At 55.8% G+C, this 57671-nt stretch carries 44 protein-coding genes and 3 rRNA genes (1 of these 47 cut by a window edge); 34 read left to right on the forward strand and 13 right to left on the reverse strand.

Features of this window, described 5'->3' with window-relative positions; translation table 11 throughout:
* Positions 1–449 precede the first annotated feature (449 nt).
* On the forward strand, positions 450–2228 hold the full coding sequence (locus ACKXF7_RS10610; protein ID WP_249236918.1) for a Na/Pi cotransporter family protein: 1779 nt from the start codon (positions 450–452) through the stop codon (positions 2226–2228).
* A gap of 70 nt (positions 2229–2298) precedes the next feature.
* On the opposite strand, the gene ACKXF7_RS10615 is transcribed toward ACKXF7_RS10610, so the two are convergent.
* Together ACKXF7_RS10615 and ACKXF7_RS10620 are read right to left on the reverse strand one after the other, a co-directional pair.
* The gene (locus tag ACKXF7_RS10615) at positions 2299–2469 is read right to left on the reverse strand and encodes a hypothetical protein (RefSeq protein ID WP_154255643.1); all 171 of its coding nucleotides are present in this window, start codon (positions 2467–2469) and stop codon (positions 2299–2301) included.
* A gap of 133 nt (positions 2470–2602) precedes the next feature.
* Positions 2603–2977: a hypothetical protein gene (locus tag ACKXF7_RS10620; RefSeq protein ID WP_423741245.1), complete on the reverse strand. Its 375-nt coding sequence runs from the start codon at positions 2975–2977 to the stop codon at positions 2603–2605.
* A 268-nt stretch (positions 2978–3245) separates the two neighbouring features.
* On the opposite strand from ACKXF7_RS10620, the gene ACKXF7_RS10625 reads away from it, so the two are divergent.
* From ACKXF7_RS10625 to ACKXF7_RS10685, 13 genes are all read left to right on the forward strand, one after another.
* Positions 3246–5774, forward strand: coding sequence for a transglycosylase domain-containing protein (locus tag ACKXF7_RS10625; RefSeq protein WP_339395129.1), 2529 nt, complete (start codon positions 3246–3248; stop codon positions 5772–5774).
* Positions 5775–5961: 187 nt separating this feature from the next.
* Positions 5962–6402: an ACT domain-containing protein gene (locus ACKXF7_RS10630; protein WP_005945891.1), complete on the forward strand. Its 441-nt coding sequence runs from the start codon at positions 5962–5964 to the stop codon at positions 6400–6402.
* A gap of 47 nt (positions 6403–6449) precedes the next feature.
* Positions 6450–7685, forward strand: coding sequence for a homoserine dehydrogenase (locus ACKXF7_RS10635; RefSeq protein WP_249236912.1), 1236 nt, complete (start codon positions 6450–6452; stop codon positions 7683–7685).
* Positions 7686–7712: 27 nt separating this feature from the next.
* Entirely contained in the window at positions 7713–8618 is a 906-nt protein-coding gene (gene thrB, locus ACKXF7_RS10640) for a homoserine kinase (protein WP_249236910.1), read from the forward strand.
* A 92-nt stretch (positions 8619–8710) separates the two neighbouring features.
* Positions 8711–9910 (forward strand): aspartate kinase, encoded by a 1200-nt coding sequence (locus tag ACKXF7_RS10645; protein ID WP_249236909.1) that lies wholly within the window; start codon positions 8711–8713, stop codon positions 9908–9910.
* A gap of 341 nt (positions 9911–10251) precedes the next feature.
* The gene (locus tag ACKXF7_RS10650) at positions 10252–11064 is read left to right on the forward strand and encodes a M15 family metallopeptidase (protein WP_423741246.1); all 813 of its coding nucleotides are present in this window, start codon (positions 10252–10254) and stop codon (positions 11062–11064) included.
* Positions 11065–11103: 39 nt separating this feature from the next.
* Positions 11104–12402, forward strand: a complete 1299-nt coding sequence (locus ACKXF7_RS10655; protein ID WP_423741247.1) for a M16 family metallopeptidase — start codon at positions 11104–11106, stop codon at positions 12400–12402.
* Positions 12389–13699 carry an EF-P 5-aminopentanol modification-associated protein YfmH gene (gene yfmH, locus ACKXF7_RS10660; RefSeq protein WP_423741248.1) on the forward strand — a complete coding sequence of 437 codons (1311 nt, stop codon included), beginning with the start codon at positions 12389–12391 and terminating at the stop codon, positions 13697–13699. The genes ACKXF7_RS10655 and yfmH overlap by 14 nt, the downstream gene beginning before the upstream one ends.
* Positions 13696–14736, forward strand: a complete 1041-nt coding sequence (lgt, locus tag ACKXF7_RS10665) for a prolipoprotein diacylglyceryl transferase (RefSeq protein WP_423741249.1) — start codon at positions 13696–13698, stop codon at positions 14734–14736. Before yfmH ends, lgt begins: the two co-directional genes overlap by 4 nt.
* A 148-nt stretch (positions 14737–14884) precedes the next feature.
* Positions 14885–15196: a 50S ribosomal protein L21 gene (gene rplU / locus ACKXF7_RS10670; RefSeq protein ID WP_120120768.1), complete on the forward strand. Its 312-nt coding sequence runs from the start codon at positions 14885–14887 to the stop codon at positions 15194–15196.
* A 14-nt stretch (positions 15197–15210) separates the two neighbouring features.
* Positions 15211–15462 (forward strand): 50S ribosomal protein L27, encoded by a 252-nt coding sequence (gene rpmA, locus ACKXF7_RS10675; RefSeq protein ID WP_097800350.1) that lies wholly within the window; start codon positions 15211–15213, stop codon positions 15460–15462.
* 148 nt (positions 15463–15610) lie between these two features.
* Positions 15611–16894, forward strand: a complete 1284-nt coding sequence (gene obgE / locus ACKXF7_RS10680; protein ID WP_339395123.1) for a GTPase ObgE — start codon at positions 15611–15613, stop codon at positions 16892–16894.
* Between the two features lie 9 nt (positions 16895–16903).
* The gene (locus ACKXF7_RS10685; RefSeq protein ID WP_348583238.1) at positions 16904–17308 is read left to right on the forward strand and encodes a Mini-ribonuclease 3; all 405 of its coding nucleotides are present in this window, start codon (positions 16904–16906) and stop codon (positions 17306–17308) included.
* 124 nt (positions 17309–17432) lie between these two features.
* On the opposite strand, the gene ACKXF7_RS10690 is transcribed toward ACKXF7_RS10685, so the two are convergent.
* Positions 17433–17639, reverse strand: coding sequence for a hypothetical protein (locus ACKXF7_RS10690; protein WP_249236901.1), 207 nt, complete (start codon positions 17637–17639; stop codon positions 17433–17435).
* Between the two features lie 105 nt (positions 17640–17744).
* Between ACKXF7_RS10690 and ACKXF7_RS10695 the strand changes: the two genes are divergently transcribed.
* Together ACKXF7_RS10695 and ACKXF7_RS10700 are read left to right on the forward strand one after the other, a co-directional pair.
* Positions 17745–19283: an RsmB/NOP family class I SAM-dependent RNA methyltransferase gene (locus ACKXF7_RS10695; RefSeq protein ID WP_423741250.1), complete on the forward strand. Its 1539-nt coding sequence runs from the start codon at positions 17745–17747 to the stop codon at positions 19281–19283.
* Positions 19284–19464: 181 nt separating this feature from the next.
* Positions 19465–20202 carry a YebC/PmpR family DNA-binding transcriptional regulator gene (locus tag ACKXF7_RS10700; RefSeq protein WP_044954219.1) on the forward strand — a complete coding sequence of 246 codons (738 nt, stop codon included), beginning with the start codon at positions 19465–19467 and terminating at the stop codon, positions 20200–20202.
* Positions 20203–20395: 193 nt separating this feature from the next.
* Here ACKXF7_RS10700 and galT read toward each other — a convergent pair whose 3' ends face one another.
* From galT to htpG, 4 genes are all read right to left on the reverse strand, one after another.
* On the reverse strand, positions 20396–21895 hold the full coding sequence (gene galT, locus ACKXF7_RS10705) for a UDP-glucose--hexose-1-phosphate uridylyltransferase (RefSeq protein WP_423741251.1): 1500 nt from the start codon (positions 21893–21895) through the stop codon (positions 20396–20398).
* Positions 21892–23178, reverse strand: a complete 1287-nt coding sequence (locus tag ACKXF7_RS10710; RefSeq protein ID WP_423741252.1) for a galactokinase — start codon at positions 23176–23178, stop codon at positions 21892–21894. The genes galT and ACKXF7_RS10710 overlap by 4 nt, the downstream gene beginning before the upstream one ends.
* A 409-nt stretch (positions 23179–23587) precedes the next feature.
* Positions 23588–24685 carry a 5-bromo-4-chloroindolyl phosphate hydrolysis family protein gene (locus tag ACKXF7_RS10715; RefSeq protein WP_423741253.1) on the reverse strand — a complete coding sequence of 366 codons (1098 nt, stop codon included), beginning with the start codon at positions 24683–24685 and terminating at the stop codon, positions 23588–23590.
* Positions 24686–24837: 152 nt separating this feature from the next.
* Positions 24838–26766: a molecular chaperone HtpG gene (gene htpG, locus ACKXF7_RS10720; protein WP_423741254.1), complete on the reverse strand. Its 1929-nt coding sequence runs from the start codon at positions 26764–26766 to the stop codon at positions 24838–24840.
* A 469-nt stretch (positions 26767–27235) separates the two neighbouring features.
* Between htpG and ACKXF7_RS10725 the strand changes: the two genes are divergently transcribed.
* The 3 genes from ACKXF7_RS10725 (at position 27236) to ACKXF7_RS10735 (ending at position 28974) form a co-directional block, all read left to right on the forward strand.
* Positions 27236–27859: an alpha/beta hydrolase gene (locus tag ACKXF7_RS10725; protein WP_423741255.1), complete on the forward strand. Its 624-nt coding sequence runs from the start codon at positions 27236–27238 to the stop codon at positions 27857–27859.
* A gap of 108 nt (positions 27860–27967) precedes the next feature.
* Positions 27968–28408 carry a hypothetical protein gene (locus ACKXF7_RS10730; protein ID WP_423741256.1) on the forward strand — a complete coding sequence of 147 codons (441 nt, stop codon included), beginning with the start codon at positions 27968–27970 and terminating at the stop codon, positions 28406–28408.
* A 35-nt stretch (positions 28409–28443) separates the two neighbouring features.
* Positions 28444–28974: an HD domain-containing protein gene (locus tag ACKXF7_RS10735; RefSeq protein ID WP_249236892.1), complete on the forward strand. Its 531-nt coding sequence runs from the start codon at positions 28444–28446 to the stop codon at positions 28972–28974.
* 73 nt (positions 28975–29047) lie between these two features.
* Here ACKXF7_RS10735 and ACKXF7_RS10740 read toward each other — a convergent pair whose 3' ends face one another.
* The gene (locus ACKXF7_RS10740) at positions 29048–29566 is read right to left on the reverse strand and encodes a GNAT family N-acetyltransferase (protein WP_348583250.1); all 519 of its coding nucleotides are present in this window, start codon (positions 29564–29566) and stop codon (positions 29048–29050) included.
* A 208-nt stretch (positions 29567–29774) separates the two neighbouring features.
* Here ACKXF7_RS10740 and ACKXF7_RS10745 point away from each other — a divergent pair, with 208 nt between their 5' ends.
* From ACKXF7_RS10745 to ACKXF7_RS10815, 15 genes are all read left to right on the forward strand, one after another.
* Entirely contained in the window at positions 29775–30842 is a 1068-nt protein-coding gene (locus ACKXF7_RS10745; RefSeq protein WP_348583251.1) for an alpha/beta hydrolase, read from the forward strand.
* Positions 30843–30864: 22 nt separating this feature from the next.
* Positions 30865–31932: an alpha/beta hydrolase gene (locus ACKXF7_RS10750; protein ID WP_423741257.1), complete on the forward strand. Its 1068-nt coding sequence runs from the start codon at positions 30865–30867 to the stop codon at positions 31930–31932.
* Between the two features lie 15 nt (positions 31933–31947).
* Positions 31948–33024 carry an alpha/beta hydrolase gene (locus tag ACKXF7_RS10755; RefSeq protein WP_423741258.1) on the forward strand — a complete coding sequence of 359 codons (1077 nt, stop codon included), beginning with the start codon at positions 31948–31950 and terminating at the stop codon, positions 33022–33024.
* A 61-nt stretch (positions 33025–33085) separates the two neighbouring features.
* Positions 33086–34423 (forward strand): DNA recombination protein RmuC, encoded by a 1338-nt coding sequence (gene rmuC, locus ACKXF7_RS10760; protein ID WP_423741259.1) that lies wholly within the window; start codon positions 33086–33088, stop codon positions 34421–34423.
* Between the two features lie 129 nt (positions 34424–34552).
* A complete protein-coding gene (locus ACKXF7_RS10765; RefSeq protein WP_423741260.1) occupies positions 34553–35734 on the forward strand; it encodes an FprA family A-type flavoprotein in 1182 nt (393 codons plus the stop codon).
* A gap of 130 nt (positions 35735–35864) precedes the next feature.
* Positions 35865–37553: a glucosyltransferase domain-containing protein gene (locus ACKXF7_RS10770; protein ID WP_348583259.1), complete on the forward strand. Its 1689-nt coding sequence runs from the start codon at positions 35865–35867 to the stop codon at positions 37551–37553.
* A gap of 436 nt (positions 37554–37989) precedes the next feature.
* Positions 37990–39012, forward strand: coding sequence for a phenylalanine--tRNA ligase subunit alpha (gene pheS / locus ACKXF7_RS10775; protein WP_348583261.1), 1023 nt, complete (start codon positions 37990–37992; stop codon positions 39010–39012).
* Between the two features lie 18 nt (positions 39013–39030).
* A complete protein-coding gene (gene pheT / locus ACKXF7_RS10780; protein ID WP_423741261.1) occupies positions 39031–41442 on the forward strand; it encodes a phenylalanine--tRNA ligase subunit beta in 2412 nt (803 codons plus the stop codon).
* 641 nt (positions 41443–42083) lie between these two features.
* A 16S ribosomal RNA gene (locus ACKXF7_RS10785) occupies positions 42084–43594 on the forward strand.
* A 266-nt stretch (positions 43595–43860) separates the two neighbouring features.
* Positions 43861–46695, forward strand: a 23S ribosomal RNA gene (locus ACKXF7_RS10790).
* Positions 46696–46822: 127 nt separating this feature from the next.
* Positions 46823–46939, forward strand: a 5S ribosomal RNA gene (rrf, locus tag ACKXF7_RS10795).
* The 16S, 23S and 5S rRNA genes sit together here, the layout of an rRNA operon.
* Positions 46940–47171: 232 nt before the next feature.
* Complete coding sequence (locus tag ACKXF7_RS10800; protein WP_423741262.1) at positions 47172–47747, forward strand: YkgJ family cysteine cluster protein; 576 nt, start codon at positions 47172–47174, stop codon at positions 47745–47747.
* Between the two features lie 190 nt (positions 47748–47937).
* Entirely contained in the window at positions 47938–48969 is a 1032-nt protein-coding gene (locus ACKXF7_RS10805) for an ABC transporter substrate-binding protein (protein WP_339395807.1), read from the forward strand.
* Between the two features lie 116 nt (positions 48970–49085).
* On the forward strand, positions 49086–50027 hold the full coding sequence (locus ACKXF7_RS10810) for an ABC transporter permease (RefSeq protein ID WP_423741263.1): 942 nt from the start codon (positions 49086–49088) through the stop codon (positions 50025–50027).
* Positions 50020–50814: an ABC transporter ATP-binding protein gene (locus ACKXF7_RS10815; RefSeq protein WP_249236877.1), complete on the forward strand. Its 795-nt coding sequence runs from the start codon at positions 50020–50022 to the stop codon at positions 50812–50814. The genes ACKXF7_RS10810 and ACKXF7_RS10815 overlap by 8 nt, the downstream gene beginning before the upstream one ends.
* A gap of 728 nt (positions 50815–51542) precedes the next feature.
* On the opposite strand, the gene ACKXF7_RS10820 is transcribed toward ACKXF7_RS10815, so the two are convergent.
* The 5 genes in view from ACKXF7_RS10820 to ACKXF7_RS10840 are tightly spaced (at most 54 nt apart) and all read right to left on the reverse strand, a layout consistent with a single transcriptional unit that may run on beyond the window.
* Entirely contained in the window at positions 51543–54515 is a 2973-nt protein-coding gene (locus tag ACKXF7_RS10820; protein ID WP_423741264.1) for a type I restriction endonuclease subunit R, read from the reverse strand.
* A 15-nt stretch (positions 54516–54530) separates the two neighbouring features.
* Positions 54531–55418: an FRG domain-containing protein gene (locus ACKXF7_RS10825; protein WP_423741265.1), complete on the reverse strand. Its 888-nt coding sequence runs from the start codon at positions 55416–55418 to the stop codon at positions 54531–54533.
* Positions 55419–55472: 54 nt separating this feature from the next.
* Positions 55473–56738, reverse strand: coding sequence for a restriction endonuclease subunit S (locus tag ACKXF7_RS10830; protein ID WP_423741266.1), 1266 nt, complete (start codon positions 56736–56738; stop codon positions 55473–55475).
* On the reverse strand, positions 56731–57645 hold the full coding sequence (locus ACKXF7_RS10835) for an AbiJ-NTD4 domain-containing protein (RefSeq protein WP_423741267.1): 915 nt from the start codon (positions 57643–57645) through the stop codon (positions 56731–56733). Before ACKXF7_RS10835 ends, ACKXF7_RS10830 begins: the two co-directional genes overlap by 8 nt.
* Positions 57645–57671: the end of a type I restriction-modification system subunit M gene (locus ACKXF7_RS10840; RefSeq protein WP_423741268.1), read on the reverse strand. It continues 1734 nt past the right edge of the window; 27 of the gene's 1761 nt are visible here — the last part of the coding sequence; its start codon lies off the right edge, out of view; the stop codon is at positions 57645–57647. Before ACKXF7_RS10840 ends, ACKXF7_RS10835 begins: the two co-directional genes overlap by 1 nt.

A 57671-nucleotide genomic window follows, 5' to 3' on the forward strand; every position in this document is an offset into this window, starting at 1 on the left:
CGTTCTTGTTCTCGGCAGATACCGTGCGGGAGGCCATGGAGGAACTGGCAGAGTAAGAAGCTGCGTTCCCTTGTGATACGGAAAACCGCCTTGCCGGGCCGGAAAGCTCGGGCCATTCGGCATGCTCATCCTGCAAAAAACAACTTCTGTGTATGGAACGACTACAGCCGTTTACGGCTTTAATGTAAAATCAATGTAAAATAATTGAAAAAAGAAAGAGCGAAACTATTAAGAGACGGAAAAATGTGTAGAAAAAGTGATTTTCTTGTAAAATAAACCTTGTTGTGACGGGATAAAAAATGATATAATAAATCTAAGCGCGGTCATTGTGCGCCGTTCTGCGCAGCAGAGCGGCAGACTGCGGCATCTGCCGGATAAAGCAGGTCCGGTGTGCGGGCAGGGCAGATGGACAAGGATCAAAAGGAAGATCATTTTTTAGGAGTATCGTTATGGATATCACACACATTACCTCTCTGTTGGGTGGAATTGCGCTGTTTCTGTACGGCATGTCCATTATGGGCGCTGGTCTGGAAAAGCTGGCTGGCGGCAAAATGCAGGGCGTGCTGCAAAAACTGACCTCCTCTACGCTCAAAGCAGTTATTTTCGGCACCCTGATCACGGGTGTCATTCAGTCCTCGGCCGGCACGGTCGTGATCTGTGTCGGTCTGGTCAACTCCGGCATCATGACCCTTACGCAGTCCGTAGGCGTCATCATGGGTGCAAACATTGGTACGACTGTTACCGGTCAGCTGATCCGCATGGCGGACATCTCCGGCGACAGCCTCTGGCTGACCCTGATCCAGCCCAAGACCTTTGCACCGGTGGTGGCGTTTATTGGCTGCATTTTTTATGTGTTCCTGCGCAGTGCCAAAAAGAAGAACATCGGCCAGATCATGCTGGGCTTCGGCATCCTGTTTACCGGCATGAGCCTGATGGACACCGGTGTGGCTCCCCTGCGTGAGAGCGCCGTGTTCCAGAACCTGTTCGTTACCATGACGAATCCCATTCTGGGCATTCTGGTGGGCGTGGTGGTCACGGTGGTCATCCAGTCCTCCTCTGCATCGGTGGGTATCCTGCAGGCGTTGTCCAGCACCGGCCTTGTCACCTTCAGCTCGGCCATCCCTATCATTCTGGGTGCCCACATCGGTACCGCGTTTACGCCGCTGCTGACCATCGGCGGCTCTTCCAAGGACGGTAAGCGCGCTGCACTGATCCACCTGTACTTCAACATCATCGGCAGTGTGATCCTGCTGGCCCTGGTGTATGCGGTGCAGTTCACGGTTGGCATCCCCATGTGGAACGACGTGATGAACAAGAGCACCATCGCAAACATCCACACCCTTTCCAGCGTGTGCGCCATGCTGCTGTTCCTGCCCTGCAGCGGTGTGCTGTCCAAGCTGGCCATGCTCACTGTGCCGGACAGTGCCGAGGAAGCACAGGAGCTGAGCATGCCGGTGCTGGACGAGCGCCTGTTCAAGAGCCCTGCGGTTGCCCTGCAGCAGGCCAAGAGCGCTGTGGTCAAGATGTCCCGCCGTGCTGCCCGCAATGTGAATCTGGCCGCACCGCTGCTGCTGAAAATGGACGAGGATACGGTCAGCGCCATCCGTGTGCGTGAGAACCTGATCGACCGGATGGAGGTGGCGATCTCCAACTACCTGATCAAAATGACCGATCAGGAGCTGGGCGACGACGAGAGCCACACTGTGACGGAGCTGCTGAACTTTGTTACCGAGTTCGAGCGCATTGGTGACTATGCGGTGAACATCATGGAAAAGGCAGAGGAGCTGGAAGAGAAGGAAGCTTCGTTCAGTGAGAGCGCCACCAAGGAGCTGCTGCTGCTGGAAAATGCACTGGAACGCATCCTGACCCTGACCAACGATGCCTTTGACAACAACGATATGCGCATGGCGGCTCAGGTGGAACCGCTGGAAGAGGTGATCGATGTGATGGCAGAGCGCCTGCGCGACCAGCACATCCTGCGCCTGAAGGACGGCGTGTGCTCCATTGACACCGGCGTTGTGTTCCTGGATGTGCTGAACAATGCAGAGCGCATCTCGGATCACTGCTCGAATATTGCCGCGCGTCTTATTGGTATGGATGCCAGTGAGGACTACGACTCCCATACCCTCAAGAGCATCATGCACCACAATCCCACCAAGGATTACATGCTGGAATACGAGGAGTGCCGCAAGACCTACCTCGTTCCGCTGGAAGAAATGGAAGCCTGAACCTGAATGAGAAAAGGACCTCCGGAGAAGCATCCGGAGGTCCTTTTTGCATCACAGTGAAATTGAGTGCTCAGGCACTTTTGGGCAGAGACACGATGACCCAGCGGTGCGGCCCATGGAAGCCGTCCACCTTGGCAGCTTTGCTGCAGGTACCGGGGCTGGGCGGGCCGAGGTGAATGCCGCGGTCCAGCTGCTTGCCGCAAAGACGGCACTGGTAATGGAGGGTGATCTGTTCTGACATAAGGACGCACTTCCTTTTATAACTGCTGAAACGGGTTAAAAAACTTTACCTTGCATCCCTATTATATGTTTTTCATATCGGAATGTCAACAAAAACAATTGCGAAATTAGAATAAAAAATGGGCAAAATGCGCTTATTCTCCCAGATCTTCCAGCAGCAGGTCCAATTCCCGTTCGCTGTACACCGTCACGCCGCGCTTGATGCGCAGAGCATCGTTCTCCGGCAGGAGATTCGTGTAGATGCCGGTGATGGTAATGAGCACTTCCGGCTGACCGTCGGTGCCGCAGCGGTACACGGCCACCCGTCCGCCTTTGTCGCACAGACGGTAGCTCTGCGCGGCAAGCTCCGGCAGCGCCTGCGCGGCAAGATCTGCTGCAGAGGAGGGCGGGGCTTCGCTGCCGGGATCGGGCACCGGCAGGTGCAGCTTTGGCAGGGCCATCCAGAACAGGCTGAACACAATGGTAAATACGCACAGCCCGTAAAACAGGCAGACACACAATTTGCGCATGGGGTAACACGCTCCCTTCTGGCACAAGTATGCCCAAAAACAGGGGAGAACAGTCAATTTTCACACGGGAATGCTGTACTTTGCATGGCAGAATGTGCTATACTACAATTGATTAAACCTGTTATGGCCGAAGATTGGTTCTTGCCCGCATTCTGTGTGCGTGCTATAATATGGTATTGTGTGCAGCTGTGTGCGCATGGATGAAAGGTACCAGCGCACGGCGCTGAAATGCAGCCTGAAATGTTAGGAGGCGATTCCTATTTCCAATATGAAGAAGATCAACCGCTCCGACAACGGACGCCCTGCTGCGCCCAGAGGCCGGAGGGTGAATACGAGCAACAGCCGCCGGGAACCTCAGCATGCCCCCCGGTCCGGACGGGAACCGGAGGAGCTGCAGGAATCCTGTGAAAAGAAAAAGCATCCGCTCCTGCGGTTCATTGGCCGGACCATTGCCACCCTGCTCTGTCTGGGCGTGATGGCAGGCAGCCTGCTGGCTGTGGGTGCCGTCTATTACGTGGTGCAGGCCACGGCCAATGACGGCGATTTGCTGGATCTGGATAACATTGAGCTGAGCCAGTCCAGCGTGGTGATGGCCACCGACCCGGACACTGGTGCACAGGTGGAGTACGCGACCCTGCGCTCCTCCAACAGCCACCGCGTGTGGGCAGATCTGGAACAGATCCCTGCCAACCTGCAGTATGCGTTCATCTGCACGGAGGATAAGGATTTCTACAACGAGCCCGGCGTCAACTTCAAGCGCACCATTGGCGCAATGATCAATGAGTATCTGCTGCCTATCTACAGCTCCAAGCAGGGTGCGTCCACGCTGGAACAGCAGCTCATCAAAAACCTGACCGATGACAACAGCGCCAGCGGCATCGATGGCGCACTGCGCAAGCTGCGTGAGATCTATCGTGCCCTCTGCCTGAGCCGCAGCTATTCCAAGGAGACCATTCTGGAAGCGTACCTGAACACCATCAGCTTTACCGGTACTATTCAGGGCGTGCAGACTGCGGCCAACGAGTACTTTAATAAAGATGTCAGCCAGCTGACCCTGTGGGAATGCGCATCCATTGCGTCCATTACCAAGAACCCCACCAACTACAACCCCTATACGAATCCCGAAAACCTCATCAACCGCCGCAACTTCCTCATGTACAACATGTGGCAGCAGGGCGTGATCAGTGAGGAAGAGTACCGCAATGCAGCTGCCCAGCCGCTGGTGCTGGCCGAGGAAGAGGACAGCAAGAAGAACTCTTCTGTTACCTCTTATTTTACGGATGCACTGTTCACGGAGCTGGTGCAGGATATCATGGCCAAGGAGAACATCTCCGAATCCGAAGCCCAGAAGCTGCTGTACACCGGCGGCTTTACCGTGGAGGCTACGGTGAACACCAAGGTGCAGTCTGCCATGGAGAACCTGATGCTGAATGCCAACGACGCATATTTCCCGGCGGGCTGGCATGAGGAAGAGGTGACCTCCATTTCCGATGACGACGTTCAGGTGATGAATGACGACGGTACCCCCAAGACCCGCACTGGCGATGACGGCACGGTCTACTATTATCGCAACGTCCGCACACAGGCGGCGATGGTCACGTTGGACTACGACGGCAACGTGATCGCCATTGTGGGTGGTCTGGGCGAAAAGACCAGAAGCCTCTCGCTGAACCGCGCTTACAGCGTCACCCGCCAGACGGGTTCTACCATCAAGCCCATTGGCGCGTATGCACTGGGCATTGAATATGGTCTGGTGAACTGGTCTACCATGCTCAACAACTCGCCCCTGTACCAGAAGCAGGACATGGTGATCCGTGACGAGGACTACTGCCGCAAGAACGGCCTGATGGGCCTGTCGGACAAGCAGCTGCGTGCTTACCCCAACGCATGGCGCAGCTGGCCCCGGAACTACGGCGGCAATTATGGCGACCACAGCGATATCCCGCTGTGGAACGGCCTTGCCCGCTCGCTGAACACCATCGCGATCCGCGTGGGCGATCTGGTGGGCGCAAGCAATATCTTCAACTTTGTTTACAACACCCTGCAGCTGAACACGCTGGACCCGGTGAACGATGTGGGCCTTGCCCAGATGGTCATGGGCAGCCAGACCCATGGTGTTACGCCCACGGCTCTGGCGGCTGCATTCCAGATCTTCTACGATGGCCAGTACACCACCCCGCACCTGTACACCCGGGTGCTGGATCGTGATGGCAACATTTATCTGGAAAACAATGCCACCAGCTATCAGGCACTGACGCCGGACACCGCTTACGTGATGAACCGCCTGCTGAAGAATGTGCTGTACTCCAGCGTGGGTACCGCAGGCGGACGCTACCCCAACTCCAACGGTATGGAGTCCTTTGGTAAGACCGGTACGGCCAGCGACGAAAAGGATCTGTGGTTCGTGGGCGGCACGCCGTATTATGTCACCGCTGTGTGGTGGGGCTACGATGCACCCTACGATATGACCAAGACCCTTGGCAAGCAGCAGGCAAAGACCCGTACCTGTGTTATGGCATGGAAGGCACTGATGGAACAGGTGCAGGCAGACCTGCCTTATAAGGCATTCCCCAGTTCCGCTGGCGTTGTGGAGCGCCGCTACTGCACCCAGAGCGGTCTGCTGGCCGGCGGTTCCTGCCCCAGCACGGCCGTGGGCTACTACCGTGCAGATGATCTGCCCGCCGCCTGCAACTATTCCCATGCGGCAGCACCCGCTGCGCCTGCAGCAGATGCGGCAGATGCAGCACCGGAGCAGACTGTCATCCCGGCAGATACAAGTAATCTGGATACCGAGTGATCTGTATTCGGCGGGAAAACAAAACGCAAAAGGCGTACTTTCAACACAGCCCCGGGGTGAATCCGGCAAGGAAACACCGCACTTCACACAACAAAACTGGGTAATCTGACAAAAACGCATCCGACCCCTTGCATTGCAGGGGGCCGGATGTTATTATATTCACTGCAAGAACACTTGTGTTTGTGAGGTGAACAAGTTGGAACGCCGCTTTTATCTGGTGGACGCGCAGGTGCTGCCTGAGGTTTTTCTCAAGGTGGTACGCGCCAAAGAGCTTCTGGCCAGCGGGGAGGCACGCAGCATTTCCGCTGCTACCCGTGCAGTTGATCTTTCGCGCAGCGCTTTTTATAAGTATAAGGACTGCATCTTTGACTCCGAGAATGGCCGCGAAGTGATCACCGTCATGGCCACTCTGCGGGATGAGACCGGTGCGCTGCAGAGCCTGCTGGCAGGCATCAGCGCTGCAGGTGCCAGCATTGTGACCATCAACCAGTCCACGCCGGAAAACGGTGCAGCACTGGTGGCAGTCACCATCCGCACCGACACCATGCAGATGACTCCGGAAGAGCTGACCGAAAAGCTTTCGCGTCAGCGCATGGTGGTGGGTGTGCACTGCGGATACAATCTGTAAAGTAGATATCAAATCAGGAAAACTCAGGAAAACGAGGGAGAGCAACAATGGCTAAAATTGCAATTCTGGGCTTTGGCACGGTGGGCAGCGGCGTGTACGAGGTTTTGTGCCGCAACGCTGCAAGTGTCTCCCGCCGTGCAGGTGAGCCGGTAGAGGTCAAGTATATTCTGGACCCGAAGGATTTTTCCGGTCATCCGGCCGCAAACCTGTTCGTCAAGAACTTTGATGTCATTCTGGAGGATCCGGAGATCAGGGTGGTGGTGGAGACCATCGGCGGCACCCGCTTTGCCTACCCGTATGTAAAGGCCTGTCTTGAGAGCGGCCGCAGCGTGTGCACCTCCAACAAGGAAATGGTGGCCACCTACGGAGCCGAGCTGCTGGGCCTTGCCAAAGAGCACGGCTGTGCCTTCCTGTTCGAGGCTTCTGTGGGCGGCGGCACCCCCATCATTACGCCGATGCACCAGTGCCTGGCCGCGAACGTCATCACCGAGGTGGAGGGCATCGTGAACGGCACCACCAACTTCATGCTCACCAAGATGGTGCGCGAGGGTCTGGGCTTTGACGATGCACTGAAAATTGCGCAGGAACTGGGCTACGCGGAGACCAAGGACCCCAGCGACGATGTGGATGGCCGCGATGCCTGCCGCAAGATCGCCATTCTGTCCTCGCTGGTCTGCGGCCACCAGATCTACCCCCAGAACATTCCCACCCGCGGCATCCGCGATATCACCGCCGCTGATGTGGCAGCAGCTGAAAAGCTGGGCTGTGTCATCAAGCTGATCGCATGGATGAAGCGCGGCAAGGACGGCAGTGTGGCGGCGGGTGTGGAGCCCTGTCTGGTGCCCAAGGCAAACCAGCTGGCCAGCGTGGACGATGTGTTCAACGCCGTGCTGGTCAAGGGCGATATGCTGGGCGATGTGGTGTTCTACGGCAAGGGTGCCGGCAAGCTGCCCACCGCCAGCGCCGTTGTGGCCGATGTGGTGGATGCCCTGAAGCATGGCGCCAAGGTGCACGACAGCCTGTTCTGGCAGCCCGCTGAGCCGGTGGACGGCATGCTCACCGATCCTGCTCCTGCCGCATATTATGTGCGTGTGGCAGGCATTGCTCCCGCAGTGGTGGAAGCTATCTACGGCTACGGCAAGGTGGTGGATGAGCGCTACGAGGGCTGCGCCTACTTTGTGGAGCGTGCCGACGACAAAGCCCTGTCCGAAGCGGCCCGCAAGGTGGAGGCCGTGGGCGGCAGCGTGAAGCTGGTGCTCAAGCGTCTGCCGGAAGAAAACTGATAACGGAAAAAGAAAGGTGCAGCGGCTATGAAGATCAAGGTTTCTGTCCCGGCCACCAGCGCGAACATCGGCTCCGGCTTTGATGCGCTGGGTCTGGCGGTGACGCTGTATAATACGGTCACCTTTGAAGACAGCGAGGTGCTGGATATCTCGTCTGCGGACGGTACCCGCATCCCGCGCGGTGAATCCAATCTGGTGTACCGCTCGGCAAAGGGCCTGTTTGAAAAAGTTGGCAAGCAGATCCCGCCCCTCAAGATCACCCAGACCAACCCCATTCCCATGGCCCGGGGTCTGGGCTCTTCTTCGGCCTGCATCATCGCGGGCCTGCTGGGTGCCAACCGGATGCTGGGCGATGTGCTCAACACCCAGGAGCTGCTCACGCTGGCCACCTCCATCGAGGGCCACCCCGATAACGTGGCCCCGGCCCTGCTGGGCGGTCTGACCAGCAGCGTGTTTGAGGAGGGCAAGGTGTACTCGGTCAAGCGCAATGTGGACGAAACACTGTGCTTTGCCGCCATTGTGCCGGACTACAAGCTGCTGACGGAAGCCGCCCGTGCGGCACTGCCCAAAGAGGTCTCCCACAAGGATGCGGTATATAATCTTTCGCGTGCAGCGCTGGTGCCTGCCGCCTTCTGTGAGGGCAGGCATGACCTGCTGGCCATTGCCACGGAGGATAAGCTGCACCAGCCCTACCGCATGCCGCTGATGCCGGGCTCCAAGGAAGTGTTCGACATGGCGCGCCTGTGCGGTGCAAAGGCGGTCTATGTTTCCGGTGCGGGCAGCACCGTGATGGCGGTGGCCGAAAAGGCTGAGGCCGAAAAGTTCTATTCCAAGCTGGAAAAGGGTCTGGAGCTTCTGGAAGGTCTGGACGGATGTGAAGCATTTACATTGCTGCGTTTGGATGCCGATAACACCGGCGCAACGGTGGAATGATAAATGGGATAGGGAAGTGCAAGGTTCTGCCTGCTGCTTCCACCCGGTGTACCCCTTTTGATCAAGGGACAAAAAGAGGAGAGTGACAAGATATGGCGTTGATCGTACAGAAGTTCGGCGGTTCTTCGGTGAAGGACCGTGACCGTATCTTCAACGTGGCACGCATTGTGGCAAATACCCACAACGCGGGCAATGACGTAGTTGTGGTGGTGTCCGCTCAGGGCGATACCACCGATGACCTGATCGCCAAGGCTGGGGAGATCACCCACAACCCTTCGGCTCGTGAAATGGATATGCTGCTGGCTACCGGCGAGCAGATCAGCATTTCGCTGCTGGCCATGGCGCTGAATGAGCTGGGCTGCCATGCCATCAGCCTGACCGGCTGGCAGGCAGGCTTCCGCACCGACCGCGCCTACACCAAGGCACGCATCAGCCGTCTGGAGACCGAGCGTATCTCCTCGGAGCTGGAGCGCAACCGTGTTGTTGTTGTGGCTGGCTTCCAGGGCCTGAACAAGCTGGACGACATCACCACTCTGGGCCGCGGCGGCTCCGACACCAGTGCAGTTGCCATTGCAGCAGCCCTGCACGCAGACCGCTGCCAGATCTATACCGATGTGGAAGGCGTTTACACTGCCGACCCGCGCAAGGTGCGCAACACCCGCAAGCTGGAGGAGATCACCTTTGACGAGATGCTGGAGCTGGCATCTCTGGGCGCACAGGTGCTGAACAACCGCAGCGTGGAACTGGCGAAGAAGTATAATGTGGAGCTGGAGGTGCTCTCCAGCCTGAATCCCGTGCCCGGTACGGTGGTCAAGGAGGTTACGAAAGACATGGAAGGTATGCTGATCAAGGGCGTCGCAAAGGACGCTGATGTTGCTGTTATCACGATTCTGAACGTTCCCGACGAGCCGGGCATGAGCTTCAAGATCTTCGGCCTGCTGGCACAGAAGAACATCAACGTGGACATCATCCTGCAGTCCACCGGCCGCGACGGTAAAAAGGACATCAGCTTTACCTGCTCTGAGGGTGAAGCGGATCTGGCCATGCGCGTGCTGAAGGAGAGCGCACACTTCAATGATGTGAGCGTGGACACCACCTGCGCAAAGGTCTCCATCGTGGGTGCCGGTATGCAGAGCCACAGCGGCGTTGCTTCCAAGATGTTTGAGGCACTGTCCAACAACAACATCAATATCAAGATGATCTCCACCAGTGAGATCAAGATCTCCTGCATCATCGACCGCGGGGATGCCGACAAGGCCGTTTCCGCCATCCACGATATGCTGTTTGACTGATTTGTAAAAAATGAATTTTATGCGCTGTACAGTTTCTTTGGGAGCTGTACAGCGCTCTTTTTGTTAACGGCCTCGCCCTCTCAGTCGCTTACGCGACAGCTCTCCCAAAGGGCGAGCCTCTGGCGAAGAGAAAAACTTTCTGGTTCTGCCAAGGCCTCTCACTTTGGGAGAGGTGGACGCGAACAGCGTGAGCGGACGGAGAGGGCAAGGCCGCTGACGAGGACGGTCATACTTATTTTACACTTCCGGCGTTTACACAAAATGCAAAGGGGTGTATAATATACACTGTATCTGTGCGGCGCAGCGCGCTGCAAATTCTGCCAAAGGAGCTGCAACGCACCATGGAACCAACCAGCAAGAAAACTGTAAAGCCCCGTATGACCCGTGAGCAATACATGCGCCGCAAGCGCCTGCGTCTGGCCCGCAACTGGGCGCTCCTGGTCCTGATCTGTGCTGGCATTGTGGCCCTGATGACCCGGGGCATCCTCTGGCTGCTGCCCAAAGCAAACGCTCTGCTTGCCGGGCCCCGGAGCTTTGAAGCTGCCAGCTACAGCGGCACCGGCTACACCTTTGATGCCGACGATGCGCGGCTTGTACTGGTAAACGCCAATCTGCCCTTTGCCGTGGAACCGTCGCCGACCCTTGCCCCGGCCAATGAGGATGGCACCATCCAGCTGGAAGCGGAAGCTGCCGATGCCTACCGGCAGATGTCTGCCGCAGCGGCAGAGGATGGCGTTGCGCTGGTGCTGTCCGCAGGCTATCAGGACGCAGATGCCCGGACCGCAGCCTATGAGGCACAGAAGCAGCAGTATCTGGAAAAGGGCAAGACCGAGGAGGAAGCCGCCAGCCTGTCCGCAGACATCCAGCTGCCTGCGGAATGCAATGAGCATGGCACCGGTTATGCGGCGGATATCCTCAGCAGCGACTACCCGGACCGTGACACCGGCTTTGATACGACCCGCGCCTACGAGTGGCTGACCGCTTATGCTGCGGAATACGGCTTCATCCTGCGCTACCCGGAAGACCGGCAGGCCGCGACCGGTGTGGTGTTCGAGCCGTGGCACTGGCGGTATGTGGGTACAGAAAATGCCCTTGCCATCCGGGCCAGCGGCTTGAGTCTGGAAGAATTTCTTGCCTTGCAGAAGGCATCATAAAATAAAAAGCTCCCTGCAAAAGCAGGGTGGAGGAACAAATTGGAACGTACTCTCATTGCGCCGGGCGTGCACCTTTCCTGCGACCCGGCGGAAAAATTCAACCGCTGCCGCATCAGCATCCATTTTGCCTTTCCGGCAAAGCGGGAGACCGCCACGGCACATGCACTTTTGCCCCTTGTGATGGAGCGTGGCTATGCCGACTGCCCGGACATGACCCGACTGACCAAAAAGCTGGCCAAGCTCTACGGTGCAGATCTCACGGTGGATGCCCGGCCCATGGGCTGCAGCCACAATCTGTGCGTCAGCGTCACCGGCATCAAGGATAAATTTGCGCTGGAAGGCGAAGAACTGACGCGGGAATATGCATCCATTGCACTGGGCGCGGCCTTCCATCCCTATTTTGTGGGCGGGACCTTTGACCCGGAGGCTGTGGGCATTGAAAAACAGATGCTGAAAAAGGCGCTGGAGGATGAGATCAACGATAAGCGTCTGTACTGCCTGCATCAGGCCAACCGGGAATTCTTTGGCGACAGCCCGGCAGGCGTGCGGCAGGAGGGCTATCTGGAAGAGGTGGACGACCTGACGCCGGAACAGCTCACCACGGCTTATTACGAGATGCTGCGGACCGCGAACATTGAGCTGCTTGTGCTGGGCTGTGACGCCGCGCAGACGGCAGCCGTGCGGGATGCCCTGCTGGCCGAACTTGCCGCCATCGACCGGGCTCCGCTGCCGCTGGCCGAGAACATTGCCATGCCGCGCCGCGAGCCTGTGCACAGGGTAGAGACCTACGATATGGTGCAGGCAAAGCTGTGTATGCTGTTCACGCTGGGCGAGCCCATGCGCACCGAACAGCTGGCAGCAGTCCGCCTTGCCATGGCGCTGTATGGCGGCAGCGTGACCAGCCGCCTGTTCCTGAATGTGCGCGAGCGTGACCATTTGTGTTACTACTGCTCGTCCTCGTTCCAGAGCTTTACCGGCAGCATGGCTGTGAACAGCGGCGTGGAGCACGCCGACGCTGCCCGCGCAGAGCAGGCTATCCTGAAGGAGCTGGCCGACCTGTGCAGCGGACCCATCACCGATGAGGAGCTGGAGGACTGCCGCCGGGGACTGCTGAGCGGAATGCAGGGCGTGGAGGATACGCTGGGCGGCATTGAGACATGGTATTACATCGAGGTGCTGCGCAGCGGCGGCGACCCTGCCAAAGTCCAGACGCCTGCCGAGGCCCGCGCCGCCCTGCAGGCCGTGACCCGGGACGATGTGCGCGCGATCCTGCGTAAGCTGACCCTCTCGGTCAGCTATCTGCTCACAAAGGAGGTAGACGCCCATGCCGCAGAATGATCAGACCCTGCTGGAAAAGACTGTGGCCGATCAGTGGAAGATCCTGCCCTCCGGCCTGACCGTCATCGTGCGGCCTATGCCGGGCTATTCCAGCACCCATGTCATTTTTGCCACCCGCTTTGGCTCCATCGACCGGGATTTCCGGCTGGACGGAAAAGAAGTGCACCTGCCCGCAGGCGTGGCACACTTCCTCGAGCACAAGATGTTCGAGGATCAGGACGGAGATGCCTTTGCAAAGTACGCAAAGACCGGCGCGAACGCCAATGCCTTCACCAGCTTTGACCGCACCTGCTATCTGTTCACCGCGACCCAGCAGCTGGACGAGAGTCTGGATGTGCTGCTGGGCATGGTGACCCACCCCTATTTTACCGAGCAGACCATCGCCAAGGAACAGGGCATCATCGGGCAGGAGATCAAAATGTACGATGACAGCCCGGACTGGCGGCTCATCACCGGCCTGTTCGAGTGCCTGTACCACAGCCACCCCATCCGCAGCGATATCGCGGGCACGGTGGAGAGCATTGCGGAAATTACGCCCGAAATGCTCTACGACAGCTGCAAGGCGTTCTATGCACCGGGCAACATGGTTCTGGCAGCGGCTGGCAATACCACCATGGAGCAAATTTTAGCCGCCTGCGAGCGCCATGGCCTGATGGAGCCCCGCACGGCAGAGGGTGTGCGGCGCCTTTGGACGCCGGAGCCCATGACGCTGGCCGCAGCGGAAAAAACGCTGAAGATGCCGGTGTCCAAGCCCTGCTTCGGCGTGGGCTTCAAGGAAGAGCCGCTGCCGTCCGGTGACCTGCGCACCGAAGCGCTGTATGATCTGATCCTGAGCTGCATCACCGGCGGCATGTCACCGCTGTACCGCCGCCTGTACGACGAGGGCCTTGTGAACCCGGGCTTTGGCGGGGAAGTGCTGCGGGTGGACGGCTGCTGCTGCATCCTGTTCACCGGCGAGAGCGACGCCCCCGATGCCGTGAAGCAGATGCTTCTGGACGAGATCGCCCGCATCCGCGCAGAAGGCGTGGACCGGGAGATCTTTACCCTGTGCAAGAACGAAAAATACGGCCAGCTGATCGAAAACCTCGAAAATGTGGAGGATTCGGCCAGTCAGATGGCAGATTTTGCCCTCTCCGGCCAGACGGTGGCTCAGCAGATCGCCATGCTGGCGGGCCTGACCGCGGAGGATGCGGATGCAGCGCTGCAGCACATCCTCAGCACAGAGCGCATGGCGGTCATGTATATCCAGCCGGACGGCACTGCGCCGCTGGCAGAGGACGAGGAGGAAGCAGAATGACAAATCTGGTACAGTTCCCGGGCCTTGGCCTGAGCTTTGAGCTCAACCGTGTGGCCTTTTCCATCGGTGGATTCAGCATTTACTGGTATGGTGTTTGCATTGCGTTCGGCATCTGTCTGGCGCTGGTGTTCGCGTTCCGTCACAGCATCGAGTTCGGCGTGGACCCGGACAGCATGGTGGATGTGATCCTGATCGGCATCGTGCTGGGCATTGTCAGCGCCCGCGCCTACTACGTGGCCATGGCACCTTTTAAATACGAGAGCATCTGGGAGATGATCGCGATCCGCGACGGTGGTCTGGCCATCTACGGCGGTATCATCGGCGGCTTTCTGTTTGGAGGCCTTGCCTGCAAATGGCGGGGCGTGCCGGTGCTGCCCATGTTCGACCTGACCGCCATGGGCTTTCTGCTGGGGCAGGGCTGCGGACGCTGGGGCAACTTCTTCAATCAGGAGGCCTTCGGCTGCAATACCACCCTGCCGTGGGGCATGTACAGCGAGGCTACCAGAGCGTACCTCATGGGCAGTACGGTCACAGCCCAGAGCGGCGTGACCATCGATCCGAACCTGCCGGTGCATCCCACCTTCCTGTATGAGAGCATCTGGTGCTTCGTGGGCTTTCTCCTGCTGTTCCGCTACATCAAAAAGCGCAGATTCAACGGCGACATCGCCCTGCGGTATATGATCTGGTACGGTGTAGGCCGCTTCTGGATCGAAGCACTGCGCACAGACAGCCTGATGCTGGTGCCCTCCATTGGCCTGCGGGCGTCCCAGCTGGTGGCAGGCATCGCCGTGGTGGCAGGCCTTGCGGCAGAGATCTACTTTACCCATAAGTTCAAGGACAAGCCCCTGATGGTGGAGCTGGCTTTGAACGCTGATAATAAAGCGGCCATGAAAAAGCTGGATGGGCCCATCGCCTTTGCAGGCAGCAAGACCCAGCTGCTTGCTTCCAGCCCGCGCAAGCTCTTCGTGGAGCGCACCGAAGCGTATAACGCCGAAGTAAAACGCACCATCGCGGAAAGCGGAAAGGCGGAAAAATAAAAAATCTTTCGGAAAGAGGAAAATTCCTCTTGCAATCCCGGCCTTTTTTTGCTATACTATTCTAGCCGCGTGGTGTGGGCGCCTGAAATGGCCCAGTGTAAGGGCCTGCCTTTACGACCAGCGAGTACAACGAAAAGGAATGAACAAAATGTACGCAATCATTGTTACCGGCGGTAAGCAGTACCGCGTGGAGCAGGGCGACATCGTCTACATCGAAAAGCTGGACGTTGAGGCCGACTCCGAAGTGAAGTTTGATCAGGTTCTCGCTATTGGCGAGGAGGGTTCTGTGAAGGTTGGCGCTCCTGTTGTTGAGGGTGCTACCGTTTCTGCCAAGGTCATCAAGAATGGCAAGGGCAAGAAGCTGAACATCATCACCTATCGCGCAAAGAAGCACAGTGCTCGCCGTATGGGCCATCGTCAGCCCTTCACCAAGGTTGAGATCACTGCGATCAACGGCTAAGGAGGTAAATTACAATGGCACATAAAAAGGGCGTAGGCAGCACCAAGAACGGCCGCGATTCCGCAGCACAGCGTCTGGGCACCAAGCGTGCAGACGGTCAGTTCGTTCTGGCCGGCAACATCCTGGTTCGTCAGCGTGGCACCCACATCATGCCGGGTGAGAACGTTGGCAAGGGCAGCGATGATACCCTGTTTGCTCTGGTGGACGGTACTGTCCGTTTTGAGCGCGTGGGCAAGAACGGCAAGAAGTGCAGCGTCAAGCAGTAACTTCTTTCGGATAACTGCAAAACGTAGAGAGCCGGACCCTCGTGGCCCGGCTCTTTTTGATGAAAAGAACCCTCTCAGGCCGCGCTCTGGCGCGTCCAGCTCTCCCGAGGGGCGAGCTGAATAGAGGTAAAAACTAAGGAGGGGCTGTATGGCAGCACAAACCAACTTTATCGACATCGCCACGATATGGCTCCACGCGGGCAAGGGCGGCGACGGTGCGGTGAGCTTTCACCGTGAAAAATTCGTGGCCGCTGGCGGCCCGGACGGCGGCGATGGCGGCCGCGGCGGCGACATTATTTTTGTGGTGGACGATCACCTGACCACCCTGATGGACTTCCGCTATAAGCGCAAGTATGTGGCCCCGGAGGGCGGCAAGGGCGGTGCCAGCCTGTGCCACGGCAAAAACGCGGAGAACCTTGTCATCAAGGTGCCGCTGGGCACCGTCATCAAGGACGCCGAGAGCGGCCTTGTCATTGCGGATCTGTCCGACCACACCCCTGTCACCATCGCAAAGGGCGGCCGCGGCGGTTACGGCAACGCGCATTTTGCCACGCCCACCCGCCAGATCCCCAAGTTTGCAAAGCCCGGTATGCCCGGCGAGGACATTCAGGTGACGCTGGAGCTGAAACTGATCGCCGATGTGGGCCTGATCGGCTTCCCCAATGTGGGCAAGTCCACCCTCATCTCCACCATCAGCGCAGCCAAGCCCAAGATCGCAAACTACCACTTCACCACGCTGGTGCCCACGCTGGGTGTCGTGTCCGTGGCAGAGGGCGCAAGCTTTGTCTGCGCCGATATCCCCGGCCTGATCGAGGGTGCCAGCGAGGGCATCGGTCTGGGCCACGACTTCCTGCGCCATGTGGAGCGCTGCCGCCTGCTGCTGCATGTGGTGGACGTCTCCGGCAGCGAGTGCCGTGAGCCCATCGAGGATTTTGAAAAGATCAACGAGGAACTGGCAAAGTTCAGCCCTGTGCTGGCTGAGCGTCCGCAGATCGTCATTGGCAACAAGTGCGATCTGGCCACCGAGGAGCAGATCGAGGACTTCCGCAAGTATGTGGAAGCCAAGGGTCTGACCTTCGTGCCCATCTCTGCCGCCACGATGCAGGGCGTGAAGGAACTGCCGGGCCTCGTGTATAACCGCCTGAAGGATATCCCGCCGGTGCCGGTGTTTGCTCCAGAGTACAAGAAGCCCGAACCCAAGGCCAACGACCGTGCGTTTGAGATCAAGCGCATGGAAGCCCATGTATGGAGCGTGGAAGCCCCGTGGCTGGAATACATTCTGGCCGGCAGCAATGTGGACGACTACGAAAGCCTGCAGTTCTTCCAGCGTCAGCTGGGCGAGAGCGGCATTCTGGACGCTCTGGTGGAAAAGGGCGTGCAGGAAAACGATACCATCCTCATCGGCGATTACCAGTTCGATTATATCTTCTAAGAGGTCACTATGAACGAATCAGAAAAGATCGACCCGCGGGAGCTCAGCCCGCTGGCGCTGGCCTTTGTGGGTGACAGCGTGCTGGAACTGCTGGTGCGTCAGCGGCTGGTGGAGCACCACCGCCTGTCTGCCGGAAAGCTCAACGCAGAAAAGGTCAAGTATGTTTCGGCCCGGGCACAGTTCCGGGAGGAGCAGCTGCTGGAGCCGCTGTTCACCGAGGACGAACTGGCAGTGTTCAAGCGGGGCCGCAACGCCAGCAAGGCCAGTGTGGCAAAGCATGCATCCCCTGAGGAATACCGCGCTTCCACCGGTTTCGAGTGCCTGCTGGGCTGGCTGTATCTGAATGGTCAGCTGAGCCGTGTGCATGAGCTGTTTGATACGCTCTGGCAGCAGTTTGACCCCAACGACAAGTAAGTAAACATGCGAAAGCCCGCTGCTTTCCGCACTGGAAAACAGTGCCGGAGGGCAGCGGGCTTTGCGGTTTGAGAGAAAGGTCAAAGGGTGCACGTCTGTGGTCCGTCAGGCGCGCAGGGCAGCGTTAGCGGCTGTTTCTGGCGTTGCTGGAACGGCTGTTCGTGGAGTTTTTGGCGCTTTCGTCGTCAGCGCCCTTGGTGTACTGGTTGGGGTGCTTGTGCTCGTTGGTGGCGCTGTTGGAGGTCTGATTGCTGGTGCGGTTGGAAGTCTGGTTGGACGTACGGTTCGAGGTCTGATTCTTGCAGTTATTGCTGCGGTTTTCGGTTGCCATAGTGAATGATCTCCTTTCGGTTTTCCGTGCGGGGCGGTGTGCCCCTCACAAGACCTAGTTTGGCCGCAGACGGCGGCTTTATACATCCCACAGGAGGATTGCAGAATGCCTACAGAATATTTTGAGCAGCGGGAGCGTGCCCTGTTGGGAGAGCGGTTCGACGCACTGTACGCGGCCCCGCAGGAGACCGCCGAGCGCGGTGTGACGGTCTCGGCCCTGCGCACGACGCCGGAGCAGTTCGCCGCAAAGGCAGACTTTTCGCTGGAAGCATCACCCTTTTGCAAGGCGGCATTTGTGGTGCACCAGCCGGACTTTAAGCCTGGGCGGCATCCGTACCACCATGCGGGCGTGTTTTACTCGCAGGAGCCGTCGGCGTCCTCGGCAGCGCCGCTGCTGGGTGTGCGGCCCGGGATGCGCGTGCTGGACATGTGTGCAGCCCCCGGCGGCAAAAGCAGTCAGCTGGCGGCGGCATTGCAGGGGCGCGGTGTGCTGGTGAGCAACGAATATGTTGCGGCCCGTGCGGATATCCTGAAAAGCAATCTGGAACGCATGGGCGTGTCCAATGCGGTGGTGCTCAATGAGTCGCCCGCCCGCATTGCGGACGCTCTGCCGGAGTTTTTTGACCGTGTTCTGGTGGATGCACCCTGTTCCGGCGAGGGCATGTTCCGCAAGGAGCCGGTGGCTCGTCAGCAGCACTGTGAAGCATTGGTGAAGCAGTGTGCTGAGCTGGGCGCGGAAATTCTGGACTGTGCAGCCGCTGTGCTGGCCCCGGGCGGGCAGCTGGTTTATTCCACCTGCACCTTTGCGCCGGAGGAGGACGAGGAACAGGTGGCGGCATTCCTGCAGCGCCACCCGGAGTTCACACTTGCAGATGCCTTGGGAAATGTGGACTACACCTTTGGCAGCGAGGGCGAAGCCAACCGCACCGGCGGTCTGCCGCTGGATGTGAGCAAGGTGCGGCGCATCTGGCCCTGTCAGGGCGGCGAGGGGCATTTTATGGCAAGGCTTATCAAGGCAGGCACGTCCCGCGCCCTGCCGCCGGAAGGAGAATACACCCCGGAGGAGCAGCTCTGGCTGGCCGCAGCGGAAGCCGCAGGCAAAAAGGCCAAGGGGAAGAACGGTAAGCCTGCCAAGACTCCGGACGCCCGCAGCGCCCGCCGCGAGAATGCCCGCGCCTGCCGTGAGGCGGTGCAGGGCAGCAAGCGCAGCCGCGAAGCACAGGCAGGGGAGACAAGCCCTGCCCAGAGCCTTGCAGCGTGGCATGAATTTGCCGGGCGGTATTTCCCGGCGCTGGCAGACCGCCCGGCTGTGGTGCATGGCGGCGGTGTGCTGCTGCCGGTGCCCTTCCCGCAGACGAACCTGCATGTGCTGCGGGCGGGCGTGTTCGTGGGCAGCGTGCAGAAGGGCCGCTTTGTGCCGGAGCACCACCTGTTCACGGCGTTCGGCGCGCAGTGTACGAACTGCGAGCAGCTGACCCTTGCCGACCCGCGCACGACAGAGTACCTTTCCGGCCATGAGGTGGAGGCCCGCACTGCTGCAGACGGCTGGTGCTGTGTGACGGTGGACGGCTGGCCGCTGGGCGGCGGCAAGGTGTCCAGCGGGCGGGTGAAAAACCACTACCCCAAGGCCCTGCGTCTGCTGTAAACAGGCAGAAAAAGCGCATTTTTCCCTACGATCCGCCGAAAACCGGGCCGATAAGACTTGAACGCTCTGCCCGGTTGTGCTACAATAATAGAGTTAGATTTTGTGTGCTGCCACAATGCGGGCGACCACAGCCCGTCTGCCCGCAGGCGGAGATTTGAGAATATACAGGAGGCTCTTTCCCATGTCTGGACATAGCAAATGGAACAACATTAAGCGCAAGAAGGAAAAGACCGACGGCGCAAAGGCGAAGGTCTTTACCAAGATCGGCCGCGAGATCAGCGTTGCCGTCCGTACCGGCGGCCCGAACCCTGCTTCCAACAGCAAGCTGGCTGACCTGATCGCCAAGGCAAAGCGCATGAGCGTGCCCAACGATAACATCCAGCGCATCATCAAGAAGGCTGAGGGCGGCGATAAGACCGAGTACGAAGCAATCACCTACGAAGGCTACGGCCCCGGCGGCGTTGCTGTTATGGTCGAGACCCTGACCGACAACCGCAACCGTACCGCTGCCGATCTGCGTCACTACTTCGATAAGAACGGCGGCAATCTGGGTGCTATGGGCTGCGTGGGCTTCCTGTTCAGCCAGAAGGGTGTCATTGATATCTCTCTGGAAGATAAGGATGCCGACGAGGCTATGATGGATGCTCTGGATGCCGGTGCTGAGGACTTCGACGCCAGCGAGGATGCAGCTGAGATCACCACCGATCCCGAGAACTACTCTGCCGTGGTCAAGGCCATGGAGGAGAAGGGCTACGAGATCCTGTCCGACGATCTGGCTATGGTGCCCATGACCACCACCCGCCTGACCGACCCCGATCAGCTGAAGCTGATGGGCAAGCTGCTGGATGCGCTGGAAGACAATGATGACGTCCAGAACGTCTGGCACAGCTTGGAGAACGAAGAGGACCTGCCGGAATAAGCTTCCGCAAGGCTCTTTGCTCCTGAAATAAGACGATAAAAAGCCGCTTTTTGTGCTGCGAGGCACGAAAGGCGGCTTTTTTGTGCTGTGTTGCGGAATGAAGATCGGCCCGATATCTTCGCTGAGCAATAAAAATCCCCCGCCGGCAAGGCATACCGGCGGGGGAAAGGGGGAGAGCGACTATCTTAAAAGATCATTGTACGCTTGCGAGGAACCGCACAAAGCCTGCACGGCCAGCCTCGTCCAGCTTGTAGACGCCGGCGTCGGCGAGGACCTCGGCGAACACCTGACCGATCTCATCCTGCAGGATGGGGTGCACATTGTCGGCGCTGAGTTCAGGGTGACGGGCAAGGATGTCCCCGGCCCACTCGGCATGCTTCTGCAGCTCTTCGGGGTACTGGGCTGCAGGTGTGCGGGAGACCAGCACATCGGCAAGCTCAGCCATTTCCTTTTTCAGGCGGCTGGGCAGCACGGCAAGGCCCATGACCTCGATCAAACCGATGTTCTCCTTTTTGATGTGGTGCAGCTTTGCATGAGGGTGGAACACGCCCAGAGGATGCTCCGGAGTGGTGATGTTGTTGCGCAGCACCAGATCCAGCTGGTATCTGCCGTCCCGCATCCGGGCAATGGGTGTGATGGTGTTGTGGGGCTCGCCGTCCGTCTCGGCAAAGACAAAGCAGCTCTCGTCAGAGTAGCCGCGCCATGCGGTCAGGATCTTGTCCGCCAGCTCCACAAGGCGGCTGTCGTCCTCACTTGTCAGGCGGATGCAGCTCATGGGCCAGTGCACGATACCGGCATCTACGTCCTCAAAACCGGGGAACACCCACTTCTTTTCAATGGGAGCCTTGGCCATGGCAAACTCGTAATGACCGCCCTGAAAATGATCGTGGCTCAGGATGCTGCCGCCCACGATGGGCAGGTCGGCGTTGCTGCCCACGAAATAGTGGGGGAACAGGCCCACGAAGTCCAGCAGCTTGCGGAAGGTGGCGCGCTCGATCTTCATGGGGGTGTGCAGATTATTGAACACGATGCAGTGCTCATTGTAGTAGACGTAAGGGCTGTACTGCAGGTTCCACGCGCTGTCGTTGATGGTGAGCGGGATGATGCGGTGGTTCTCGCGGGCGGGGTGGTTCATGCGGCCTGCATAGCCCTCGTTCTCAGCGCAGAGCTGGCACTTGGGATAGGCGCTCTGGGGGGCCAGCTTTGCGGCGGCAATGGCCTTGGGGTCCTTCTCCGGCTTGGAGAGGTTGATGGTGATGTCCAGATCACCGTAGGGGGTCTTGGTGACCCATTTCAGATCCCGCTTGATGCGGTAGCGGCGGATATAATCGGTATCCTGACTGAACTTATAGAACCAGTCGGTAGCGGCCTGCGGACCTTCGTTTTCGTAGCGCTCCTCAAAATTGGCGCGTACGATGCTGGGACGCGGAGTCAGCACACCCATGAGTTTGGTGTCGAACAAATCGCGGGCGGTGGAATTGTCCTCGCACACGCCGCGGGCTGCAGCGTCGTCCACCAACGTTTTCAGAATGCTTTCCAGATCAGTGTAGCACACCTCGCCCTCGGGTGCCGTAAAATCGTCCAGCTGCATGGTCATGAGCAGCTGGTTGCGGATATAGATTTCGTCGTCGGGCAGGATGAGCCCGGTGTCCAGCCCGTAATTCACGAGCTGCTGGATGGCGGTAGAGATCACAGGACAGCGCCTCCTTCGGGACGAATGCTCAGCACATGGCAGCGACCCTCGCCGAGGATGGCCTCCATGTTTTTCTTAAAATCAGCCAGCATTTCCACCGGCACAAAAGCCTGAGCGGTACCGGCAAAGCCGCCGCCGTGAACGCGGACCGCGCCCTTGCCGTTCAGGTAATGCTTGGCGGCAGCAATGGTCACGCCCATTTCCTGATGCTCCTTATACCCGGCGGGGATGACGTTCTGCAGGTATTCCCAGCTGCTGTGGCCGGATTCGTTGACCAGACGCAGGAAGGTGCCGAAATCGCCCTCGCGCAGAGCGGCGACCTGTTTTGCCACGCGGTCGTTGTCGGCATAAATATGGAAGGCACGCAGCACCGCGCGGTCGCCGCACTGCCTGCGGCATTCCGGCAGCTTTGCAAGGAAGGTCTCAAAGGGCACATCCCGCAGCACCTCGCCGCCGCACACAGCGGCCACAGCGCGGCACTCGGCGGGGACGGCGGCGTATTCGTCGGTCAGGTCGGCATGGTCTGCACAGGAGTCCAGAATGCACAGTGCAAGGCCGGCCTTGGAGAAATCCACCGGCACCGGCTCCACATCGGGGTGGGCAGGGTCGGCAAAATCAATGGTGATGATATTGCCCACGCTGGAAGCCATCTGATCCATCAGACCGCAGGGCTTGCCAAAGTAGACATTTTCTGCCCACTGGCCGATCTGCGCGATCTCGATGGGGGAGACCTTATCGGTCATGAAGCAGTCGTTCAGAATGACGCCGATCAGCACCTCGAAGGCGGCAGAGGAAGAAACGCCGCTGCCCTTGGGCACGTTGGAAGAAATGTACACATCCAGACCGGCCAGCTTTGCGCCGCGTTGACGGAACGCCTCACACTCGCCGCGCAGAAGGGAGATGGTGGTGTTTTCCTCTTCCTTGCGGGCAGTCAGGTCGTCAAGGCTGATAACGCACAGGTCGTAGCCCTCGCTCTGCACCCGCAGCTGGTTCAGGCTGTTGGGCGCGGCGGCGGCGATCATATCAATGTTCACGCTGCCGGCCAGAACGCGGCCGTGCTGGTGGTCGGTGTGGTTGCCGCCGATCTCGGTGCGGCCGGGTGCGCTGTAAAGGCCGGCTTCGGCGTGGGGGCCAAAGGTGGTCTCCAGACCATTCAGGGCTGCTTCGTAGCGGGCAGCCTGCGGGGCAGTCTCTTCGGGTGCACAGCAGTACAGCGATGCCAGACGGGCAGCGTGTGCGCCGCTGGAAAGCTCCTGCTTCCATGCGGAAACAGATTTCATCATAGGATAGTCCTCCTTTTGAGCGGGTTGGAACTGCAAGTACAGGGCAGCATACAGGACGCTCTGCACACTTCTGCCTTTATCATATAAAATCCGGACGGAAAAAACCATGTGTTATTGTTGCATCTGAATGAAAAGTTGCAAAAAGTATAAAATCCGGCATTTGAAGGGAAATAGACGATTGAAATAAAATCAATTTAGAAACGGAAAAACCATTGTGGAAAACGCCTGCGGATCGGGTGCTTTGCGCAAGGTGGATAAACATTGCACGGCATGGAGATTTGCGTCGGACAGATGGGACGATGCTGCTGACGGCCATGACCCTTCCGGTGAAATGAAAAAGCCGGGGCTGCTGCACATCATCTGGCGCAGCAGTCCCGGCCTCCTATGATAAAAGATCCCGCCTGAGCGGTTATTTTGCAAAATCGCTGCCGGTCAGGCCGTCCATGTTCAGCATTCCTTCCAGTGCAGCCACATCGGCGGAGACATCCAGCGCGTCGGACTGGAACAGCTTGTCCAGCTGGTTTTCAAAGGCGGTCACCAGCAGGTCCATGCTGCGCTCGATGTTCTTTTTGGCATCGGCGATGTTTTCGCCCTGCACATCCTGCGCAGGAAGGCTGGCATAGGTGTTCAGCAGCTTGAGGGCAGTGGGCAGATAGTAGTCCATGAATTTCTGCAGCTGCGCCTTTTTGCCGGGGTCCTGCTTTGCCAGCTCAAAGATGCGGGCGCTGACCGCTTCCAGACGGCTGATCTTGGCGGTCATCACCGGGTCAGGAATGGCATCGTTGGCCTGCCGCAGCTGCTGCAGAAGGGCGGCGTACTGGTCCGCTGGTTCCGGTGCGGGCTTCGGTTCCGGCTGCTTGGGCGGCTGGGGCGCAGCACCGCGCACCACAAGGGTAGCAGTGCGGTTGTCGATGTAGGCGTCGGCACCAAAGTAACCGTGGGAAATGGCGCTTTCCACCGCAGCACGCCCCTTTGCGGCATCGATGCCTGCGGCGGCAAACAACTCGTCCAGCGGGATGTTGTCGCGGTCGCCTGCGATCTTGTCCAGCAGGCGTTCCAGCTTGCGGGTGCGGTCCATGCGCAGGCCGGTCAGCAGAGCAGCGCCGCCGCCCAGCATCTGGGCGATGGCTGTAAACGCCTCCATCATGCTGTCAGCACCATCCATGAACAGGGTGCTGAAGCCTGCAAACAGAAAGACGGCACCGCCGATGGTGCACAGGGTGGTAAGGAGCTTGTGCCGCTCCTTGGCATCCTTCTGCTCTTTGGTGGGAACATCGTGGCCGTAAGTTGGCTCGGTTTCCTGCCGGGGTGCCGTCTGCGCAGGGGCGGGGCCGAGGTCGGAACGATAGTCTGCCTGCGCCTGTGCAGCGGCTTTTTCTTCTTTTTCGGCGTTTTTATCGATGCTTTTTAAGATGAACAGCAGCACGCCCAGCGGTGCCGACATGGCAAACACAATAAAAATGGCAATGGTAGGGATATGCGCAAAATAGTGCTTCTTTGGCTGCATGGATAAGACCTCTCAATGTATCAAAAACAGTTCAAAACAGAAAAAGACCGCGTTCCACTCTATTATAGCGGAGCACGGTCTTTTTGTTAAGGGGTAAATATCGATGCGTGCGAAAACAGCAGGGGAGTAAGACCGCTGTTTTCCGGGAAACGTTACTTCATCAGGCTGCAGACGGCCTCCGCGTAAGCGGCAGGGTCATCCACCGGCAGGCCTTCAATGAGCTGCGCCTGTGCATACAGCAGAGCGCTGTACTTCTTGAGCTTGTCGGTGTCACCTGCCTCCTGTGCGGCCTTGAGCACGGCAAACACGGGGTGGTTGACATTCAGCTCCAGCACCTTGTCACTCTTCACGCCCTCGCTGCCGGGCTGCTTGGACAGCACCTTTTCCATTTCGATGGACAGCGGGCCGTCGGCACTCAGACACACGGGGTGATCCTTCAGACGGGTGGAGACCTTGACCTCCTTCACCTTGCCGTCCAGAGCATCCTTCATAGTGTCGAACAGAGCCTTGTTCTCGGCGGTGGCATCCTCGGCGGCCTTCTTCTCTTCCTCGGTCTCAAGGCCCAGATCGCCGCTGTTGACATTCTTGAACTCCACAGTGCCGTCCTTGCCCTCGGCATCCTTGCGGGGATAGCTGCGCAGGATCTGCAGGCAGAACTCATCCACATCCTCGGTCAGCAGCAGGACGTCATAGCCCTTATCCATGACCAGCTCAGCGGCGGGCAGCTTTGCCAGACGGTCGGTAGAATCACCGGCAGCAAAGTAGATATACTTCTGCTCAGCGGGCATCTTGTCCACATACTCCTGCAGAGTGACCATCTTCTGCTCTTTGGCAGACCAGAACAGCAGCAGGTCGCGCAGCAGCTCGGCGTGCATGCCGTAGTCGGAGTAAGCACCGAACTTGATCTGACGGCCGAACTCCTTCCAGAATTCCTCGTACTTCTGGCGGTCGTTGGCCAGCATGGCGTGCAGCTCGTTCTTGATCTTCTTTTCCAGAGCGTTGTGGATCAGCTTGAGCTGGTTGTCCTTCTGCAGCATCTCGCGGCTGATATTCAGGCTCAGATCCTGACTGTCCACGATGCCCTTGACGAAGCTGAAGTAATCGGGCAGCAGGTCGGCGCACTTCTCCATGATGAGCACGCCGGATGCGTACAGAGCAAGACCCTTCTCGTAATCCTTGGTGTAGAAATCGTAGGGGCGGTGGCTGGGTACGAACAGCAGGGCGTTGTAGTTCGCGGTGCCCTCGGTGCGGCTGACGATGACACGGGCGGGGTCGGTATAATCGTTGAACTTCTCTTTATAGAAGCTGGCGTACTCTTCGTCGGTCACTTCGCTCTTCTGCTTTTTCCAGATGGGCACCATGCTGTTCAGGGTCTCCAGCTCGGTGTAGCTCTCCCACTCGGGCTTGTAATCCTCGGGCTTGGGGTCCGGTTCCGGCTTCTGGCGCTCGTGCTGGCGCTCCATCTGGATGGGGTAGCGCACATAGTCGCTGTACTTCTTGACGATGGCAACAATGCCGTATTCATCCAGGAAATTATCGTAGTGGTCGGTCTCGGTGTCCGGCTTGATGTGCAGGATGATCTGGGTGCCGGCGGTGTCCTTCTGGGCGGGGGTCATTTCGTAGCCGTCCACGCCGGAGGACTCCCACTGCCATGCTTCATCCGAGTCATAGGCCTTGGAAATGACCGTGACCTTGTCGGCAACCATGAAGGAGGAGTAGAAGCCCACGCCGAACTGACCGATGATGTCGATGTTCTCGTCCTTGTTGTCTTTCTTGAAGTCCAGAGAACCGGAGTGGGCGATGGTGCCCAGATTCTGTTCCAGTTCCTCTTTGGTCATGCCGATGCCGTTATCCTCGATGGTCAGGATGCGGTTATCCTTGTCGCGGGTGATGAGGATGCGGAAATCACCCTTGTTCATGCCCACGGAGGGATCGGTCAGACTCTTATAGTAGAGCTTATCAATGGCATCCGATGCGTTGGAGATCAGCTCCCGCAGGAAGATCTCCTTATTGGTGTAGATGGAGTTGATCATCATATCCATCAGTTTTTTGCTTTCAGCCTGAAATTCTTTCTTAGCCATAATGCAAGACCTCTTTTTATCTGTATTCAGTGCCGGGCACTCGGGAAGCTGGAATACCTCGGAATGCTTAGCACTCATAACTTTCGAGTGCTAATATACACCGCTTCCCGGCAAAAATCAAGGGCTTTCATAAAAAGTTTAAAAATCGGAAGCGGCCTGCGGTCTGTGCAGACCTTTTGTGCCTGCCAATTAAAACGGAACTGCCATTATAGATGACCGTGGTGCACACAAAGACGGGTTTAAATCGTATTTCAAATGAAAACGTTTTGTGCTATAATGAACCCCGAAGATCATTTCCGAAGGGGGAGTATCATGCAGCTGAAGCAGCTGGAACTGGAAGGCGGCGGAACGCTGACTGTTTATCTGCGGGATTCCTGCGAACGGATGCCGAAGGCCATCGACCGGCCTTTGGTGCTGGTGGTGCCCGGCGGCGGCTATACCCACGTCAGCGCCCGGGAGGGCGACCCGGTTGCACTGCAGTTTGCAGCAGCGGGATATCATGCCGCTGTGCTGGACTACGCCATCTGCGAACAGGCGAAGGACGGTCTGCCGCTGCGCCAGCTGGCACAGGCCATCGGCCTTGTGCGGCAGCACGCGGCCGGGTGGCATATCCTGCCGGAAAACAATCGCAGTGTGCGGCTTTTCGGCGGGCGGCCATCTGGCACTTTCCGGTGCTGTGCTGGACATTCCCGGGGAGCGCGCCCAGCCCCGGCCCGATGCGGTGATCCTGGGCTATCCGGTGATCACCGCAGGACAGTATGCCCACCGCGGCAGCTTTGTGCAGCTGGCGGGCAGCACCGACCCGGCGGCACAGCAGGCATTCGGTCTGGAGGATAAGATCACGCCGCAGACGCCGCCGGTGTTCGTGTGGGCCACCATGGAGGACGCCACCGTTCCGGTGGAAAACACACTGATGCTGGTGAGCGCCCTGCACAGGGCAGGTGTGCCCTGCGAGGCGCATCTGTTTGAAAAGGGGGTGCACGGCACCAGCATCAGCACCGCAGAGGTGGATCAGCCCAGCCGCCACCGGCATCACTGGGTGGAACTGGCAGTGGAATGGCTGGGAGACACTTTTGACTGGTCGGTTGGATAAGTCTGACATATTTGAACGAACCTACAAAAAATTTACAATTAAACTGTTGACTTGCATAAACCTTTGACGTATACTGGTCAGCAGGGACAAACTTAAGGAGGAATACCTATGGTTATGGACCCGACCCTGCCGCGTATTTCTGTGCGCGACCTGCTCATGCAGGCATTTCTTACCGGGTGGGAGCTTTCGGACAAGACAGTCTCGCAGGACGAATACCTGCAAAGCTCCATTCAGGTGATCGAAATGCTGCAGGTGGAACCGGAAAACCTTTATGCCGAAGAAGGCCTTGGCCTGCCGGACGGCGAAGAGGTGGATCATCTGGACGATTGGCTGCGTGCCGACGGCCAGTGGCTGTACTACGGGGTGGAGGAAGAGAACTTCTTCCTGATCCAGTGGTATCCGGACGAAGCGGCTGCAAACGCAAAGCTGGCCCAGCTGGAAGAACTGGGCGACGGCAAGCAGTATCTGGTAGATCTTTCCCTCAAGCGGGAGAATCCTTCCAGCGCAGAAAACTTCGGCAATTCCAATCCGGTCCAGCTTCGTTCCTGAAAACATCACCTTAAAGCGAAAGGAAATTTTGCAGCATGCAGCTTTCTGAGATCGAGCGCGAACAGCTTTATGCCATCGTAGAAAAATACGATCATCACCCGGATGTACAGCGGATGCGGGAGTATATCCAGCACGGTTCTGTCACCACCTACCAGCATTGCAAGAATGTGGCGCTGGTGAGCTTCTGGCTCAACCGCCGTCTGCATCTGCACGCCGATGAGACCTCGCTGGCGGTGGGTGCCCTGCTGCATGATTTTTATCTGTATGACTGGCATAACAAGGGCACCTTCCACGGCCTGCGCCGGTTGTTTGAGATGCACGGCTTCTCGCACCCAGGCTGTGCCTGCATCAATGCAGAGCGTGTGTTCGGCATCACCAAAAAGGAACAGAGCATCATTTCCAGCCACATGTGGCCGCTGACCTTCCGTCATGTACCCACCTGCCGTGAGGCCATCATCGTCTGCCTGGCAGATAAGTACTGCGCTGTGGTGGAGAGCATGTTCCAGCGCTCCCACGCCGGTGCTGTGGTAGACGGCAGCGTGGAAGTCGATGGCGAAGAGTGGTAAGCCTGCCTGCTGGTAAATAAGCGAAACAAAAAAGGACTCTGCATCGTCAAGGTGCAGAGTCCTTTTTTGCATCTCACAGCTTTTTGTAGCCCTCCGGCTCATCCGCAGCGGCACGACGCTCCATGAGGAAGGTGTCCAGCCAGCGGCCATGACAGTCCCGCGCAATGCGCTCGCGGCGGCCTACCAGACGGAAGCCACACTTGGTGTGCAGGGCACGGCTGGCAGCATTGTCCTGCAGCACGGTGGACTGCAGGGTCCAGTAGCCGGCTTCTTCGGCCTGACGGCACAGCTCGGCCAGCAGATGACAGCCCAGCCCATGGCCGCGGAACTGCTCCCCCACATAGATGCTCACCTCAGCTACGCCGCGGTAGCACCAGCGCGGGTCTACCCGGTGCAGTGCGGTCCACCCGGCAATGACATCGTTCACCAGCAGCACCAGCCGACAGTCCTTTGTGTGGGAGGCATCCCACGCAGCGTACGGGGGGCAGGTAGTCTGAAAGGTGGCATGTTCTGTGGCGATGCCCTCTAAATAGATTCTGGAAACGGCGTCCCAGTCTTCCGGCTCCATGGGCCGGATCGTGATCTTGCTCATATGCAATTTCCCAGCGGACAGGCAGAAGCCTGCCCATACCCTCAACTCTCAAAAATGACCGATTTCAGTATAGCAGAATTTGCAGTGCGGTACAAGCGCCGCACTGCACAGAAATTTCTTTGACATCAGGCAGGTTTGTGATACAATAAAACATATAAACAAGAGCACGGCGCAGAGACCGCCGCTGCAGAACGGAGGACATTGACACATGAAATGGATCAGAACGGCACTGTGTGCGCTGGGAATGCTGGCGTGCCTGTCACTTTCGGCTTTTGCAGCAGAGCTTGGAGAGCCGAACATCACAGAGCAGACCACGATGAAGGAGCTGCGGGAAAACCCCAGCATCAAGGGTTCGGGCTTTTACACCTACTGCAACGAGTGGATCGAGGGTAGCACAAAATACGACAACACGCCGATCAAGGGCTATGTGAGCTGGGCGGCCTCTGAGGATGCCGCCGAGGGCATGAACCTTGTGATCGAGAACTACAACAAGGGCGTGCAGGTCACATGGCAGGTGTATACACCGGAAGAGATCGAGGCAGACCCGGCGCTGGGCATGGTGCAGCTGTTTTATTTCCCGGCAAAAACGGAAAACGCCAAATATGTGGTCGTGGTGCCTGGCAACGGAGGCAACACCACGGCAGAGCTGAACGAGGGCGCATCCATCGCGAACCAGCTGCACGATCTGGGCTATGCGGTGTTCGTGCTGCGGTACCGTTCGTTCCTGAATGCTTCCGACAACGCGCCGCTGTACGACATTGCCAATGCCGTGAAGTATCTGACCAAAAATGCAGAGCAGTTCGGTGTCCAGCGCGAGAACTACGCCCTGATGGGCTTCTCGTCCGGCGGACACATCGTGGGACTGATCGGCTCGGACAACGAGCGGTTCGGCTACAAGGCCTTTGGCATTCCTCAGCCGGCAGCACTGCTGCTGGGTTATCCCATCAACGATTTCTATGAGGTAAAGCCGCTGTACCACATTGCCATCGACCCGCTTATCATCGGCTGGCGTTACTACTGGACCAACATCTCGGATGTGGTAAACAAGAATTACACCCCCACCTTCTTCTGGTACGGCAAAAACGATTATTACATGGAGTGCATGAACTACGAAAAGCAGGGCCCCCTGCTGGAAAAGACCCTGAAGGAGAGCGGTGCGACCTATCAGTGCGTGGTGTATGAGGACGCCCCGCACGCCATTGGCCCGGGCCGTCACACCGATGCGGACGGATGGATCAAGCTGGCTACTGAGTTCTGGGAGGAACAGTGTAAATAACCGACAGAAAAAGGGGATTGCTGTGAAAAAACGATTTCGTGCGGTGCTGCTGAGTCTGGGACTCCTGTTCCTGCTGGCACAGCCTGCATTTGCGGCAGAGCTGGGCGAGCCCAATATCACACCGCAGACCACCATGCGGGAACTGCGGGAAAACCCATCATTGAAAGCTTCCGGATACTATACTTACTGCAGGGAAATGCTGCCCATCGAAAGCAATTACTGGAACAATAAAACACTGGCCCAGTATGCAAAGCCGCAGCTGGTCTATGATTGCGCGGATGCGATGAACCTTGTGATCGAAAACTACAATAAGGGCGTACAGGTCACATGGCAGGTGTATACTCCGGAAGAAATTGCGGAAAATTCTTCTCTGGGCATGGTGCAGCTGTTTTATTACCCGGCGGAAGGATCCGGCGGGCGCTATGCGATAGTGTTGCCAGGCAACGGAAGCACCGTCACCTCAGAAATGGAAGAGGGCGGCTCTGCTGCCAGCCAGCTGCATGCGATGGGTTATACCGTATTTGTGCTGCGGTATCGTTCTTTTCTGGACGCAACGGACAATGCGCCGCTGGATGATATTGGCCGCGCCGTGCAGTTCATCACGCAGAATGCAGAACGGTTCGGCGTACAGGCAGAAGGGTATGCCATTACAGCGTTTTCCTCTGGCGGACAGCTGGCTGGACTGTTTTGCAACGAGGAGATCGGCTGGGGCAGATACAGTGTGCCCAAGCCCGGTGCACTGCTTATGGCCTATCCGGTCATCAACTTCAACGAGGTCAAGCTGCTGTATCATGTGCTGATGGATCCGGGCGAGTGCGGCTGGCGCTTTTACTGTTCCAGCGTAGCCGATGTGGTAACGGATGATTACCCGCCGGTGTACTTCTGGTATGGCAAAAATGATATCATCCTGCCGCTGATGGATCTGCGGAAGCAGGGCCCTGCCTTTGAAAAAGCTTTGCAGGCACATGGTGTGCCATACCTGATGCAGGTATATAAAAATGCAGGACACAGCATTGGCACAGGGCGTGGCACAGACGCAGAAGGCTGGCTGACGGAGGCAGCTGCGTTCTGGGAAGAACAGGTCGGATAAAAAGGAGGCGCGGCAATGAAACACAAACTCTGTACAGCTGCAGTGTGCATCGGGATGCTGCTGGCTCTGGCACTGCCCGCATGGGCGGCAGAATACGGTGAAGCCAATATTACCCCGCAGACCACGATGAATGAGCTGAGGGAAAACCCCAGCATTGTGGGCTCCGGCCTGTACACCTACTCGCGTGAGCAGGACTGCACCCTGAAACAAGCCTACTGGGGTACACAGGAACTTGAAAAGTTCTCCAACCAGTGGACGGCACAGGATGCGGCAGAGGGCCTCAATCAGCTGATCCGGAATTATAATGCGGGCATCCAGATCACCTACCCGCTGTATACGGCAGAGGAAATTGCGCAGGACACCAGCCGGGATGTTGTGGAGCTGTACTATTTTCCGGCGCAGGGAGAAACGAAAAACCGGAAATATGCACTGGTGCTGGGTGGAAATGCCCTGATTACCAGCGCCGAGATCCGCGAGGGCATATCTACGGCGTGGCAGATGAACCAGATGGGCTATACTACGTTTGTGCTGCGCTACCGTATCGGGATACGGGCAGGCGGCAACGCACCTATGGAAGATGTGGCGCGGGCAGTGCAGTATATCACCGCACATGCAGAGCAGTTTGATGTGCAGCCGGAGCAGTATGCGGTGATCGGATACTCTTCCGGCGGACAGATCACCGGTCTGTTCGGTACGGATGCAGTGGGATATCGGAACTACGGCTTGCCAAAGCCTGGTGCTCTGCTGCTGGGTTATCCGGTAAATACATTCCGGGAACTGAAACCGGGCTATCGGATCCTGCTGGATCCCGATGTGCTTGCACAGCGGTATTACGATATGAATGTGTCGGACTATATAACGCCGGATTACCCACCGACCTTTTTCTGGTGTGGCAAAAATGACCTGACGCTTATGCTGATGGACTGGTACGCACAAATTCCGCAGCTTCAAAAAGCGATGGAGAAGAACGGCGTGCCCTATGTCAGCCATGTGTATGATAACGCGCCGCATTCGATTTCTACAGGACGCGGCACCGATGCAGAAGGCTGGCTGAACGAGGCTGTTGCATTCTGGGAAGAACAGACAAAATAAAAAAACACACAGATCCGGGCTTTGCAGCTGCACAGCCCGGATTTTGCAATGGGAGACGAAAATGGAATTTCTGGCATTTCTTTACACGGTGCTGCTGGTGGCCATCTGCCTGATGATGGCGCTGCTGCTCTACCGCTCGGCAAAGCCGACGGCCAGCCGGGACGATACGGAACTGAAGGAATGGCTGCGCCAGCAGCTGGATGCGCAGAACCGTCAGATGGAAGCGAAGCTGGCAGAGATGTCTCAGCAAAACCTTGCCGCCATGGGGCAGATCAGCGAGACGCTGCAGGCTTCGGTGCAGAGTATGAGCACCGCCCTTGCTGCCGGGCAGGGCAGTCAGCAGCAGACCATGGAGCAGCGGCTGCAGGGGCTGGAAGCCTCTAATTCCCGTAAGCTGGAAGAGATGCGCCGCACCCTTGCCGAGGGCCTGACCACCTTGCAGACCCAGAACGCCCAGAAGCTGGACGAGATCCGGCATACCGTGGACGAGCAGCTGCAGGATGCCCTGCAAAAGCGGGTGACCGAGAGCTTCAAAGCGGTCAATGACCAGCTGGAACAGGTATATAAGGGTCTTGGCGAGATGCAGAACCTTGCCGCCGATGTGGGCGGGCTGAAACAGGTACTTTCCGGCGTGAAGACCCGCGGCATTCTGGGCGAGATCCAACTGGGTGCGATCCTGGAAGAGATCCTTGCCCCGGAACAGTACGACACCAATGTGGCCACCATCCCGGGCAGTACCCAGCGGGTGGAATATGCCATCCGGATGCCCGGCGCGGACGGCGGCACGGTCTGGCTGCCCATCGATTCCAAGTTTCCGGGCGATACCTATGCCCACCTGCAGGACGCGCAGGCATCCGGCGACGCACAGGCCGTGGAGAACGCCCGCCACGCACTGGAGCTGGTGCTGCGCAGCGAGGCCAAGGACATCCGGGAAAAATATGTGGAGCCGCCCTATACCACGGCCTTCGGCATCCTGTTCCTGCCGTTTGAGGGCCTGTATGCCGAGGTGGTGAACGCCGGTCTGCTGGAAGTGCTGCAGAGGGACTATCAGGTGAACATCGCGGGCCCCAGCACCATGGCGGCGCTGCTCAACAGTCTGCAGATGGGCTTCAAGACCCTTGCCATCCAGAAGCGTTCCGGCGAGGTGTGGCAGCTGCTGGGTGCGGTAAAGACCGAATTTGACAAGTTCGGGCAGGGACTTTCCAAGATGCAGCAGCGTCTGCGCCAGACCGACGAAGAGCTGGATAACCTCATCGGGGTGCGCAGCCGTGCCATCAGCCGCAAGCTGCGGGCGGTGCAGACCATGGACGAGGGCACTGCCGCCGCGCTGCTGGAGCTGGACAACGAGCCGGGCAGACCGGTGGCGGCACGTCTGCCGGAGAATGGGGAAGAGCTCTGATGCGCAGAATATTCCTGCGTTATCCCTTGCGATTTTTCTGACGATGTGGTATGATAGGAACTGTTCTCAGAAACAACCGCCGCAAAAACGCGGCACTGCATAAAAATATAAATAAGGAGACCGAGCATTATGAGCGTAAACAAGATCAGTGAAGCCATTCTGGGCGTTGGTGTGGATGATACCACCATCGACCTGTTCGAGAGCCAGTATCCGGTGCCTACCGGCGTCAGCTATAATTCCTATGTCATTCTGGACGAGAAGACCGCCGTTCTGGATACGGTGGATGCCCGCGCCACCGAGCCGTGGCTGGAAAACCTGACCGAAGCTCTGGCAGGCCGTAAGCCGGATTATCTGGTGGTCTCCCACATGGAGCCGGACCACGGCGCAAATATCGCAAAGCTGGCGGCACTCTATCCGGAGATGCAGGTGGTGGGCAACGCCAAGACCTTCCTGTATATGGATCAGTTCTTTGGTGCTGATGCTGTGGCAAAGGAGCGCCGCGTGGTGGTGAAGGACGGCGAGAGCCTGAGCCTTGGCACCCACACCCTGACCTTTGTGTTTGCCCCCATGGTGCACTGGCCGGAGGTCATGGTCAGCTATGAGAGCAGCGAGAAGGTGCTGTTCTCCGCTGATGGCTTTGGCCGCTTTGGCGCTGTGGCAAAGTTTGACGAAAAGGCCGACTGGGCCAGCGAAGCCCGCCGCTACTACCTGAACATCGTAGGCAAGTACGGCCCGCAGGTACAGGCGCTGCTGAAAAAGGCAGTGGCGCTGGATATCCGGACCATCTGCCCGCTGCACGGTCCGGTGCTGACCGGAGATCTGGGCAAGTATCTGAACTACTACGACATCTGGTCCAGCTACAAGCCCGAGGAGCCGGAAAAGATCCTTGTGGCAAGTGCTTCCATCCACGGCCACACCCGTGCAGCAGCCCACCTCATGGCAGAAAAGCTGCGTGCAAAGGGCGCAAAGGTAGTGGAGATGGACCTGACCCGCACTGATGTGTCCTATGCCGTCACCGAAGCCTTCCGCTGCGGAAAGATCGTGCTGGCCTGCGCCACCTATGACGGCTTCCTCTTCCCGCCGATGGAGAATCTGCTGACCCACCTCAAGACCAAGAGCTTCCAGAACCGCACGGTCGGCCTGATGGAGAATGGCACCTGGGCACCCATGGCTGCAAAGCTCATGCGCGCCGAGTTGGAAGGCATGAAGAACATCACGGTCTGTGAGAATGTGGTTACCATCCGTTCTGCTGCCAATGCCGCCGCAGAAGCCCAGATGGATGCTCTGGCTGCGGAGATCATGGAAAAGTAAACAGAATGGTCTGTACAGGGTCGCTGCCTGCCGGAGAGCCTCGGCGGGTAGCGGCCTTTTTGCAGCCATTGAACAGACGAAAGAAGTCTGATATAATACAGCTAAAACATATGGTGGGAGGAGCTCAGGAGTGTTAAAATCGATACACAGGGATGTGCTGCAATGGTGGAAAGGCCCGGATAAAAAGTATTTTTGTGTGATGCTTGGGTTTGCTGTTGTGGTGTATTTTCCACTAATGAGTCAAAAACTGACAAATACATTTGACGGACTTTGGATGGATACATATTATATTGCCGGCGGCTGGGAACTTTCTATCGGCAGATGGCTCTGGCCGCTTGCAGATGCGCTGAGGTTTGGCGTTCAGACGGACCCGATCAATTCGCTGCTTACGCTCTCGCTCGTGACACTTTCGTTTATTCTGGTGCGCAGGCTCTTTACGACAAAGGATTCGTTTCTTACCTATCTGCTGGGAATGGCATTTATCTCAAGTGCATCGGTCAGCATCCAACTGTCGTATCGGTACATGTCACCGATCTTCGGATTATCGCTTTTTCTCTCGGTTGCTGCAGCATACTGTGTGATCCGCACGGAAAATAAGGTCAGAGCAGTTGTGCAGGGGACAGTGTGTCTGACACTGAGTCTGGGTCTGTATCAGGCAAATCTCGGGAGTTTCTGCCTGATCCTTCTGGTCTATTTCCTCATGCTTCTGTTTCAAAAGCCGGATCGCAGCCTGATTCATGGGCATATTGCAAAAAGTCTTTGCAGTGCGGCGGCTGGCGTGGTATTGTATTATCTGACCCTGAAGATCGTTTTGCTGATTACGGGCTCTCGGATGTCAGAATACAACGGAGCTGCGAGTGTTTCACCGCTTTATGTTTTAAAGCGGCTGCCCACAGGAGTAGCAAGGGCATACCAGATCTTTGGGATCTATTTTTTTCGGAACCAGTATCGGAACAATATTCTGCAGGCCATGGGCTTTTTTGCGCTGATCGTTTTGCTGGTCGGATTCGGGCTGTTAAAACGCTTTTGGCGGGTCGTCCGGAGCAGAGACCCGGAATACATTTTGCTGAGCGCTGCGGCGTTGGCAGTGCTGCCGGCAATATGCAATGTGACGTTGTTGATTACCAGCGAAGCAACCTGGCATCTGCAGATGGCAGGGGCACTGGATCTGTTTATCCCTCTGTGCATCTTGCTTCTGGATGTGACCCGGAAGGAACAGCCTCAAAATGAAAAATTAAGGATGGCGGCTATCGGAGGGGCCGTCCTTTTGGCAGGCCTTATCGTATACGGCAATGTTTATATGAGGGCGGTCGATCAGGAAGCGATGTATGAAGGCAGAAAATCGCTAAAGACCATGACGGACCGGATCGCGGACGATCTGATCGACTTTGGATATTTTGACGGAGAAGAGCGGCTGCCGGTGGTGTTTGTGGGTAGACCCAGTTCAAACTCGGCTTTCCTGATGAGAGAATATTACCTGTATGCAAACACGTATGCCCAGATAGGCCGATTCTGGGGTGGCGCCGATGTTGCCCGGCAGGTGTGGAAGAGCGTTTTTCAGAATATCACACCGGTCAACTTTACCTATGGAAGAGTGGAACGTTACCTTGAAGTTTATGCGGAAAGCGAAACGGAGCAGATGCCGATCTATCCGCAGGAGGGGTATATCCGGCAGATCGGAGATACGGTGGTCGTCAAGATCTCGGACGATTACAAGGATGAGCTGACCAGCGCGGAAGAAGAAAAGCCGCTGTCGGGCTTTTTTGAACTCGGGCAGGTAGACAATGGCTTTTATGAGCCGTGGAAAGAGGAAGAATGAACCTGTCTGAAAAATGCGGTTGAGTGCGGCATTTGCGGAAACTGCGTGCGCAGCCCTTGCAAACTTCCGCGAAATGTGGTAGTATACATATGGTTATGAACCTGAATACTCCCAAACGCAGCGACGGAGAGAGTAGGTCTGTACCGCACGGCAAAGAGAGAAGCTTCACCGGCTGAAAGGGCTTCCGTGTGCGGGCTGGCTGAAGTTCGCTCCTGAGCGGTCTGTGCGAAAGGCGGAAGCTCACTAGCACAGAACGGTTGCGCCCCGTTACGGCGTTCTGAGAGCCGCCCGGCATCTGTGCACGGGTGGAAACCGGGTGGTACCGCGGAGCAGAAGAATTACAGCTTCGTCCCTTTTGCCTGAGAAATCGGGCAGGGGACGGAGCTTTTTTGTTGCACTCCGCTCATCAACACGAAGAATAAAGGAGAGAACATCCATGCAAGCAATGATCGACGAGCTGGCAAAACAGGCCGCTGAAAGCCTTGGTCAGGTGTCCGGCAAGGAAACGCTGGCCTCCTTCTGGCAGGAGTACCTCAGCAAAAACGGCAAGATCTCTGCCCTGATGAAGAACCTGCGCACCGTTGCGCCGGAAGAGCGTCCTGCCATGGGCAAGATCATCAACGAACTCAAGGCAAAGGTGCAGGCAGACTATGACGCTGCCGCAGAACAGGTGAAGCAGGCAGAGCTTGCTGCCCGCAATGCCGCTGAGACGGTGGATATCACGCTGCCCGCCAAGACCCGCCCCATGGGCGGCCTGCACCCGCTGACCCTGATCACCAACCAGATCATCGACGTGTTCTCCGGCATGGGCTTTTCGGTGGGCACCTTCCCGGAGATCGAGGACGATGACCACAACTTTACCCGTCTGAATGTGCCCAAGGATCACCCGGCACGCGACATGCAGGACACCTTCTACCTGTCGGAGGAGTTCCTGCTGCGTACCCAGACTTCCGGCGGCCAGATCCGCACCATGGACGTTCAGAAGCCGCCCATCAAGATCCTGATGCCCGGCCGTGTGTTCCGCTCCGACTCGGACGCTACCCACAGCCCCATGTTCCACCAGATGGAAGGTCTGGTGGTGGATAAGGGCATCACGCTGGGCGACCTGCAGGGCGCACTGAACACCTTCGTGCAGAAACTGTTCGGTGCTGACACCCGCACCCGCCTGCGTCCTTCTTATTTCCCATTCACCGAGCCCAGCGTGGAGGTGGACGTGAGCTGCTTCGAGTGCCACGGCAAGGGCTGCCCGCTGTGCAAGCACACCGGCTGGATCGAGGTGCTGGGCGGCGGCGTTGTCAACCGCAAGGTGCTGGAGAACTGCAATATCGACCCGGACGAGTATTCCGGTTTCGCCTTCGGCATCGGCATCGAGCGTATCGCCATGCTGAAGTATGGCATCAACAACATCGGCCTGATGTTTGAGAACAACCTGCAGTTCCTCAAGCAGTTCCACGAATAAGAGGGGAGAGAAGAGACAATGAAAGTACCTTTCAGCTGGTTAAAAGAATTTGTAGATATCGACGTTACTGCGCAGGAACTGGAGGAAAAGCTCTTCTCCTGCGGCTTTGAGGTCGAAGAGCTGATCCCGCTGGATGCCGGCATCAGCAAGGTGGTCGTCGGCAAGATCGTGGAGATGGAAAAGCAGGAAGGCACCCACCTGACCAAGTGTGTGGTGGACTGCGGCGACTACGGCCACGACATCCGCATCAGCACCGGCGCCGCCAACATGAAGCTGGGCGACTGCGTGCCCGCTGCTCTGGATGGTTCCACCCTGCCCGGCGGCATCAAGATCAAGGCCCGCAAGATGCAGGGCGTGGAGTCCAACGGTATGCTGTGCTCCGGCGAAGAGCTGGGTCTGAACGACGACCTGTTCCCGGGCTCTGAGGTCTACGGCCTGCTCATCCTGCCCGAGGATTCTGTCCCCGGCACCGACATTGCCCCCGTGGTGGGTCTGGATGACTATATCTTTGATATCTCCATCACCGCAAACCGTCCGGACTGCCAGTCCGTTCTGGGCATCGCCCGCGAGGTGGCTGCCGTTCTGGGTAAGCCCCTGCACATGCCCGCCATGGACTACAAGACTGTCTGCGAGCCGGATGCGCCCATCACCGTCAAGGTGGAGGCTCCGGACCTGTGCCCCCGCTACATGGCACACTATGTGCGCAACATCCGCATGGGCGAGTCTCCCCGCTGGATGAAGCGCCATCTGGCTCTGTGCGGCCTGCGCTCCATCAGCAACGTGGTGGATATCACCAACCACACCCTGCTGGAAATGGGTCAGCCCATGCACGCCTTTGACCTGAACAAGGTCGCCGGCCGCACCATCGATGTGCGCCGTGCCCATGAGGGTGAGAAGATCGTCACACTGGACGAGAAGGAATTTACCCTGAACCCCAACAATCTGGTCATCTGCGATGCCGAAAAGCCGGTGGCACTTGCCGGCATCATGGGCGGCGCAAACTCCGGCATGGATGAGAACACCACCAGCCTGCTGTTTGAGTGTGCCACCTTCGCCCGCGACTGCGTGCGTAAGACCAGCCGCGCTCTGGGCCAGAACAGCGACTCCTCCGCCCGCTACGAGAAGGGTGTGGACCGTCACTCTCCTGAACTGGGCCTTGCCCGTGCCCTGCACCTGATTCAGGAGCTGGACTGCGGCGACATCACTACGCTTGAATATGACCTGACCGATGGCCGCCCGATGGAGCGCAAGCACATCGTTACTACTCCGGCTAAGATCTGCGGCGTGCTGGGCATCACCGTGCCGGATCAGACCATGATCGACATTCTGCAGCGTCTGGAGTTCACAGTGGATGTACAGGCCGATGGCAGCTGGGACGTGTCCGCACCCCTGTACCGCGAGGACGTGGAGAGCTTCCCGGATCTGGCCGAGGAGGTCATCCGTGAGTACGGCTACGACCACATCGTGCCCACCTTCCTGAACACCGCCTCCGTTACAAACGGCGGTCTGAACTACGACCAGAAGCAGCAGCTCAAGACCAAGCGTCTGCTGGCTGCGCAGGGCTTCTACGAGGCCTCTACGCTGGCCTTCTACTCCAACGCAGAACTGGATATGCTGCACATCCCGGCGGACGATGCTGCCCGCAAGGCCATCCACATCCTGAACCCCATCAGTGAGAATCTGTCCATCATGCGTACCCTGCTGGCTCCCTCCATGCTGAACGTCATTGTGGACAATCTCAAGAAGGGCAACACGGAAGGCCGTCTGTTCGAGATGGCACCGGTGTATCTTGCCAAGGAACTGCCCATCAATGAGCATCCGCACGAGCGCCAGACCCTGTGCATCGGCGCATTCGGCCCTGAAGAAGATTTCTTCACTGTCAAGGGTGCACTGGAAGCACTGGCAGCTGGCTTTGGCCTGAGCTTTGACTACAAGCGCGAGACCACCCCGTGGCTGCACCCCGGCATCAGCGCCGCTGTTTACTGTGGTGACAAGCGTCTGGGTGTGTTTGGCAAGCTGTCCAACGAGATCAACGGCGAGCTGGAAATTGCAAAGGATCAGAAGGACAGCCAGAATATTTATCTGGGCGAGCTGGATTACGAGGCTCTGATGTCCTGCGTGGACGGCGAGCTGCGCTATCAGCCGCTCAGCCCCTATGCTGCTGTCAAGCGTGATCTGGCACTGGTCTGCGATGAAAAAACCACCTGCGGCGAGATCGAAGAGACCATCAAGAAGGCCAGCCCTCTGGTGGGTGAGATCAAGCTGTTCGATATCTATCGCGGCGCAAATCTGGGCGAGGGCAAGAAGAGCATGGCATTCACCCTGTCTCTGTCTGACCCGAAGAAGGAAGTTTCCGCTGAGGAAGTGGAGCGTGTGGTCAAGAAGATCCTCGGCAATCTGAAGTTCAAGCTTGGCATCGAGATCCGCTAACTTTACTATATAAGTAATATAAGGCCGTCTGTGCAGGAATGTGCAGGCGGCTTTTTTACGTAAAAAGAGAACGTTGAATACAAGAAAATGAACGTTTTTCAGCAGCACAAGAAAAAAGATGAAAAAAGTTGTCAAAAAGTGTTGACAAGGAGGCGGGGGTGTGGTATTATACTTGAGCGCCAAGCGCTGAGGCAAAAGAATGACTTCCGGAGCCTTAGCAGGAAGCCCTTGAAAAGAACCAATAGACGCTGAAAAGTTTTGCGGTTGCGAGAGCAATGAACCGCCCCAGTGGGGCGTTCAAGCAAACGGAGCGGTCTTGCGAAAGCAAGATGGAGGGGTCTCACCCCGACAAGCTCACGGTTTGTTCTGAGAAACTTCTTGAGTGCCCAAGTTCAGAAAGTTCAAAAGCTTCTAAAAAATAAGGCTTGACAAAAAACCACTTCGGTGGTACAATAAACAGGTCGTCAGCCGCAAGGCTGAGGCGCACAGGACCTTGAAAATTGAACAATATCGAAAAACTTGTAAGGAACCTTTATGTGTTTGGAAAAACACTTAAAACAATTCCAAAAGTAATTCACACAGGACGCAAGCGATTGCGTGCTGAGCGAACAAGATTTAACACTTTTAAGTGATAAATATCATTTATAAAGAGTTTGATCCTGGCTCAGGACGAACGCTGGCGGCGCGCCTAACACATGCAAGTCGAACGAGCGAGAGAGAGCTTGCTTTCTCGAGCGAGTGGCGAACGGGTGAGTAACGCGTGAGGAACCTGCCTCAAAGAGGGGGACAACAGTTGGAAACGACTGCTAATACCGCATAAGCCCACGGCTCGGCATCGAGCAGAGGGAAAAGGAGCAATCCGCTTTGAGATGGCCTCGCGTCCGATTAGCTGGTTGGTGAGGTAACGGCCCACCAAGGCGACGATCGGTAGCCGGACTGAGAGGTTGAACGGCCACATTGGGACTGAGACACGGCCCAGACTCCTACGGGAGGCAGCAGTGGGGAATATTGCACAATGGGGGAAACCCTGATGCAGCGACGCCGCGTGGAGGAAGAAGGTCTTCGGATTGTAAACTCCTGTTGTTGGGGAAGATAATGACGGTACCCAACAAGGAAGTGACGGCTAACTACGTGCCAGCAGCCGCGGTAAAACGTAGGTCACAAGCGTTGTCCGGAATTACTGGGTGTAAAGGGAGCGCAGGCGGGAAGACAAGTTGGAAGTGAAATCTATGGGCTCAACCCATAAACTGCTTTCAAAACTGTTTTTCTTGAGTAGTGCAGAGGTAGGCGGAATTCCCGGTGTAGCGGTGGAATGCGTAGATATCGGGAGGAACACCAGTGGCGAAGGCGGCCTACTGGGCACCAACTGACGCTGAGGCTCGAAAGTGTGGGTAGCAAACAGGATTAGATACCCTGGTAGTCCACACCGTAAACGATGATTACTAGGTGTTGGAGGATTGACCCCTTCAGTGCCGCAGTTAACACAATAAGTAATCCACCTGGGGAGTACGACCGCAAGGTTGAAACTCAAAGGAATTGACGGGGGCCCGCACAAGCAGTGGAGTATGTGGTTTAATTCGACGCAACGCGAAGAACCTTACCAAGTCTTGACATCCCTTGACAGGCATAGAAATATGTTTTCTCTTCGGAGCAAGGAGACAGGTGGTGCATGGTTGTCGTCAGCTCGTGTCGTGAGATGTTGGGTTAAGTCCCGCAACGAGCGCAACCCTTATGGTCAGTTACTACGCAAGAGGACTCTGGCCAGACTGCCGTTGACAAAACGGAGGAAGGTGGGGATGACGTCAAATCATCATGCCCTTTATGACTTGGGCTACACACGTACTACAATGGCGTTAAACAAAGAGAAGCAAGACCGCGAGGTGGAGCAAAACTCAGAAACAACGTCCCAGTTCGGACTGCAGGCTGCAACTCGCCTGCACGAAGTCGGAATTGCTAGTAATCGTGAATCAGCATGCCACGGTGAATACGTTCCCGGGCCTTGTACACACCGCCCGTCACACCATGAGAGCCGGGGGGACCCGAAGTCGGTAGTCTAACCGCAAGGAGGACGCCGCCGAAGGTAAAACTGGTGATTGGGGTGAAGTCGTAACAAGGTAGCCGTAGGAGAACCTGCGGCTGGATCACCTCCTTTCTAAGGAGTCAGGCAAGGACAGAACATCAAAAGATGGACAGTTCTTGGACAGGTTTAAACGAGAAGAGTAGATATTGTTCGATTTTGAGGGCCCTGAAAAGGGAACTCAAAGACGTACCTTGAAAACTGAATAATAACTGCGAAACAAAGATTATAGTAAGTTCTTTTTTAAGAAATATTACAATTTCAAAAGGAAGGGTAACAATAATCTTCGTTGGCAAGAGAGAATCAAGAGGATACCAAATGTTCCAAGAGAACGTTTGAAAGGTCAAGCGAACAAGGGCGCAGGGCGAATGCCTTGGCACTGGGAGCCGATGAAAGACGTGATAAGCTGCGATAAGCTTCGGGGAGCTGCAAATAAGCATTGATCCGGAGATTTCTGAATGAGGAAACTCACCTGGGTTCATACTCAGGTACGTTATACTGAACTTCAAAATAGGTATATCGGGGGAACCGCCTGAACTGAAACATCTAAGTAGGGCGAGGAAGAGACATCAAACGAGATTCCGTAAGTAGTGGCGAGCGAACGCGGAAGAGGGCAAACCGAGAGTAGAAATACTTTCGGGGTACGGACTGCTTTTAGGACTTAATCTGTTAACCGAACGGCATGGGAAGGCCGGTCAGAGAGTGTGAGAACCACGTAGGTGAAAACGGAGAGAGCTGCGCAGAATCCAGAGTACGGCCAGACACGTGAAACCTGGTCGGAATACGGGGGGACCACCCTCCAACCCTAAATACTACCCAGTGACCGATAGCGTATAGTACTGTGAAGGAAAGGTGAAAAGCACCCCGGGAGGGGAGTGAAAAAGAACCTGAAACCCTGTGCCTACAAGCACCTAGAGCGCGTCAATGCGTGATAGGGTACTTTTTGTAGAACGGTCCGGCGAGCGATTGTATGCAGCAAGGTTAAGGACTTAAGGTCTGGAGCCGAAGCGAAAGCGAGTTTGAAAAGGGCGTTAAGTTGCATATAATGGGCCCGAAACCGGGTGACCTACCCATGGTCAGGTTGAAGTGGAAGTAAAATTCCATGGAGGACCGAACCGACCTCCGTTGAAAAGGCGGCGGATGAACTGTGGGTAGCGGAGAAATTCCAATCGAACCCGGAGATAGCTGGTTCTCCCCGAAATAGTTTTAGGACTAGCCTCAAGTTAGATACCTGGAGGTAAAGCACTGAATAGCCTAGCGGCCGAGAGGTTAGCGAAGCTTATCAAACTCAGAATGCCAGAGTATTGATGCTTGGGAGTCAGACAGTGTCAGATAAATGTCATTGTCAAAAGGGAAACAGCCCAGATCTACAGCTAAGGTCCCAAAGTCAGGTTAAGTGGAAAACGATGTGAAGATACGCAGACAACCAGGATGTTGGCTCAGAAGCAGCCACTCATTCAAAGAGTGCGTAATAGCTCACTGGTCGAGCGTCTTTGCGCGGAGAATTTAACGGGGCTAAACCTGACACCGAAGCTTAGGCAATACAGCAATGTATTGGGTAGGGGAGCGTTGTATACGCGGTGAAACAGTAGCGCAAGCGGCTGTGGAGTGTATAGAAGTGAGAATGCCGGAATGAGTAGCGCGAATGCAGTGAGAATCTGCATGGCCGAAAGCCTCAGGTTTCTGGAGGAAGGTTCGTCCGCTCCAGGTTAGTCGGGAGCTAAGGTGAGGCCTAACGGCGTAGCCGATGCACAGACGGTAGAGATTCCGTCACCACCAAAAGAGTTAAACACAGGGACACATATGAAGTCTCGGAGCCGGGTGTTGGTTCCGGTAGCGATCGAGGGAAATTAGTACCGAAGTCCGGGATGGAAGATGGCGAGAAAAGCTGTGTGAATTTCTGCGGTGCCCGTACCGCAAACCGACACAGGTAGGTAGGAAGAAGATTCTAAGGCCAACGGGAGAAGGGTTGTTAAGGAACTCGGCAAATTGACCCCGTAACTTCGGGAGAAGGGGTGCTGCAGCAATGCAGCCGCAGAGAATCGGCCCAAGCAACTGTTTACCAAAAACACAGGTTTGTGCTAAATCGAAAGATGACGTATACGAGCTGACGCCTGCCCGGTGCTGGAAGGTTAAGAGGAGATGTGCAAGCATTGAATCGAAGCCCCAGTGAACGGCGGCCGTAACTATAACGGTCCTAAGGTAGCGAAATTCCTTGTCAGGTAAGTTCTGACCCGCATGAAAGGCGTAATGATTTGGGCACTGTCTCAACAGCCCGCCCGGCGAAATTGTAGTACCGGTGAAGATGCCGGTTACCCGCGACAAGACGGAAAGACCCCATGGAGCTTTACTGTAGCCTAATATTGGGTTTCGATGTTGCATGCACAGGATAGATGGGACACTGGGAAGCAGGTGCTTTGGCGCTTGTGGAGTGGCCGTTGGGATACCATCCTTGCGATATTGGAATTCTAACCTGCGCCTTTGAATCAAGGCGGGGGACATTGTTAGGTGGGCAGTTTGACTGGGGCGGTCGCCTCCTAAAGAGTAACGGAGGCGTTCAAAGGTTCGCTCAGCTTGAACGGAAATCAAGCAAAAGAGTGCAAACGCAGAAGCGAGCCTAACTGCGAGACTGACGGGTCGAGCAGTAACGAAAGTTGGAGTTAGTGATCCGGTGGTATGTGAGTGGAAATGCCATCGCTCAACGGATAAAAGTTACCCTGGGGATAACAGGCTGATCTCCCCCAAGAGTCCACATCGACGGGGAGGTTTGGCACCTCGATGTCGGCTCATCGCATCCTGGGGCTGTATTCGGTCCCAAGGGTTTGGCTGTTCGCCAATTAAAGCGGTACGCGAGCTGGGTTCAGAACGTCGTGAGACAGTTCGGTCCCTATCTGTCGTGGGCGCAGGATATTTGATGGGAGCTGTTCCTAGTACGAGAGGACCGGAGCGGACGTACCTCTGGCGCACCAGTTGTTCTGCCAAGAGCATAGCTGGGCAACTATGTACGGATCGGATAAACGCTGAAAGCATCTAAGCGTGAAGCCGACCCAAAGATAAGATATCCCATTGTTTCAAACAAGTAAGACCCCTTGAAGACTACAAGGTTGATAGGCACGATGTGTAAGTGGAGCGATCCATTCAGCAAGCGTGTACTAATAGGTCGAGGGCTTGACCACAATTCGCTTGAGACTCTGAGAGTCAACGAAAAAATGTTAGCAGTGATTATTCAGTTTTGAAGGCACGTCCTTCTAAGAAATACTGGACAAAGTACAACAGATATGTTATACTAGGCCAGTCAGATCGGTCGGTGTCGATGACGGTGAGGTTCCACCTGTTCCCATTCCGAACACAGAAGTTAAGCTCACTTGTGCCGAAGATAGTTCGCTGGAAACGGCGCGTGAAAATAGGTAGTCGCCGACTTGAACAGAAAGCCCTGAGATGGATGTCTCAGGGCTTTTTGAATTTATGCTGGCAGGATTGCAGGGAAAGAAGGAAGAACAAATGAGGAACCATCATATCGACCTTTGCGGACAGATTGATTTCACACGTACGGATGCTATGCCTCTGCTGGCACGGGACGCGCATTTCAGTTTTGCGTGCAATGGCTGTGGCGATTGCTGCCGGGGGCGGGAGGATATCGTGCTGTCGGGCTTTGATTCTCTGGCGCATTGCGGCCCGGCTGCGTCTGCCGCCGCAAATGGTGGCGCGGGGGTTCTGCCGGGCAAGCATCGGCACAGTGAGCCATCTGCCGGTGCTGCGGCTGGCCCCGGTGAAAGAAAACCGAAACAATTGTCCTTTCCTTACTGAGGACCACTGCGCCATCCATGATGCTGAGCCGCTGGTGTGTGCACTTTACCCGCTGGCGCAGGAGATCAGCAGGGAAGGGGAGGTGAGCTATTTTCTGCAGCCCACTGCCTGCGGCGGACGGGTGATCGAAGCGAAGGTGGAGGATTACCTGTCCCGCTATGATGTTCCCGCCCGGGAGCAGACGGACGTGCGCTGGGCACTGGGCTGTATGGAGCTGGAAGATGTAGTGGAACAGGCCGAGATGCTGCTCAGCCCGGTGCTGATACGGCGGATGCAGGCGAAACTCTGGCAGGCGCTGTACTTTAACTACGATTACACCCAGCTGTTCCTGCCGCAGTTGGAGCGCAACCTCAATTGGCTGAATGGCGAAATCATAAAATTGACGGAATATCAGAAGAAACGGAATAGCAAATCAAAATAATCGATAGATATATTTAATACAATCGATAATAAAGGCCGTTTTTGGACAAAAGTGAGTTGTTTTACCGCGAAATGTGTGTTATACTTCACGAGTGTAAAGCGAGACTGTACGAGTCCCGCATACAAGACTATGCTTTCTGGCGCGGCACCTGTAGGCCGCGTAAGCAAAGAGATAGAGGAGATAGATCATTATGCGTAAAATCACTCGTCGTTCGTTTCTGGCAGCAGCCGCTGCCTGCGGTGCTGCAGCTGCTCTGACTGCCTGCGGCGGTTCTTCTGCATCTTCTGCAGCTGCTTCTTCTGCCGCCCCTGCATCTTCTGCAGCAGCCTCTGCCGCAGCTGACGGCCAGAAATTCACCATTGGCATCTGCCAGCTGGTGCAGCATGCCGCTCTGGATGCCGCTACTCAGGGCTTTGAAGATGCTTTGACTGCGTCCTTCGGTGAGAATGTTACTTTCGATTTCCAGAACGCACAGGGCGATTCTGCAACCTGCGCTACCATCACCAACGGCTTTGTTTCTGCTGGTGTGGATCTGATCATGGCAAACGCCACTCCTGCCCTGCAGGCTGCACAGTCTGCCACCAACACCATCCCGGTGCTGGGCACCTCTGTTACCGAGTACGGTGTGGCTTTGGGCCTGACCGATTTCGATGGCGTTGTGGGCGGCAATATCTCCGGCACTTCCGATCTGGCTCCGCTGGATCAGCAGGCTGAGATGATCGTGGAGTGGATGCCTGAAGCCAAGAAGGTTGGTCTGCTGTACTGCTCTGCTGAGGCCAACAGCCAGTATCAGGTGGATGAAGTTCAGAAGTATCTGGAGGAAAAGGGTGTCACCGTTACTCAGTACGCTTTCTCTGATTCCAACGACCTGTCCTCTGTCTGCCAGAAGGCTGCGGATGAGAACGATGCTCTGTACGTTCCTACCGATAATACGGTCGCTGCCAACACCGGCATCGTGGACGGTATCTGCCGCCCGGCAAAGAAGCCTGTGTTCGCAGGCGAAGAGGGCATCTGCGCCGGCTGCGGTGTGGCCACCCTTTCCATCAGCTACTACGATCTGGGCTACACCACCGGTGAGATGGCAGTCAAGATCCTGAATGGCGAGGCTGATATTTCTTCTATGCCCATCGAGTACACCGATGTGACCAAGAAGTACAACAAGGCCATCTGCGACGATCTGGGCCTGACCGTTCCCGATGGCTACGAGGAAATCGAAGGCTAAAGTATTTCGGAAAATAAAATAGAAAATCAGCGGAGAAGGGCTGAGAACGCTCTTCTCCGCTTTCCCGTATTCAAACGGGTGAATAAAAAAGTGTATCAGAATCAGGAGGAATTGTTTTGGACGTTATTGCAAGATTGGCAAATCTGCCGGGCGCTTTGCCGGGTGCCTGCGCACAGGGCCTTATCTGGGGCATCATGGCCATTGGCGTGTATCTGACCTACCGCATTCTGGATGTGGCTGACCTGACCGTGGATGGTTCCTTTGGCACCGGCGGCGCAGTGTGCGTCATGTGCCTGCTGTCCGGCCAGAATGTCTGGGTCTCGCTGTTCATGGCGCTGTTGGCAGGCTTGCTGGCAGGCCTTGTCACCGGCATCCTGCACACTTTTATGGGAATCCCGGCTATCCTTGCCGGTATCCTGACCCAGCTTTCGCTGTATTCCATCAACCTCAAAATCATGGGCAAGGCCAATCAGGCTATCAATGTGGATAAGTACAGTCTGCTGATCTCCCTGCGCTGGGTCAAGGAATTTGCACTCCATAACCCCATCATCATGGTCATCATCGTTACCGCTGCGCTTATCGGCATCCTGTACTGGTTCTTTGGCACCGAGCTGGGCTGCGCCATCCGTGCTACCGGATCCAACCCCGCAATGTCCCGGGCGCAGGGCATCAACACCAACTTCAATATTGTGCTGGGTCTGGCGGTCTCCAATGGTCTTGTGGCTCTGTCCGGTGCGCTGCTGAGCCAGTATCAGGGCTTTGCAGATGTCGGCATGGGCCGTGGCGCCATCGTCATTGGTCTGGCTGCGGTTATCATCGGCGAGGCACTGTTCAGCCGCATCTTCCACAACTTTGCACTCAAGATGGCTGCCGTTTCTCTGGGTGCCATCATCTACTACATTGTGATCCAGCTGGTGCTGACGCTGGGCTTTGATGCAAACCTGCTCAAGCTGCTGAGCGCCTCCGTGGTGGCAATTTTCCTTGCCGTGCCGTACTGGAAGGGCAAGTACTTCTCGAAGCCGGTGAAGAAGGCAAAGGAGGATGAAAAAAATGCTTGAGATCCAGAACGTTTCCAAGACCTTTAACGCTGGCACGGTCAACCAGAAAACTGCCCTGAACGGCCTGAACCTGAAGCTGAATGAGGGCGATTTTGTCACTGTGATCGGCGGCAATGGTGCGGGCAAATCTACGATGCTCAATGCTGTTGCTGGTGTGTGGCCGGTGGATGAGGGCAAGATCATCATTGACGGTGTAGATGTCACCCGCCTGAGCGAGCATCAGCGCGCAGCCTATATCGGCCGTGTATTTCAGGATCCAATGACCGGCACCGCCGCTACTATGCAGATCGAAGAAAACCTTGCGCTGGCAGCCCGCCGCGGCAAGCCACGTACCCTGCGCATCGGCATCACGAAGGCTGAGCGTGAGCAGTACCGTGAGCTGCTCAAGACCCTTGATCTGGGCCTTGAAAATCGTCTGACCGCCCGTGTAGGCCTGCTTTCCGGCGGTCAGCGTCAGGCACTGACCCTGCTGATGGCTACCATGAACAAGCCCAAGCTGCTGCTGCTGGACGAGCACACGGCGGCGTTGGACCCCAAGACGGCATTAAAGGTGCTGACCCTATCAGCCAAGATCGTGGAGGAAAACCACCTCACCACCATGATGATCACCCATAACATGAAGGACGCCATCAAGTATGGCAACCGCCTCATCATGATGCATGAGGGCCACATCATCTATGACGTGGCCGGTGAGGAAAAGAAGAATCTGCATGTTTCTGACCTGCTGGCCAAATTCCAGATCGCCAGCGGCGGTGAGTTTGCAAACGACCGCATGATCCTGTCCTGATAAAAATTTCGTTGCCCGCAAAAATCAAAGGACGCCTGCCCTCGGGGAAAACCGAGGACAGGCGTCCTTTTTTCAAATACGGGAAGCATGTTGAGAGGCTTCATAGGTAACCGCCCAGTGAAAGCACGCCCACAGAAAGATAAGAGGCTGTTGCACAAGGATAGTGAACCGCTCTCTGTCAAGTAGACAGACGAAAAAACAAAATGTTTCCTCCAGGATTTCAGAGATGAGATATACAACGGCAACTTTTTCATTGCAAAATGCTTGTTGAGGGACACCAAAACCCGTGAACTGCATCCGCCGGATGCAGGCTGATGTACCGAAAAAACTGGTATAACAAACAAATTTCAACCGAATGATTTGGATAAAATGCGGCTGTTTGGAATTTCTATTTTATTGTTGAACTATTAGTGGTAATATTAATCTATTATAATTGGGTTCGACAAAGTGTATGAGGAGAACTATTATGGGATCACTAACGCATGTATGTGTGTGGTCTTCTAAGGGCTGGACTCATATCGCACCTGAAGAAGTCGCCCGTAGCCATCCGGGAGAATCGGTATCTGCACGCAGTGGGCTTTTTATGTGTGAATTGTGCGGACAATATGCAAAGTCGTATATACATCTGCTTATTTTGCGTTGCAAAATACTTGTTGGGAACACCCAAACCCTTGAACTGCATCCCGTGAATGCAGGCTGTTTTAAGCAAATAAAAAAGGAAAACTATTTTACTTCTTGCGGAATTCCCCATACAGCCACTCTGCCAATGCCGACATAATAGCCTTGTACTTGCTGGTATCCTCAAACAAGGAAGAGAAGGTGTCCTGCGCTTCGAGATAGCTGTCCTGTGCGGCGGTGTCAAAGGCTTTGGGGAAGATGCTCTCGGTAAAGATCTGCGGGTCAGAACTGCGCGCCAGCTTTGCCAGCTTCGGGTCGGCCAGCAGACGGTCATGCAGGGCAGTAAGCAGCACCCGGTCGGCATTGGTGAACTCACCCTTGAACTTCTCGTTGATTTTCAAAATGATCTCGTCCAGCGGCTCCTTGGGGTCATGGCCGAGAGCACCCTTCTGGGTGACCGGCTCGTAGACGCCTTTGGCGTGTTCCAGCTCGATGGCACCGGCAAAGGTCTTTTGCAGCTTGTAATACTCCAGCTGCAATTTGCCCTCCAGATCCAGCGGAGAGACCTCGTCCGGCGGCAGCAGTTTGAGCAGATAAGCGCAGAATACGTTCTCCTTGTGCAGCTCTTCATCGAACATCCGCGCCACCTGTGAAACATAGCCGTACCACTTGACAAGGCTGCGCAGCAGGCGGCGGAACTGGTACCGCTCGGCCTGCGTTTTCTGGTTGTAGCGGTCTGCCACCGGCTTCAGAACACTGCTCATGCGGCCCACGGCGTTTTTATCCTGCTTGGTGCTGCGGAAATACTCCTTGGCAAAGGCTTCCACGTCTGCATCGGAATAAACGGCAAAGTTCCGTAGCTCCTTCTGGGTCTTGTAAATGAGGTCGGTGTTGACCTCCTGCTCCAGAAAGGTTTCCTGATAAAACGGCTGGAAGGCCTCCCGGATGTCCTCTGCCTTGTTCACAAAATCCAGCACAAAGGTGTCGGTTTTGCCGGGGCAGGTACGGTTCAGACGGGAGAGGGTCTGCACCGCCTTGACGCCCTTCAGCTTTTTGTCCACGATCATGGTGTGGAGCAGCGGTTCGTCAAAGCCGGTCTGGTATTTTTCAGCCACGATCAGCACATTGAAGTTGTTATGGAACTCCGTCTTAGTTTGGCTTTCCGCAATGTGGCTGCCGTCGGCACGGACGTTCAGAGACTGCTCCGTGTACTCCACACCGCCGTCCGGTACGGCACCGGAAAACGCCGCTAAGATCTGCACATCGTCATAGCCCTGCTCCGCAATATAGCGTTTGACCTCATGGAAGTACCGCACCGCTGCCAATCGGGAGGAGGTGACTACCATCATCTTGCCCCGCCCGCCGATCTTGTGGCTGGTGGTCTCCCGGAAGGTCTCTACAATGATCTTTGCCTTCTGGCTGATGTTGTAGGGGTGCAGCTCCTCATACTTGCGGATGAGCTTTGCCGCCCGGCTGGCAGGCAGGTCGGGGTTGTCCGGGATGGTCTTGGCGATCTTGAAGCAGGTGGAATAGGTCATGTAGTTTTGCAGCACATCCAGAATGAACCCTTCTTCAATGGCCTGCCGCATACTGTAAATGTGGAAGGGGTGGTGGCTGCCGTCCGGGTACTCGGTGCCGAACAGTTCCAGCGTGGCGGCTTTTGGGGTGGCGGTAAAGGCAAAGAAGGACAGGTTCTTGTGCCGCCCGTGGGAGGTTAACTCCTTTACCAGTGCATCCTCCGGGTCGATCTCGTCCTCCGCTTTGCCTTCCAGCTCGGCATATTCCCGCAGCGCGTCCTCGGTGTTGGCAAGGGCGGCTTTCAGCTTTAAAGCAGAGGTGCCGGTCTGGGAGGAGTGCGCTTCGTCGATGATAACGGCATAGTTCTTCCCGGCGGTTTTGTTTACCTCAGTATAGATGACCGGGAACTTTTGCAGCGTGGTGATGATGATGCGTGCGCCGTTGTTGATGGCATCCCGCAGGTCGCCGGAGTTTTTGTCCTCGCCGATGGCCTCCACCGCACCCAGCGTATGGTCGAAGCCGGAGATGGTCTCCTGCAGCTGTGCGTCCAGCACGGTGCGGTCAGTCACCACGATGACGCTGGCAAACACCGGCTTGTTCTCGGTGTTGAACAGGGAAGCCAGCCGGTACGCCGTCCAAGCAATGGAGTTGGACTTGCCCGACCCGGCGCTGTGCTGGATGAGATAGTGCTGCCCGGCACCCTTCTGCCGCACATCTGCCACCAGCTTGCGTACCACGTCCAGTTGGTGGTACCGGGGAAAAATGAGGGTCTTGCCGTCCTGCAGGCTCATGAACTTTTGCAGGATGTCCATCATGCTGTCCTTCTGGAACACTTCTTCCCAGAGGTAGGCGGTAAGGTAGCCGTTGGGGTTGGGCGGGTTGCCTGCACCGCCGTCCCGCCCGGCACCATTGGAGCCCTGATTGAAGGGCAGAAAGCGGGTGTCCTTACCCGCCAGCCGGGTGGCCATCCACACCTCGGTCAGATCTACGCAAAAGTAGCCCAGAATGCGCTTATTGAACTGGAAACACACCTCCCGGGGGTCCCGGTCGTGCATCCACTGCTGCTTGGCGTTCTCCACGGTCTGCCCGGTGAACTGGTTCTTCAGCTCAAAGGCAAACACCGGGATGCCGTTTACCGCCAGCACCATGTCCACCGAGTTGTGGGTGGTGTCGGAGTAGAACCACTGCCGGTTGCAGGTGATCTCGTTTTGAGCGTAGCGCTGGGCATCCTTCTGGTTCAGCGCGGACTCCGGCTGAAAATAGCACACCCGGAACCGCCGTCCCCGGTGCTTGAACCCATACCGCAACACCGAAAGCAGTCCGTCCGCATCGCAGGCATTGTTAAAGGCCGTGCAGAATTTCCGCACCGGGTTTACCGGGTTCTGCTTTTCAAAAAATGCCCACTCGTTGGGCTGGGTCTTTTGCACAAAGCGGATCAGGGTATCCACAAACAGCCCCAGCTTGGGGTCGTAGCAATCCCCGTTGCGGGTGTAGCCGCCGGCAGGGGAGAGCAGCGCCGCCGCAATGTCCGATTCAAACTGTTTTTCGGTGGTATTGAGGGGCATGGTTAGATTCCTCCCTTAGTCGTTCGCAAATTGGTCTTTGATGCCCTTGCATACAATGTCAATACTGTCGCTGAAGAGACTGTACTCAGTGATTCCTAGAGTCTTTAGTTCTTTCAGAACGGCTTTCTTTTGCTGGTTGGAAATGATGATTTTTCCAGCTACGGATTCATCGTTTTCATCAATTGGAGCAAGGGTATCAGAAAAGCACTTTTCATTACGGGCATTATGGGTAATCTTGTTTGGGAATAAGATATATCGCCCTTGTTGAATCTGTTGTCTTAGAGTAAAAGCTGGTGCATTTACGAAAAGAGGACCACGAAGGTGTTTGTCAACATAATCAGGTTTGGAGTTCTTATGATTTCCTTGAGCAGCGGAAGTGGATTTCCAATAAGACTGCTTTAACATGGCGTCAAAGAAATCTTCAAGACGAACAGTATGGAGATCGTTAAAGTTTAAAATATAGGCACTATCCGCAACGGCGTTTAGGATAGCGTGATTTGAAACACGTTTCGATTTATCACAGAATACGTAAACAACACCATCCTTGTTGGTGCTATTGCGAGTAGGCTGACAGGCAAAGTATAGTGCAACTAGTGCACTTTCTGTTACATCAAGTAGGCGAGTGGGAACGCCATAGTGTTGAAGCAGAGCAAGTGTTTCGAGGGGGAGCATAGTGTTTGTGAAAACATCTGGTTTCTTATACTTCGCAAGGGCAATTAAATCTCGTTCATGTTTTAAAAAGTTGGAATTTCTACCTAAAGAAGGAAGAAGTTGATAGTCTACGCTGGACTGTCCGCGAAACAAAAACTCTGCATCTGGAGCAGATGCCTGCATGATTTTTTTGATTTCAGTAACATAAGTGCTGGCAGCACCTATGCGAACAGTCCTTTTAGGATCAAGCATTAAAGTCCCTCCTTTTTACTGGAACATCTGAAAAATACCGACTATAGCTTTATTTTACACCTCCCTCTTTCCCGTTACAACCTCATAAATCAAACTTTTCTTATAGCTTTCAAGTTCTTTTACCAGTTGCTCTTTCTTTGCAATCAGCCCGTCAATCTCAGCGCATTTGGCGTCAAGGTAGTCGGCGATTTCTTCCTGCTCTTGCAGAGTCTTTGGAACTGGAACAGGCAAATTTGCGTACCGATCAGCACCAATGTTTTGGATTGTGGATTGAATGAAAATACTATTCTTCCAAATTTCGTAGAGAGAGGAACAAGTATAATAGTAAACGAATTTTGGAGAAACCTTATTATTTAAGGATGCTTTGATTAAATATCCAGCATAAGCGGAACGCCCATAGGACTGATAATAAATAAAGGTTTTTCCAACGGTAGCACCACTTCGGGCGAACAAGATGTCTCCATCCTCAAGAATATAATCTTTAGCAGATTCTTCACTCAATGATAACTTTCCAGTATATTTTAAATTTCCGTCAGGGGTTATATCGGTGATTCGGATATATCGAGGTAAGCTATCGGAGTACGGAATACCGCTTTCATTTGCACCATATTTGAGAGGATTTTTTAACAAATACTTGAGCTTGCAGATGGAATATGTAGTGGGAATCTTTCCAATACACTCAACTCCGCTATCCTTCATCTTCCGCTCACCACGCACGCCTTTTGTAACAGCCTGCGTAATAACTGCCTGCTTGAGCTTTTTGTATTCCTCGATGCTGGAACGGGTCTTGGAAAGGATAGTATCAATATTGGAACATTCAAAATTCAAATGCTCCGCAAGTTGCTTTTGCTCGCATTTGCTAGGAACTGGAACACCGATTTTCTTCATGTCAGACCAACCGGTTGTCCATAAATCATCAACGATTCCGTGCCCCCATTTATAAAATTCATCGGCAAACATAGACGTATGAAAAAGCCAATTGTAGTATCCGGGGTTCATTTCTCCGCGAGGCTGCAAAACAATATTGATTAAGGAAATAGAACCATCTTGCTCAGAAATACCACAGGAACCACGACGGTCAGAACGACTATTGATGGCGAAGTCGCCTTTACATACGAGCTTGCGGTCATCATGAGCGTCTGTTTTGGCGGCAGTGCTCAGTTGAGGGAGAATGCCTTTCATGGTAACAGAAAGCGGAGGGTAGTCTTTGTCGCTGACTTTGGTGCGACGTTCGGAATAAAGTTGTCCGATTTGACCGACTTCCCACCCTTCCGGAATCTCCCCAATCCATTCAATGCCGCTGTCTTTCATTTTACGCATTATCTGCACCATGCTTTCCATATTCTGCAACTAAATAGTTGACGATTGCACTGCAAGTAACCATCATGAATTTGGCTTCTTCAAAAGTGACAGTGCTTTCGGCTCCGTGCTCGGCATGACGCACACCACCTTGATCGCAGGCATAAGAGTAAAGCTTATCAATTCCAGAGTTAAGACAAGGATGCAATTTTAGTCCGTGCTTAGCAAGTAGTTTTAATGCTTCACCAAGAGTAGCACTGTCTTTTTCTGCAATAATGCGGCAGGTTGCTTCGACGGCACTGATACTTTCTTTGACGCAGTTTTTATAGTCTGGGTGTTCACGGTCAGATAAAAAGTTGAGAGCCTTCTTAAGGTGTTTGCGTGCGCCGTCAAAAGGCGTACAGCAGGCTTGTTCAATTTCTTTTACTTCGATTTCATCTGTAATAGGAACGATTTCACCAGATATAAAGCGGTAACCTACATATTCACTTTGGAAAAGTTCATTGAACCACTCTTGAAAAACATCGATACAATTGTTAGTGGATAAGGCAAACCAATTGCAAATATACCAAAGCAAATCTAAAACTTCGTTATAAGGAGCCTCCATTAAAACCTCTTCGATTCGGGAATAAAACTTTTCCCAATCATAATGATAACCAAGCGGTAAATGATTTAAATCTGCAAAAACATTCTGCATTAGATTTTTACAGAAAATATTTGAAAGATTTTGATCTGTAGGACCGTACTTTATATTACGAGTTTCGCATTCATGGTTGAATGTTACTTGCAAAAAATCGTAGAGTTTATTACTAATAAATGTCCGAGTTCTTTCATCAAAATCATCAATTTGCATTTGGATGTTACAAGGGTCAATGCCGGCTCTGTCACTAAATCCACCGCGAACCTTAATCATACTTTTCCGTTCCATTATTCGTCCTCCTTATGGAACAGCTC

Source organism: Faecalibacterium sp. 7 (assembly GCF_049562865.1).
In the GTDB taxonomy this organism is placed as follows: domain Bacteria; phylum Bacillota; class Clostridia; order Oscillospirales; family Ruminococcaceae; genus Faecalibacterium; species Faecalibacterium wellingii.

Excerpts from the sequence above, each read along its gene's own strand:
- ACKXF7_RS10610 (WP_249236918.1), top strand. The coding sequence starts at position 450 with ATGGATATCACACACATTACCTCTCTGTTGGGTGGAATTGCGCTGTTT.
- ACKXF7_RS10615 (WP_154255643.1), bottom strand. The coding sequence starts at position 2,469 with ATGTCAGAACAGATCACCCTCCATTACCAGTGCCGTCTTTGCGGCAAG.
- ACKXF7_RS10620 (WP_423741245.1), bottom strand. The coding sequence starts at position 2,977 with ATGCGCAAATTGTGTGTCTGCCTGTTTTACGGGCTGTGCGTATTTACC.
- ACKXF7_RS10625 (WP_339395129.1), top strand. The coding sequence starts at position 3,246 with ATGAAGAAGATCAACCGCTCCGACAACGGACGCCCTGCTGCGCCCAGA.
- ACKXF7_RS10635 (WP_249236912.1), top strand. The coding sequence starts at position 6,450 with ATGGCTAAAATTGCAATTCTGGGCTTTGGCACGGTGGGCAGCGGCGTG.
- thrB (WP_249236910.1), top strand. The coding sequence starts at position 7,713 with ATGAAGATCAAGGTTTCTGTCCCGGCCACCAGCGCGAACATCGGCTCC.
- ACKXF7_RS10645 (WP_249236909.1), top strand. The coding sequence starts at position 8,711 with ATGGCGTTGATCGTACAGAAGTTCGGCGGTTCTTCGGTGAAGGACCGT.
- ACKXF7_RS10650 (WP_423741246.1), top strand. The coding sequence starts at position 10,252 with ATGGAACCAACCAGCAAGAAAACTGTAAAGCCCCGTATGACCCGTGAG.
- yfmH (WP_423741248.1), top strand. The coding sequence starts at position 12,389 with ATGCCGCAGAATGATCAGACCCTGCTGGAAAAGACTGTGGCCGATCAG.
- lgt (WP_423741249.1), top strand. The coding sequence starts at position 13,696 with ATGACAAATCTGGTACAGTTCCCGGGCCTTGGCCTGAGCTTTGAGCTC.
- rplU (WP_120120768.1), top strand. The coding sequence starts at position 14,885 with ATGTACGCAATCATTGTTACCGGCGGTAAGCAGTACCGCGTGGAGCAG.
- rpmA (WP_097800350.1), top strand. The coding sequence starts at position 15,211 with ATGGCACATAAAAAGGGCGTAGGCAGCACCAAGAACGGCCGCGATTCC.
- obgE (WP_339395123.1), top strand. The coding sequence starts at position 15,611 with ATGGCAGCACAAACCAACTTTATCGACATCGCCACGATATGGCTCCAC.
- ACKXF7_RS10685 (WP_348583238.1), top strand. The coding sequence starts at position 16,904 with ATGAACGAATCAGAAAAGATCGACCCGCGGGAGCTCAGCCCGCTGGCG.
- ACKXF7_RS10690 (WP_249236901.1), bottom strand. The coding sequence starts at position 17,639 with ATGGCAACCGAAAACCGCAGCAATAACTGCAAGAATCAGACCTCGAAC.
- ACKXF7_RS10695 (WP_423741250.1), top strand. The coding sequence starts at position 17,745 with ATGCCTACAGAATATTTTGAGCAGCGGGAGCGTGCCCTGTTGGGAGAG.
- ACKXF7_RS10700 (WP_044954219.1), top strand. The coding sequence starts at position 19,465 with ATGTCTGGACATAGCAAATGGAACAACATTAAGCGCAAGAAGGAAAAG.
- ACKXF7_RS10710 (WP_423741252.1), bottom strand. The coding sequence starts at position 23,178 with ATGATGAAATCTGTTTCCGCATGGAAGCAGGAGCTTTCCAGCGGCGCA.
- ACKXF7_RS10715 (WP_423741253.1), bottom strand. The coding sequence starts at position 24,685 with ATGCAGCCAAAGAAGCACTATTTTGCGCATATCCCTACCATTGCCATT.
- htpG (WP_423741254.1), bottom strand. The coding sequence starts at position 26,766 with ATGGCTAAGAAAGAATTTCAGGCTGAAAGCAAAAAACTGATGGATATG.
- ACKXF7_RS10730 (WP_423741256.1), top strand. The coding sequence starts at position 27,968 with ATGGTTATGGACCCGACCCTGCCGCGTATTTCTGTGCGCGACCTGCTC.
- ACKXF7_RS10735 (WP_249236892.1), top strand. The coding sequence starts at position 28,444 with ATGCAGCTTTCTGAGATCGAGCGCGAACAGCTTTATGCCATCGTAGAA.
- ACKXF7_RS10740 (WP_348583250.1), bottom strand. The coding sequence starts at position 29,566 with ATGAGCAAGATCACGATCCGGCCCATGGAGCCGGAAGACTGGGACGCC.
- ACKXF7_RS10745 (WP_348583251.1), top strand. The coding sequence starts at position 29,775 with ATGAAATGGATCAGAACGGCACTGTGTGCGCTGGGAATGCTGGCGTGC.
- ACKXF7_RS10755 (WP_423741258.1), top strand. The coding sequence starts at position 31,948 with ATGAAACACAAACTCTGTACAGCTGCAGTGTGCATCGGGATGCTGCTG.
- rmuC (WP_423741259.1), top strand. The coding sequence starts at position 33,086 with ATGGAATTTCTGGCATTTCTTTACACGGTGCTGCTGGTGGCCATCTGC.
- ACKXF7_RS10765 (WP_423741260.1), top strand. The coding sequence starts at position 34,553 with ATGAGCGTAAACAAGATCAGTGAAGCCATTCTGGGCGTTGGTGTGGAT.
- pheS (WP_348583261.1), top strand. The coding sequence starts at position 37,990 with ATGCAAGCAATGATCGACGAGCTGGCAAAACAGGCCGCTGAAAGCCTT.
- pheT (WP_423741261.1), top strand. The coding sequence starts at position 39,031 with ATGAAAGTACCTTTCAGCTGGTTAAAAGAATTTGTAGATATCGACGTT.
- ACKXF7_RS10805 (WP_339395807.1), top strand. The coding sequence starts at position 47,938 with ATGCGTAAAATCACTCGTCGTTCGTTTCTGGCAGCAGCCGCTGCCTGC.
- ACKXF7_RS10815 (WP_249236877.1), top strand. The coding sequence starts at position 50,020 with ATGCTTGAGATCCAGAACGTTTCCAAGACCTTTAACGCTGGCACGGTC.
- ACKXF7_RS10820 (WP_423741264.1), bottom strand. The coding sequence starts at position 54,515 with ATGCCCCTCAATACCACCGAAAAACAGTTTGAATCGGACATTGCGGCG.
- ACKXF7_RS10825 (WP_423741265.1), bottom strand. The coding sequence starts at position 55,418 with ATGCTTGATCCTAAAAGGACTGTTCGCATAGGTGCTGCCAGCACTTAT.
- ACKXF7_RS10830 (WP_423741266.1), bottom strand. The coding sequence starts at position 56,738 with ATGCGTAAAATGAAAGACAGCGGCATTGAATGGATTGGGGAGATTCCG.
- ACKXF7_RS10835 (WP_423741267.1), bottom strand. The coding sequence starts at position 57,645 with ATGGAACGGAAAAGTATGATTAAGGTTCGCGGTGGATTTAGTGACAGA.